40 protein-coding genes (1 of these 40 only partly in view) are annotated in these 44,979 nt (G+C 70.0%); 15 read left to right on the top strand and 25 right to left on the bottom strand.

The window, feature by feature from the left end; translation table 11 throughout:
* Positions 1-647: 647 nt before the first annotated feature.
* Positions 648-1,643, top strand: coding sequence for a tryptophan--tRNA ligase (gene trpS, locus ACIRRY_RS40590; protein WP_403983403.1), 996 nt, complete (start codon positions 648-650; stop codon positions 1,641-1,643).
* A gap of 24 nt (positions 1,644-1,667) precedes the next feature.
* Here the strand turns inward: trpS and proC are convergent, their stop codons facing one another.
* From proC to ACIRRY_RS40575, 3 genes are read right to left on the bottom strand one after another with little or no spacing between them, the layout of a single operon-like run.
* Complete coding sequence (gene proC / locus ACIRRY_RS40585) at positions 1,668-2,477, bottom strand: pyrroline-5-carboxylate reductase (protein WP_403983401.1); 810 nt, start codon at positions 2,475-2,477, stop codon at positions 1,668-1,670.
* A gap of 60 nt (positions 2,478-2,537) precedes the next feature.
* Positions 2,538-3,341, bottom strand: a complete 804-nt coding sequence (locus tag ACIRRY_RS40580; protein ID WP_403983399.1) for an ABC transporter permease — start codon at positions 3,339-3,341, stop codon at positions 2,538-2,540.
* A complete protein-coding gene (locus ACIRRY_RS40575; protein WP_403983397.1) occupies positions 3,338-4,138 on the bottom strand; it encodes an ABC transporter ATP-binding protein in 801 nt (266 codons plus the stop codon). The genes ACIRRY_RS40580 and ACIRRY_RS40575 overlap by 4 nt, the downstream gene beginning before the upstream one ends.
* A gap of 382 nt (positions 4,139-4,520) precedes the next feature.
* On the opposite strand from ACIRRY_RS40575, the gene ACIRRY_RS40570 reads away from it, so the two are divergent.
* The gene (locus ACIRRY_RS40570; protein WP_403983395.1) at positions 4,521-5,993 is read left to right on the top strand and encodes a SulP family inorganic anion transporter; all 1,473 of its coding nucleotides are present in this window, start codon (positions 4,521-4,523) and stop codon (positions 5,991-5,993) included.
* A 362-nt stretch (positions 5,994-6,355) separates the two neighbouring features.
* Here the strand turns inward: ACIRRY_RS40570 and ACIRRY_RS40565 are convergent, their stop codons facing one another.
* The 4 genes from ACIRRY_RS40565 to ACIRRY_RS40550 form a co-directional block, all read right to left on the bottom strand.
* The gene (locus tag ACIRRY_RS40565) at positions 6,356-7,138 is read right to left on the bottom strand and encodes a class I SAM-dependent methyltransferase (RefSeq protein ID WP_403983394.1); all 783 of its coding nucleotides are present in this window, start codon (positions 7,136-7,138) and stop codon (positions 6,356-6,358) included.
* A 214-nt stretch (positions 7,139-7,352) separates the two neighbouring features.
* Positions 7,353-7,871, bottom strand: coding sequence for an EamA/RhaT family transporter (locus tag ACIRRY_RS40560; RefSeq protein WP_403983392.1), 519 nt, complete (start codon positions 7,869-7,871; stop codon positions 7,353-7,355).
* Between the two features lie 43 nt (positions 7,872-7,914).
* Positions 7,915-8,259, bottom strand: a complete 345-nt coding sequence (locus tag ACIRRY_RS40555; RefSeq protein ID WP_403983390.1) for a hypothetical protein — start codon at positions 8,257-8,259, stop codon at positions 7,915-7,917.
* A gap of 22 nt (positions 8,260-8,281) precedes the next feature.
* Positions 8,282-8,611, bottom strand: coding sequence for an SH3 domain-containing protein (locus ACIRRY_RS40550; protein WP_403983388.1), 330 nt, complete (start codon positions 8,609-8,611; stop codon positions 8,282-8,284).
* Between the two features lie 182 nt (positions 8,612-8,793).
* Here ACIRRY_RS40550 and ACIRRY_RS40545 point away from each other — a divergent pair, with 182 nt between their 5' ends.
* Positions 8,794-10,896 (top strand): serine/threonine-protein kinase, encoded by a 2,103-nt coding sequence (locus ACIRRY_RS40545; RefSeq protein WP_403983386.1) that lies wholly within the window; start codon positions 8,794-8,796, stop codon positions 10,894-10,896.
* 426 nt (positions 10,897-11,322) lie between these two features.
* Here ACIRRY_RS40545 and ilvD read toward each other — a convergent pair whose 3' ends face one another.
* The 4 genes from ilvD to ACIRRY_RS40525 form a co-directional block, all read right to left on the bottom strand.
* Complete coding sequence (gene ilvD, locus ACIRRY_RS40540; protein ID WP_403983384.1) at positions 11,323-13,176, bottom strand: dihydroxy-acid dehydratase; 1,854 nt, start codon at positions 13,174-13,176, stop codon at positions 11,323-11,325.
* Positions 13,177-13,331: 155 nt separating this feature from the next.
* Positions 13,332-13,937: a TetR family transcriptional regulator gene (locus ACIRRY_RS40535; RefSeq protein WP_403983382.1), complete on the bottom strand. Its 606-nt coding sequence runs from the start codon at positions 13,935-13,937 to the stop codon at positions 13,332-13,334.
* On the bottom strand, positions 13,934-14,758 hold the full coding sequence (locus ACIRRY_RS40530) for a sugar phosphate isomerase/epimerase family protein (RefSeq protein ID WP_403983380.1): 825 nt from the start codon (positions 14,756-14,758) through the stop codon (positions 13,934-13,936). Before ACIRRY_RS40530 ends, ACIRRY_RS40535 begins: the two co-directional genes overlap by 4 nt.
* Before the next feature lie 279 nt (positions 14,759-15,037).
* Positions 15,038-15,970, bottom strand: coding sequence for a Ppx/GppA family phosphatase (locus ACIRRY_RS40525; RefSeq protein ID WP_403983378.1), 933 nt, complete (start codon positions 15,968-15,970; stop codon positions 15,038-15,040).
* Between the two features lie 83 nt (positions 15,971-16,053).
* On the opposite strand from ACIRRY_RS40525, the gene ACIRRY_RS40520 reads away from it, so the two are divergent.
* Complete coding sequence (locus ACIRRY_RS40520; protein ID WP_403983376.1) at positions 16,054-16,920, top strand: hypothetical protein; 867 nt, start codon at positions 16,054-16,056, stop codon at positions 16,918-16,920.
* A gap of 4 nt (positions 16,921-16,924) precedes the next feature.
* On the opposite strand, the gene ACIRRY_RS40515 is transcribed toward ACIRRY_RS40520, so the two are convergent.
* Positions 16,925-18,643, bottom strand: coding sequence for a hypothetical protein (locus tag ACIRRY_RS40515; RefSeq protein WP_403983374.1), 1,719 nt, complete (start codon positions 18,641-18,643; stop codon positions 16,925-16,927).
* Between the two features lie 197 nt (positions 18,644-18,840).
* Here ACIRRY_RS40515 and radA point away from each other — a divergent pair, with 197 nt between their 5' ends.
* On the top strand, positions 18,841-20,250 hold the full coding sequence (gene radA, locus ACIRRY_RS40510; RefSeq protein ID WP_403983372.1) for a DNA repair protein RadA: 1,410 nt from the start codon (positions 18,841-18,843) through the stop codon (positions 20,248-20,250).
* Positions 20,251-20,332: 82 nt separating this feature from the next.
* On the top strand, positions 20,333-21,457 hold the full coding sequence (gene disA / locus ACIRRY_RS40505; protein WP_363102249.1) for a DNA integrity scanning diadenylate cyclase DisA: 1,125 nt from the start codon (positions 20,333-20,335) through the stop codon (positions 21,455-21,457).
* Between the two features lie 13 nt (positions 21,458-21,470).
* On the opposite strand, the gene ACIRRY_RS40500 is transcribed toward disA, so the two are convergent.
* A complete protein-coding gene (locus tag ACIRRY_RS40500) occupies positions 21,471-22,292 on the bottom strand; it encodes a hypothetical protein (RefSeq protein WP_403983370.1) in 822 nt (273 codons plus the stop codon).
* Between the two features lie 291 nt (positions 22,293-22,583).
* On the opposite strand from ACIRRY_RS40500, the gene ACIRRY_RS40495 reads away from it, so the two are divergent.
* The 5 genes from ACIRRY_RS40495 (at position 22,584) to cseC (ending at position 27,249) form a co-directional block, all read left to right on the top strand.
* Positions 22,584-23,546: an A/G-specific adenine glycosylase gene (locus ACIRRY_RS40495; RefSeq protein ID WP_403983368.1), complete on the top strand. Its 963-nt coding sequence runs from the start codon at positions 22,584-22,586 to the stop codon at positions 23,544-23,546.
* Positions 23,547-23,845: 299 nt separating this feature from the next.
* Positions 23,846-24,385: a SigE family RNA polymerase sigma factor gene (locus ACIRRY_RS40490; protein WP_019064956.1), complete on the top strand. Its 540-nt coding sequence runs from the start codon at positions 23,846-23,848 to the stop codon at positions 24,383-24,385.
* The gene (locus ACIRRY_RS40485; protein ID WP_403983367.1) at positions 24,373-25,065 is read left to right on the top strand and encodes a hypothetical protein; all 693 of its coding nucleotides are present in this window, start codon (positions 24,373-24,375) and stop codon (positions 25,063-25,065) included. The genes ACIRRY_RS40490 and ACIRRY_RS40485 overlap by 13 nt, the downstream gene beginning before the upstream one ends.
* Positions 25,066-25,189: 124 nt before the next feature.
* Positions 25,190-25,897 carry a two-component system response regulator CseB gene (cseB, locus tag ACIRRY_RS40480; protein ID WP_403983365.1) on the top strand — a complete coding sequence of 236 codons (708 nt, stop codon included), beginning with the start codon at positions 25,190-25,192 and terminating at the stop codon, positions 25,895-25,897.
* Between the two features lie 44 nt (positions 25,898-25,941).
* A complete protein-coding gene (gene cseC / locus ACIRRY_RS40475) occupies positions 25,942-27,249 on the top strand; it encodes a two-component system sensor histidine kinase CseC (RefSeq protein ID WP_403983363.1) in 1,308 nt (435 codons plus the stop codon).
* Positions 27,250-27,876: 627 nt separating this feature from the next.
* Here cseC and ACIRRY_RS40470 read toward each other — a convergent pair.
* From ACIRRY_RS40470 to ACIRRY_RS40455, 4 genes are all read right to left on the bottom strand, one after another.
* Entirely contained in the window at positions 27,877-28,737 is an 861-nt protein-coding gene (locus ACIRRY_RS40470) for a class I SAM-dependent methyltransferase (protein ID WP_403983361.1), read from the bottom strand.
* Positions 28,734-29,168, bottom strand: a complete 435-nt coding sequence (locus ACIRRY_RS40465) for a VOC family protein (protein WP_403983359.1) — start codon at positions 29,166-29,168, stop codon at positions 28,734-28,736. The genes ACIRRY_RS40470 and ACIRRY_RS40465 overlap by 4 nt, the downstream gene beginning before the upstream one ends.
* Positions 29,165-29,641: a helix-turn-helix transcriptional regulator gene (locus tag ACIRRY_RS40460; protein ID WP_403983421.1), complete on the bottom strand. Its 477-nt coding sequence runs from the start codon at positions 29,639-29,641 to the stop codon at positions 29,165-29,167. Before ACIRRY_RS40460 ends, ACIRRY_RS40465 begins: the two co-directional genes overlap by 4 nt.
* Before the next feature lie 831 nt (positions 29,642-30,472).
* Positions 30,473-32,170, bottom strand: coding sequence for an MDR family MFS transporter (locus ACIRRY_RS40455; protein ID WP_403983357.1), 1,698 nt, complete (start codon positions 32,168-32,170; stop codon positions 30,473-30,475).
* A gap of 128 nt (positions 32,171-32,298) precedes the next feature.
* Between ACIRRY_RS40455 and ACIRRY_RS40450 the strand changes: the two genes are divergently transcribed.
* Positions 32,299-32,907 carry a TetR/AcrR family transcriptional regulator gene (locus tag ACIRRY_RS40450; RefSeq protein ID WP_403983419.1) on the top strand — a complete coding sequence of 203 codons (609 nt, stop codon included), beginning with the start codon at positions 32,299-32,301 and terminating at the stop codon, positions 32,905-32,907.
* Positions 32,908-32,936: 29 nt separating this feature from the next.
* Here ACIRRY_RS40450 and ACIRRY_RS40445 read toward each other — a convergent pair whose 3' ends face one another.
* A complete protein-coding gene (locus ACIRRY_RS40445; protein WP_403983355.1) occupies positions 32,937-33,518 on the bottom strand; it encodes a M23 family metallopeptidase in 582 nt (193 codons plus the stop codon).
* A gap of 505 nt (positions 33,519-34,023) precedes the next feature.
* Between ACIRRY_RS40445 and ACIRRY_RS40440 the strand changes: the two genes are divergently transcribed.
* On the top strand, positions 34,024-34,641 hold the full coding sequence (locus tag ACIRRY_RS40440) for an HAD family acid phosphatase (RefSeq protein WP_403983353.1): 618 nt from the start codon (positions 34,024-34,026) through the stop codon (positions 34,639-34,641).
* Positions 34,642-34,706: 65 nt separating this feature from the next.
* The gene (locus ACIRRY_RS40435) at positions 34,707-37,742 is read left to right on the top strand and encodes an NACHT domain-containing protein (protein WP_403983351.1); all 3,036 of its coding nucleotides are present in this window, start codon (positions 34,707-34,709) and stop codon (positions 37,740-37,742) included.
* An 80-nt stretch (positions 37,743-37,822) separates the two neighbouring features.
* Here the strand turns inward: ACIRRY_RS40435 and ACIRRY_RS40430 are convergent, their stop codons facing one another.
* Positions 37,823-40,354: an ATP-dependent Clp protease ATP-binding subunit gene (locus ACIRRY_RS40430; protein WP_329255289.1), complete on the bottom strand. Its 2,532-nt coding sequence runs from the start codon at positions 40,352-40,354 to the stop codon at positions 37,823-37,825.
* Between the two features lie 442 nt (positions 40,355-40,796).
* Here ACIRRY_RS40430 and ACIRRY_RS40425 point away from each other — a divergent pair, with 442 nt between their 5' ends.
* On the top strand, positions 40,797-41,444 hold the full coding sequence (locus ACIRRY_RS40425; RefSeq protein WP_403983349.1) for an SCO3374 family protein: 648 nt from the start codon (positions 40,797-40,799) through the stop codon (positions 41,442-41,444).
* On the opposite strand, the gene ACIRRY_RS40420 is transcribed toward ACIRRY_RS40425, so the two are convergent.
* The 6 genes from ACIRRY_RS40420 to ACIRRY_RS40395 form a co-directional block, all read right to left on the bottom strand.
* Positions 41,423-41,758 carry an Lsr2 family protein gene (locus ACIRRY_RS40420; protein WP_043685387.1) on the bottom strand — a complete coding sequence of 112 codons (336 nt, stop codon included), beginning with the start codon at positions 41,756-41,758 and terminating at the stop codon, positions 41,423-41,425. The genes ACIRRY_RS40425 and ACIRRY_RS40420 overlap by 22 nt on opposite strands.
* Positions 41,759-41,982: 224 nt before the next feature.
* A complete protein-coding gene (locus ACIRRY_RS40415) occupies positions 41,983-42,516 on the bottom strand; it encodes an amino-acid N-acetyltransferase (RefSeq protein ID WP_019064250.1) in 534 nt (177 codons plus the stop codon).
* A gap of 9 nt (positions 42,517-42,525) precedes the next feature.
* Positions 42,526-42,939 (bottom strand): BlaI/MecI/CopY family transcriptional regulator, encoded by a 414-nt coding sequence (locus ACIRRY_RS40410; RefSeq protein ID WP_403983347.1) that lies wholly within the window; start codon positions 42,937-42,939, stop codon positions 42,526-42,528.
* 122 nt (positions 42,940-43,061) lie between these two features.
* Positions 43,062-43,241 carry a hypothetical protein gene (locus ACIRRY_RS40405; protein WP_403983345.1) on the bottom strand — a complete coding sequence of 60 codons (180 nt, stop codon included), beginning with the start codon at positions 43,239-43,241 and terminating at the stop codon, positions 43,062-43,064.
* 47 nt (positions 43,242-43,288) lie between these two features.
* Positions 43,289-43,927, bottom strand: coding sequence for a hypothetical protein (locus ACIRRY_RS40400; RefSeq protein ID WP_403983417.1), 639 nt, complete (start codon positions 43,925-43,927; stop codon positions 43,289-43,291).
* A 982-nt stretch (positions 43,928-44,909) separates the two neighbouring features.
* A protein-coding gene (locus tag ACIRRY_RS40395; protein WP_200680630.1) for a type III pantothenate kinase crosses the window boundary here: on the bottom strand, positions 44,910-44,979 show its end. Its footprint extends 728 nt past the window's final position; the window shows 70 of its 798 coding nt (coding positions 729-798); its start codon lies off the right edge, out of view — the gene reads right to left on this strand; it ends in the stop codon at positions 44,910-44,912.

Genomic DNA, 44,979 nt, shown 5'->3' with positions numbered 1-44,979 from the left:
TCAAGGAACGGACGCTTCCTTTGTACTCACCCTCTCGGGCTTTCCTCCGGGCTTTTCCCTTCGGTCTTGCGTTTCCGACTCTATCAGACCGTTTCGGCCCCGATTTCCTCGGTGCTTTCCAGGTTTCCGCTTCCGCGTTTCCCTTTCCGGCGGTTCCGACTCTACCAGATCCTTTCGGGCCTGATTCCCAGTCAGAGTGGGCTGCCTTCCCGGCCGTTGGGCCGTTCCGACGAGTGAGACTTTAGCGGATTCCTGAGTCCCGAGCGAATCGGGGGGTGCGTCCTTTCGAACGCGGATTCCTCATTTCGCAAATACGCACGCCAAAAAATGCGACGACGGATCGTCGATTGTTTGTAGGTACTTGCGGAATGGTTGTCCGGGGACCGACCGGAGTCGGCGCTCACGTCGGACAACTCGGAGAACACTACGTACGCGGTCGAGGCGTGTCAACTCCGCTCCGGAGAGCACTGCGGAGGCGTACGCTCTGTGATGTGACTACGCATACGTGCACCCAACAGTGGTGGGCCGCCTGACGGCGGCCGTACACACGTATGTACTCAACGGCCGCCGCATCGGCGGCCGTTCTCGTATCTCCCTCCAGAGGGTCGGCCGGCCAGGTGCGGCGGTCTCTATCAGGAGGTGGAGAGATGACACGGGTCTTCAGTGGGGTCAAGCCGACCGGGCACCTGACTCTGGGGAACTACCTGGGTGCCGTTCAGCGGTGGGTCGACGTGGATCAGCGGCAGAGCGATGCCCTGTTCTGTGTGGTCGACCTGCACGCGCTGACCGTGGACCACGATCCGGCACGGGTGCGCAGGCTCACTCGGCAGGCGGCGACGTTGTTGCTGGCGGCCGGGTTGGATCCCGAGCTGTGCACCGTGTTCGTACAGAGTCATGTGGACGAGCACGCACGGCTGTCTTACGTCATGGAGTGTGTGGCCACCGACGGTGAGATGCGGCGGATGGTCCAGTACAAGGAGAAGGCCGCGCGTGAGCGGGAGCGCGGCGGGAGTGTGCGGCTGTCGTTGCTGACGTATCCCGTGCTGATGGCGGCTGACATCCTGGCGTACGGGACGGACGAGGTGCCGGTCGGGGACGACCAGACGCAGCATGTGGAGCTGACCCGGGATCTGGCGGTGCGGTTCAACCAGCGGTACGGACACACGTTCGTGGTGCCGCGGGCCACGCGTCCCGGGGTGGCGGCTCGGGTGATGAACCTTCAGGAACCGACGTCGAAGATGGGGAAGTCGGACGACGCCGGGCCGGGAATCGTCTATCTGCTGGACGAGCCGGACGTCGTACGGAAGAAGGTCATGCGGGCCGTGACCGACAGTGGGGCGGAGGTCGTCTACGACCGGGAGGCGCGGCCGGGGGTGGCCAATCTGCTGGAGATCCTGGCCGCTTGCGGTGGTGGGAACCCCGCGGACCTGAGCGGTGTATATGAGTCGTACGGCACTTTGAAGAAGGACACCGCGGAGGCTGTGGTCGAGCTGCTCAGGCCTGTGCAGGAGAGGCACAAGGCGTTGTGCGCGGATCCGGCGTATGTGGAAGGGGTCTTGCGGGATGGGACGGAGAAGGCGAGAGAGATGGCGAAGCCGATGGTCGACAGCGCGTATCGGGCCATCGGGCTTCTGCCTGCCTGAGCGCTGAGCGCTCGCGGGGGTGGGTCAGCTGTTTCCGGAGGCCAGTTCGCGGCTGCGGTCGCGGGCTGCCTCCAGGGCGGCGATGAGTGCGGCGCGTACGCCGTGGTTCTCGAGTTCGCGGATGGCGTTGATCGTCGTGCCGGCGGGCGAGGTGACGTTTTCGCGGAGCTTCACCGGGTGCTCGCCGCTGTCGCGGAGCATGACGGCGGCGCCGATCGCGGACTGGACGATGAGGTCGTGGGCCTTGTCGCGCGGCAGGCCGAGCAGGATGCCCGCGTCCGTCATGGCTTCGACCAGGTAGAAGAAGTACGCCGGGCCGGAGCCGGAGAGGGCGGTGCAGGCGTCCTGCTGGGACTCCGGGACGCGGAGCGTCTTGCCCACGGCGCCGAAGATCTCGTCGGCGTGCGCGAGATGGGCCTCGGTGGCGTGGCTGCCGGCGGAGATGACGGACATGGCCTCGTCGACGAGGGCGGGGGTGTTCGTCATGACACGGACGACGGGGGTGCCTGCGGCCAGGCGCTCCTCGAAGAAGGAGGTGGGGATGCCCGCCGCGCCGCTGATGATCAGGCGGTCGGCGGGGAGGTTCGGGGCGAGCTCGTCGAGGAGGGTGCCCATGTCCTGCGGCTTGACCGTGAGGATCAGGGTGTCGGCACTCTTCGCGGCCTCGGGGTTGGTGACCGGGGTGACTCCGTGGCGGGTGCGGAGTTCCTCGGCGCGCTCGGGGCGGCGGGCGGTGACCAGGAGGTCGGCCGGGGCCCAGCCCGCTCGGATCATTCCGCTGAGCAGGGCTTCGCCGATCTTGCCGGTGCCGAGGACTGCGACTTTCTGGGTCATGCGGTCATCCTCGCACCGGCGGTGCGCCCTTGAGACGGCTGTCCGGCTGGCGGAACACCTTTATGCCGTACGCCTCCTGAGGGTGGCCGCGCCCAGGCACAGCACCAGCAGGGCGCAGCCGGCCACGATCAGGGCGTCGCGTACGAAGGTGGCGGTCATGTCGGTGTGCTTGAGGACCTCGTTCATGCCGTCGACGGCGTACGACATGGGCAGGACGTCGGATACGGCCTCCAGGACGGGGTGCATCTCGGAGCGGGGAGTGAAGAGGCCGCAGAGGAGGAGTTGAGGGAAGATCACCGCCGGCATGAACTGGACGGCCTGGAATTCGGAGGCCGCGAAGGCCGAGACGAAGAGGCCGAGGGCGGTGCCGAGCAGTGCGTCGAGGAGGGCGACCAGGAGGAGGAGCCAGGGGCTGCCGGTGACGTCGAGGCCGAGGAACCAGACGGCGAGCCCCGTCGCCAGGGCGGACTGGATGATCGCGAGGAAGCCGAAGGCGAGGGCGTAGCCGGCGATCAGCTCGCCCTTGCCGAGGGGCATGGCGAGGAGGCGTTCCAGGGTGCCGGAGGTGCGTTCGCGCAGGGTGGCGATGGACGTGACCAGGAACATCGTGATGAGGGGGAAGATGCCGAGGAGTGAGGCGCCGATGCTGTCGAAGGTGCGCGGGCTGCCGTCGAAGACGTAGCGCAGCAGGACGAGCATCACGCACGGGATGAGGATCAGCAGCGCGATCGTGCGGGGGTCGTGGCGGAGCTGGCGGAGGACCCGGGCGGCGGTCGCGGTGGTGCGGGCGGCGCTGAGGGCGCTGGTGGGTGCGGGGGCGCTGCGCGTCGTAGCGGTCGTGGTCGTGGGGGTTGTCGTGCTCATCGGGTCGTCTCCTTCTGGCGGGCGGTGGCTACGGCCTCGTCGACCAGGTGCAGGAAGGCCTCTTCGACCGTGTCGGAGCCGGTGTCGACGCGGAGGGCGTCCGGGGTGTCGTCGGCGAGGATCTCGCCCTCGCGCATCAGGAGGAGGCGGTGGCAGCGCTCGGCCTCGTCCATGACGTGGGAGGAGATGAGGAGGGTGGCGCCGCGGGAGGCGGCGATGTCGTGGAAGAGGGCCCACAGGTCGCGGCGGAGGACGGGGTCCAGGCCGACGGTGGGTTCGTCGAGGACGAGGAGTTCCGGGGTGCCGAGGAGTGCCACGGCCAGGGAGACGCGGCTGCGTTGGCCGCCGGAGAGGTTGCCGGCGAGGGAGTTGGCGTAGGTGGTGAGGTCCACGTCCGTGATCGCGCGGGTGACGTCGTCGTGGCGGTGGGTGGCGGCGGCGCGGCCCGGGTCGAGGATCGCGGCGAAGTAGTCGAGGTTCTGACGGACCGTCAAGTCATCGTAGACGGAGGGGGCTTGGGTGACGTAGCCGATGCGGGTGCGGAGGGAGGGGTGGCCTGCGGGGCAGCCGAGGACGTTCAGGGTGCCGGTGACCTTGGCCTGGGTGCCGACGATGGAGCGCATGAGGGTCGACTTGCCGCAGCCGGAGGGGCCGAGCAGGCCGGTGATCTGGCCGCGCGGGACGGTGAAGTCGAGGGCGTGCAGGACGGTTCGGGGGCCGCGGGCGACGGTGAGGGCTTCGGCCTGGACGGCGGGTGCGTGTCCCGTGCCGGGTGGATCGGCGACATAATTCATCATGTGATGAATAATGCTCCGGTGCGGCAGGGTCGTCAAGCGGGTTCGGCGGTGGTGTCGTCGAATGGGGACGGTGGTGCCGTGGCGTGGGTGCGGTGGTGGCGTCGGGCGCATTCGTTCGGGGGCGGTGGTGGCGTCGGGCGCGATCGGTCGGGATCGGTGATGGCGACCGGTGGGTGTGCGGGACGGCGCAGGCGCGTGTCGGCGTGATCGGAGTGGGGGGCTCCGGTATGGACGCCTCCGCGTTCACCGGGTGGGCACACCAATCGGGTGCGCGGCCAACTCCCTTTCCCGACAATGGATTTCAGTTCGCTGTGCCCTCCCCCGGTGCGGCGCCCACGCATCTCCTGTCCGGCTCTGTGCTGTTTTCGGAGGTGCCGTTGTCATGCGTTTCATGCGTGTCGTGCGTTGTGGTGTGAGCAAGGCCGATCTGTTCGCTTCTCTGGTCGTCTTTCTTGTCGCGCTCCCGTTGTGTGTGGGCGTGGCGATCGCGTCCGGGGTGCCGGCCGAGTTGGGGCTGGTCACCGGGATCGTCGGCGGCCTCGCCGTCGGGGCGTTGCCCGGTAGCAGCCTTCAGGTGAGCGGTCCGGCGGCCGGGCTGACCGTGCTCGTGTATGAGGCGGTGCGGGCGTACGGGATCGAGGCGCTCGGGGTGCTGGTGTTCGCGGCCGGGGTGGTGCAGTTGGGGCTCGGGGTGCTGCGGCTGGGGCGGTGGTTCCGGGCCGTGTCCGCGGCCGTGGTGCAGGGGATGCTCGCCGGGATCGGGCTGGTGCTGGTCGCCGGGCAGGTGTACGCGCTCGGTGATGTGGCCGCGCCGGCGGACGGGCTCGGGAAGCTCGCGGGGCTGGTGTCGTTGCCGGGGCTGGTGGATCCGGTGGCGTTGTCAGTGGGCGGTGCCACCATTGCCGTACTGCTGCTGTGGCCTCGGTGGCGGCGGGGGGCTCGGTCGGCGCCGGCGCCGTTGGTGGCGGTGGGGTTGGCGGCGGCGGTGACCGGGGTGTTCGACCTGTCGGTGCGGCGGGTGGAGGTGCGGGGGCTGGTCGGTGCCGTGCGGGTCCCGGAGTGGGGGGATTTCGGGCGGCTGACGGAAGTGGGGGTGATCGGGACGGTCGTCGCGTTCGCGTTGATCGCGTCGGCGGAGTCGTTGTTCAGCGCGGCGGCGGTGGACCGGCTGCACCAGGGGCCGCGGACGGACTACGACCGGGAGTTGATCGCGCAGGGCGCGGGGAACGCGGTGTGCGGGGTGCTCGGGGCGTTGCCGATGACCGCGGTGATCGTGCGGAGTGCGGCGAACGTCCATGCGGGGGCTCGGACGAAGGCCTCGCGGGTGCTGCACGGTGGGTGGCTGTTGCTGTTCACTGCCCTGCTGCCGGGGGTGTTGGGGCTGGTTCCGGTGGCGGCGCTGGCGGGGTTGCTCGTGCATGCCGGGTGCAAGCTCGTGCCGGTGCGGCAGGTGCGGGGGCTGTGGGCCGGGCATCGGGGCGAGGTGCTCGTGCTCGGGGTGACCGCGGTGGTGATCGTGGTGGGGAATCTGTTCGAGGGGGTGCTGGTCGGGCTGGCGTTGGCCGTGGCGAAGACCGCGTGGGACATCAGCCATGTGCAGGTGGAGACGGAGGATCTCGGGGACGCGGGGATCGTCGTAAGGGTGCTGGGGCATGCGACGTTTCTGCGGTTGCCGAAGCTGTTGGACGCGTTGGAGGCGTTGCCGTACGACCGGGCGGTGCGGCTGGAGTTGGGCGGGTTGCGGCATGTGGATCTTGCGTGTGCGGCGGCGTTGGAGGGGTGGGTTGCCGGGCGGGGAAGGGATGGCGGGGGCGGCGGAAGTGGGGCGGGGGTGGTTGCGGTCAAGGGGGTGTGACGGGTTGGCGGTCAGTGGGGGTGCGGTGGGGTGGGGCTGGAGTTGTTGGACGTTGGCCGCCGCCCGGGCTGCCGGAGGCTGCACCCCCCGGGCTCCCCGGAGATCGCGCCACTGGAGCCGTCAGAGGTTGGCCGTTGGCGCGACCAACGGTTGACGCCAGGGTCGTCAGAGGGTGGCCGTCGGGGCGACCGACGGTTGATCTCTCGGCAGTCGGAGGTTGTGCGGCTGGAGCGGTCGGGGGGCCTGTCGCTGGAGCCGTCGGCAGGCCATGCGCTGGGGCTGTCAGGAGGTCAGGCGCTGAGGCTGAGGCTGGGACTGGGGCCGGGGCTGGGACTGGGGCCGAGGCCGGGGCTGTCAAGAGGTCATGGTGCGAGGGCTACGACGAGTTCTACGACGTAGGTCTCCTCCAGTTCCCCGTCCGGGAACTCGGTGAGCAGGTGGTGGCGCTCCTCGGTGAGGAAGGTGTTGGTGGTCTCCTCGTCCTGGACCAGGAAGACCGAGTGGCTGCTGATGTTGGCCAGGTGGGTGTCGACCGGGACGTGGCGGCTCCAGCGGACCCTTCGGTGGGCGAAGTCGAGTCGGCCGGTGGGGTCGGCGAGGGCGGTGCGCAGGCCGCTGCCGTTCTGCTCCACGACGGGGTCGATGCCGAAGTGGATCCTGATGCGTTCCGCCTGTTCGGCGATCCACGGGACGTCAACGGCGCTGGTGTTCCACCACAGGGCGAGCGCGCCGCCCGGGCGCAGTACGCGCAGGGCCTCCGGGACCGACTTGGTGGGTTCGGTCCAGTGCCAGGCCTGGGCGTAGGTGAGGAAGTCGGCGCAGTTGTCGGTGAGGGGGAGGGCGTCGCCGCTGCCCCGGACGAGCGGGACGTCGGGGAGGGTGCGGCGGAACTGGGTCGCCATGCCGTCGCCGGGTTCGATCGCGATCACCTCGGCGCCGCGGGTGTGCAGGAGGGCGGTCGCGATGCCGGTGCCGGCTCCGACGTCCGCGACCCGAGCGCCGGCGAGGGGGCGGGCAGCGAGTTCTTCTATGGCGTCGAAGAGGGCGGGTGGGTAGGAGGGGCGGTTCTCGGCGTACTGGGCCGCGGCGGCGTTGAAGGAGCGGGCTCGGGCGGTGTGCGAGGGCGGCTTCGACGAAGTGGTCATACGGCCATCGTTGCCCGGGTGGATGCAGGGTGCAGGTGGATTTTGGTGAGAAATGAGAAATGAGAAATGGGGGTGAGGGCCGGGTGGTTCACACCATCCCCGTCATCCAGGCCCACGCCCCGACCGACCGAGCCGCGCTCCCACCCCCTGCCCACGGAAGTGAAGCCGTGAGTCACCCGGAACGTGGCCCGCCCCGGTCAGGAACGGCGGAGCCTCAACCGCGGCGTTTCTTCGACGGGTTGCCGGTGCGGCGAGTGGTGCGCTTCTCGTGCCGGGCCATGGCCGTCTCGTACTCCTCGCGATGGAGTTTCTCGCCGGGGGCCTCGGTGAGGGAGCGGAAGAAGTAGGCGAGGAGGGAGCCGACGAAGCCGATGGCCAGGAGGCCGCGGAGGGAGGCCTGGCGGTCGGGGTCGGGGCGTTTCTTGAAGGCTTCCCAGGTGTGGCCGAAGGCCAGGGCGCTGCAGATCGCGAACATGACGATCACGAGGAGGGTGACGAAGCTGCCGACGTTCGCGATCCGGATGCCCTGGTACGCGAAGCGGAGGACCAGGCAGGCGGCGACGGCGGCGACGAGGGAGCCGGCGGCCGTGCCGACGCGGCGCGCGGTGTAGCCGTCGTCGTGGTTCACCCAGGTGGTGCCGAAGAAGCGGAGGGGTTCGGGGCGGGGGCCGGTGCCGGCCGCTGTGCCCGGGGAGCCCGCGTTGGTGTCCTGGGTGCCGTTTTCGTCGCTCACGGGACGATTATGGCTCCGGGGCCGACGCGGGCTCCTTCGGGGCTCAGGCGCAGCGGTCGGCCACGTAGCCGTCGCTGCCGCTGTTCACGTACGCGTCCGACACGAACTCACCGTTGCTGACGTTGTCCCAGATGTTCGTCGTGCCGTAGTAGCCCGTCACCGTGGTGCCCGGCGTCTGGCAGTAGATCGGGACCCGGGAGCCCACGGGCAGGACCCGGACGACGCTGTAGCCCGTGCCGGGGCCGGTGCGGACGTTGACCGTGATGCCGGGTGCGATCGGGTACGTGCGGACGGCCGCGGTCGCGGTGGTGGACGACCCCAGCACCGTGAGGAGGGCACCGGCGGCGGTGGCTGCCAGCAGTGTGGATCTGCGTCTTCGCGATGCCATCGGTGACCTCCGCTCGGTGGGCTCAGGAGCAGTGCGGGCGGACGTAACCGTCGCTTCCGGTGTTCACGTAGGCGTCGGAGATGTACTCGCCGTCGTCGATGTTGTCCCAGATGTTCGTCGTGCCGTAGTAGCCCGTCACCGTGGTGCCCGGCGTCTGGCAGTAGATCGGGACCTGGGAGCCCTCGGCCAGGACGCGGACGATGGTGTAGCCGGTGCCGGGGCCGCTGCGGACGTTGACGCGGGTGTTGGGTGCGATGGAGTAGTAGTGCAGGGCCGCGGCCGCCGTCGCCGCTGTCGTGACGGCTTCCGTCGTGTTTTCGCCCTCGGCCTCTGGTGCACGGTCAACAGACATGAAAAACCTCCCCCGTTGGACCCCATGACTGCCATGGGGCAACGATGATTCCCCTAAATCACGCCACGAAACACATGTGCGCAATTCGCACGCGGAGGTCAGCAAGCCGCCTCTGTCGCGTACGGGTCATCGACTAGGCTCCGTGCGTCGCGCGCGCGGACGATCAGCACGGGGGTGTACCCATGGCGCCACAGCGCAACACCGGAGCGGGCGCGGAAGCGGAACTTCCCGAGTACGCCGGTCACTACCGCCTGGAGTCGTGTCTGGGCTCCGGCGGCATGGGCGTGGTCCACCTGGCGCAGAGCACCTCCGGGAAGAAGCTCGCGGTGAAGGTCGTCCACGCGGAGTTCGCCCAGGACCCCGAGTTCAGGGGGCGGTTCCGGCAGGAGGTGGCGGCGGCCCGGCGGGTCAGCGGGGCCTTCACCGCGCCGGTGGTCGATGCCGACCCGGAGGCCGAACGGCCCTGGATGGCGACGTCGTTCATCCCCGGTCCGACCCTGTCCGAGCATGTGAAGCGGAGCGGACCCATGGCGCCCGGTGAGTTGCGCCGGCTGATGGCGGGACTGGCCGAGGCGCTGCGCGACATCCACCGGGTCGGCGTCGTGCACCGGGACCTCAAGCCCAGCAACGTGCTGCTCGCCGAGGACGGGCCGAAGGTCATCGACTTCGGGATCTCGCGGCCGAAAGACAGCGAACTGCGGACGGAAACGGGCAAGTTGATCGGCACGCCGCCGTTCATGGCGCCGGAGCAGTTCCGGCGGCCGCGGGAGGTCGGGCCGGCCGCCGACATCTTCGCGCTCGGGTCCGTCCTGGTGCACGCGGCGACGGGGCGCGGGCCGTTCGACTCCGACAGCCCGTACGTCGTCGCCTATCAAGTCGTCCATGACGAACCGGACTTGGCCGGTCTGCCGGACAACCTCGCGCCGCTGGTGCTGCGTTGCCTCTCCAAGGAGCCCGAGGACCGGCCCACGCCGGACGAGTTGATGCGTGAGCTGCGGTCGGTGTCGGCCTCGTACGACACGCAGGCGTACATACCGACACAGCGGGCCGGTGTCACACCGGTGTCGGAGCCCCTCGCGGAAGAGCCCGACCGGCCCGAGCGGCGGCGCGGGAGACGGTTGCGCAAGCGGGTCGCTCTCGGGGCGGGCGCGCTCGGGCTGGCCGCGATCGGCACGGTCGCCTCGCTCCAGTTGGCCGCCACCGGCGACACACCCCCCAAGGGCACCACTGCGCACACGACACCCAGCGCCACGTTCGGCGGGTGGCAGACGGCACCGGTCTCGAAGAAGAGCACGCCCCAATGCTCCTACGGCGACGGGAAGTTGCTCTGCGCGCAACCCGGCGTGGTGTTCGCGCTGGACCCGTCCGACGGGCGTGTGCTGTGGCGGCACTCCGTCGCCACGACGCACCGGAGCGGTCCACCGGTGCTGTCGGGCGGCCTGGTGCAGCCGTCGTTGGACACCGGCCGGCAGTTGGAGGCGCTCGATCCCGCCACGGGCAAGGCGCGTTGGCAGAAGACCGTCCCCGCGTACACCGGGCTCGCGGACGCCGGCGGCATGCTCCTGCTCACCCACGCGGACGGCACGGTCACCGGGGTGGACGGCGCCTCGGGCGCCACGAAGTGGAGCCATCGGATTCCGGGCCAACAGGCGCCGTACTTCGCCTCGTTCGAGGGGGACCCGGCCGCGTATGCGACGAACACCTCGGACGACGGGGCGCACACGCGGGTGACGGCGGTCGATCCGGACACGGGCGAGGTGCGCTGGGACGCGCGTCTGAAGGGGTCGTTGCAGCCCGTCGGCACGGCCGGCGGGTCCGTCTTCCTCCTTTCCGTCGACACGATCTACCGGTCCGCGAAGGCCGTGGTCCGCTACACCCCGGGCACCGGGGCCTCGCGGCGCGTGGCGCTGCCGGTGGCTCTCGACCAGGGCCACGGGACCGTGCACGGGCACGTCGTGTACGTCATGGGGGCGGGCGGGTCGCTGGTGGCCGTGGACATGGACGCGCGGAAGCAGTTGTGGAGTCTGGAGACGGCCGTGCTGCGGGGTTCCACTCCGGTCGCGGACGGACGGCAGGTGTATGTCACCGCCGCGGACGGGCGGTTGCTCGCGGTGGACGCCCGCGCGGGACGACTCGTCGGGCAGACCCCTGCCCGCCTCGACTCGAACTCGGACCAGATCAGCGCGTCGCTGCCCGAGCCGGTCGTAGTGGACGGCCGGGTCTACGCCGCCGCTCCCGACGGTACGGTCTTCGCGGTCAACTCCCGGACGCCTGGGGCTTGGTAGCGGGAGCGGGAGCGGGGCTAGCTCCCGGACGCCTGGGCTTGACAGCCGTCGCGGCGGGCTGACTCCCGTACGCCTGGCGCCTGGCAGGTCGTAGCGAGGCGAACTCCGGTACACCCGGGGCCTGGCAGTCGCAGCAAGGCCAACTCCCGCACGCCCGGGGCCTGGCAGTCGCAGCAAGGCCAACTCCCGCACGCCTGGGGCTTCGTGGCCGTAGCGAGGCCGACTCTCTTACCCCGCAGGCCTGGTGGCCGTGGCAAGGCGAACTCCCCTGCAGTCGAGGCTCGGTGGCCGCCGCATGGTGAACTGCCCTGCATCCGCGCCCTGATGGCCGTAGCGGAGCCAACTCCCCTACGCCCAAAGCCCTGTGGTGGCAAACGGAAGGGCCGCCCCCGTCGGAACGGAGGCGGCCCCACGGAGCGGTGGGTGTCAGCCGAGCTTGCTGACGTCCCGGACGGCGCCGCGGTCCGCGCTGGTGGCCATCGCGGCGTAGGCGCGGAGGGCGGCGGAGACCTTGCGCTCGCGGTTCCTCGGGGCGTAGCGGCCGTCGAGCGCGGCGTCGCGGCGGGCCAACTCGGCGTCGTCGACGAGGAGTTCGATGGTGCGGTTCGGGATGTCGATGCGGATGCGGTCGCCGTCCTCGACGAGGGCGATGGTGCCGCCGGACGCCGCCTCCGGGGACGCGTGGCCGATCGACAGGCCCGAAGTGCCGCCGGAGAAGCGGCCGTCGGTGATCAGGGCGCAGGTCTTGCCGAGGCCGCGGCCCTTGAGGAAGGACGTCGGGTAGAGCATCTCCTGCATGCCGGGGCCGCCCTTGGGACCCTCGTAGCGGATGACGACGACGTCGCCGTGCGTCACCTGTTTGTTGAGGATCTTCTCGACGGCTTCCTCCTGCGACTCGCAGACGACCGCCGGGCCCTCGAAGGTCCAGATGGACTCGTCGACGCCGGCCGTCTTCACGACGCAGCCGTCGACGGCGATGTTGCCCTTGAGGACGGCGAGGCCGCCGTCCTTGGAGTACGCGTGCTCGGCGGAGCGGATGCAACCCTCGGCCGCGTCCTCGTCCAGCGCCTCCCAGCGCTCGGACTGGGAGAAGGCCTCGGAGGAGCGGACACAGCCCGGGGCGGCGTGCCAGAGTTCCACGGCCTCGGGGGACGGGGAGCCGCCGCGCACGTCCCAGGTCTTCAGCCAGTCCGCGAGGGACGGGCTGTGGACGGAGTGGACGTCCTCGTTCAGCAGGCCCGCGCGGTGCAGCTCGCCGAGGAGGGCGGGGATGCCGCCGGCGCGGTGCACGTCCTCCATGTAGTACGTGCGGTTCTTCGCGACGTTCGGGGCGACCTTGGCGAGGCACGGCACCCGGCGCGAGACGGCGTTGATCTCGTCCAGGCCGAACCGGACGCCCGCTTCCTCCGCCGCCGCCAGCAGGTGCAGGATCGTGTTGGTGGAGCCGCCCATCGCGATGTCGAGGGCCATGGCGTTCTCGAAGGCCGCGAAGGTGGCGACGTTGCGGGGCAGGACCGTCTCGTCGTCCTGCTCGTAGTAGCGGCGGGTGACGTCCATCACCGTGCGGGCCGCGTCCTGGTACAGGCCCTTGCGGGCGGTGTGCGTGGCGAGGACCGAGCCGTTGCCCGGCAGCGACAGGCCGATGGCCTCGGTCAGGCAGTTCATCGAGTTGGCGGTGAACATGCCGGAACAGGAGCCGCAGGTCGGACAGGCGTTCTCCTCGATGTTGAGGACGTCCGCGTCCGAGACGCTGTCGTTGGCGGCCTCGACCATCGCGTCGATCAGGTCCAGGGTGCGGACGGTGCCGTCCTGGAGCGTGGCGCGCCCGGCCTCCATGGGACCGCCGGAGACGAAGACCGTCGGGATGTTCAGGCGGAGCGCCGCCATGAGCATGCCGGGGGTGATCTTGTCGCAGTTGGAGATGCAGATCAGGGCGTCGGCGCAGTGCGCCTCGACCATGTACTCGACCGAGTCCGCGATCAGGTCGCGGGACGGGAGGCTGTACAGCATGCCGCCGTGGCCCATCGCGATGCCGTCGTCGACCGCGATCGTGTTGAACTCGCGCGGGATGCCGCCGGCCGCGGTGATCGCCTCGCTGACGATCCGGCCGACCGGCTGGAGGTGGGTGTGGCCGGGCACGAACTCGGTGAAGCTGTTCGCCACCGCGATGATCGGCTTCCGGCCGATGTCCGCACCGGGTACACCGGAGGCGCGCATAAGGGCGCGTGCGCCCGCCATGTTGCGGCCGTGGGTGACTGTGCGGGACCTCAGCTCGGGCATCGTCGATCGCTCCTTCAAGACAAGTAGGGCTGCTATTGAGCGTACGCCGGTCATCCAGGGGTCGGACACGGTGTCCGCATGACGAGATGCCCGTCTCGCCGCAGGGAGGCGTTCGGGACGGCACTACGGGGCGACCGTTCCGCCGTAGGACGAGGTCACGGCCCGGTCAGATGGCCCTGCACCACCGGCGCGACCCGCGCGATGATCTGCTCCGGGTCGGCCGAGGCGAGCGGTTCCACCTTGATCACGTAGCGCAGCATCGCCGTGCCCACGAGCTGGGCGGCGGCCAGTTCGGCGCGGAGTTCCGCGTCCGGGAGGTCGAGTTGGGCGGCGACCCGGCTCAGCACCTGGGCGACCACGAGCCGGCGGAAGACGGCCGCGGCGGCCTCGTTGTTGACGGCGGAGCGGACCACCGCAAGCAGGGGCTTACGGGTGGCGGGGTTCTCCCAGACGCCGAAGATGAAGCGGGTCAGCCGCTCGCCGACGCCGTCCAGCGGGCCGTCGGCGACCGCCTCCGGCGCGTTCGTCGCCGGGGCGAAGGCGACCTCGATGGACGCCTCGAAGACCTGCTCCTTGGTACCGAAGTAGTGGTGCACGAGCGCCGAGTCGACCCCGGCGGCCTTCGCGATGCCGCGCACGGACGTCTTCTCGTACCCCCGCTCGGAGAACTCCTCCCGGGCCGCGGCGAGGATGCGGTCGCGGGTGTCGGCGGACTCCGTACGAGGGGGTCGGCCCCGGCGCTTGGCGGTGGCGTCGGTCACCGTCGGGGCACCTTCACGGCCGAGGCCAGATGCAGCCGCGTGAAGGCGAGCGCCTCCGCGAGATCGGCCTCTCGTTCGGCGCCGGACATCGCGCGCCGGGTGTTGACCTCGATGACGACATGGCCGTCGAAGCCGGTCAGCGCGAGGCGCTCCAGCAGTTCGGCGCAGGGCTGGGTGCCGCGGCCGGGGACGAGGTGCTCGTCCTTGTTGGAGCCGTTGCCGTCGGCGAGGTGGACATGGCCGAGCCGGTCGCCCATGCGGTCGATCATCTCGGTCGCGTCGGTGCGGGCGGTCGCGGTGTGGCTGAGGTCGATCGTGAAGTGCCGGTAGTCGTCCTGCGTCACGTCCCATTCGGGGGCGTAGGCGAGCATCTCGCGGTCGCGGTAGCGCCACGGGTACATGTTCTCTACGGCGAACCGCACATCCGTCTCGTTCACCATCCGCCAGATCCCGCCGACGAAGTCCCGCGCGTACTGACGCTGCCAGCGGAACGGCGGATGCACGACGACCGTGCTCGCGCCGAGCTTCTCGGCGGCGGCCTGGGCGCGCTGGAGCTTGATCCAGGGGTCGGTGGACCACACCCGCTGCGTGATGAGCAGGCAGGGAGCGTGCACGGCGAGGATCGGGACCTGGTGGTAGTCGCTGAGCCGGCGCAACGCGTCGATGTCCTGGCTGACCGGGTCGGTCCACACCATGACCTCGACGCCGTCGTAGCCGAGGCGTGCGGCGATCTCGAAGGCCGTCGCCGTCGACTCCGGATACACGGACGCCGTGGACAGCGCGACCTTCGCATCCGGGATGCGCACGATTGGTTCTGCCACGGAGGACAGACTACGGGTCGGCGCTTTGCGCAGGGGAGCCGGTTGCTGTGCCCGCCCTGTGCGGGGCGCGGCAACCGGCCATCTGCGGCGCGGGGGTGCGTTGTGGCGATCGCGATACTTCATGCGGGTCTGATACGTCGGGTTCGGGGTGGGCGTTCAGCGGGGGTGGGGGCGTGCGGGGATGGGCGAGGGTGTGCGCCACGGGCCGGTGCGCGTGGGGGTGTGTGCGTGACGGCCACGCGCGCGTGCACGTCGGACAGCCACAGGCGACAACCTCGCCTACGCCGACGGCATCTGGTCCAGCCGCCTCAGGATCACGCCCTCGCGCAACGCCCACGGGCACACCTCCAGGGTCTCCACGCCGAAGAGGTCCATCGCGCCCTCGGCGACCATCGCGCCGGCGATGAGCTGTTCGGCGCGGCCCTCGGAGACGCCGGGGAGGACGGCGCGCTGGGCGGTGGTCATGTCGGCGAGGCGGGGGACCCAGGACTCCAGGGAGCCGCGCTTGAGCTCGCGCTGGACGTAGAGGCCGTCGGCGGAGCGGGCGGCACCGGCCAGGCGGGCGAGCTGTTTGAAGGTCTTCGACGTGGCGACGACGAGGTCCGGGGCGCCCATGCGGCTGAACTCCCCGACGGTACGGGCGATCTGGGCGCGCACATGGCGGCGCAGGGCCCTTATCGCCTCCGGTTCCGGTGGGTCGCCGGGGAGCCAGCCGGCGGTGAGGCGGCCCGCGCCGAGCGGCAGTGACACGGCCGCGTCGGGCTCCTCGTCGATGCCGTACGCGATCTCCAGGGAGCCGCCGCCGATGTCGAGGACGAGCAGCTTCCCGGCGGACCAGCCGAACCAGCGGCGGACGGCGAGGAAGGTCAGCCGGGCCTCCTCGGCGCCGGTGAGGACCTGGAGCTCGACGCCGGTCTCGGTCTGCACGCGCGCGAGGACCTCGTCCGCGTTGCTGGCCTCGCGGACGGCGGAGGTGGCGAACGGGAGGAGTTCCTCGACGCCCTTGTCCTCGGCGGCCTGCAACGCCTCGTGGACGACGCCGATGAGTTTGTCGACCCCTTCGGGGCCGATCGCGCCGTCCTCGTCGAGGAGTTGGGCAAGGCGGAGTTCCACCTTGTGCGAGTGCGCGGGCAGCGGTCGCGCTCCCGGGTGTGCGTCCACCACCAGCAGATGCACCGTGTTCGATCCCACGTCGAGGACACCGAGTCTCATATACGGAACGCTACTGCCACCTGCACCGATCTCCGTCCTCGGAGCGGTTTCTGGGGCCGCCCCGGGCGACTTACCCTGGACGCGTGCCAAAGACGAAAAAGGCGAAGAACGACAAGGCGGCCAAATCACCCGGCGATTCCTCGCCGGTGACGTCGGCCGAGCCCCCGAAGACGTCGACGATGTCGAAGAAGGCCCTGAAAGCCGACGAGAAGGGGCTCGACTTCGCGCGCGCGTGGGTGGAGTTCCCGGATCCGGCGGACGAGGAGCAGCTGTTCCGCTGCGATCTGACATGGCTGACCTCTCGCTGGAACTGCATCTTCGGAAGCGGCTGCCAGGGCATCCAGGCGGGCCGCGCGGACGACGGCTGCTGCACCCTGGGCGCGCACTTCTCCGACAAGGACGACGAGAAACGGGTCGCCGGGCATGTGGCGAGGCTCACGCCCGACATCTGGCAGCACCACGACGAGGGCGTGGAACACGGCTGGATCTCGGAGGACGAGGACGGCGACCGCCAGACCCGCCCCTTCCAGGGCTCGTGCATCTTCCAGAACCGCCCCGGTTTCGCCGGCGGCGCGGGCTGCTCGCTGCACATCCTCGCCGTCAAGGAGGGCCGCGAGCCCCTGGAGACCAAGCCGGACGTCTGCTGGCAGCTGCCGGTCCGGCGGACGTACGAGTGGATCGACCGGCCGGACGACACGCGCGTGCTCCAGGTGTCGATCGGCGAGTACGACCGCAGGGGCTGGGGTTCCGGCGGCCATGACCTGCACTGGTGGTGCACGTCGGCGACCTCGGCGCACGGCGCGGGCGACCCGGTCTATGTGTCCTACGGCCCGGAGCTGACCGAACTGATGGGCAAGGCCGGCTACGACCGCCTGGTCGAGCTGTGCGAGCAGCGCCTGGCCTCGCAACTCCCGCTGCTGGCACCGCATCCGGCGGACCCGGTCGGCTGACGGGTCAGGACGAACCCGGGTCGCCGCCGTCCTCGGGCGGCGGCGTCGAGCCGCCCGGGTCGGCGGAGGACGAGTCCGTCGGGGTCGGGGTGGGGTCGGTGGACGAGGGTGGCGGATCGCTCGGCGTGGGGTCGGTGGGAGCCGTGGGCGTCGGGTCCGGGCCGGACGAGGGCGGGCCGCCGGGATCGGGATCCGACGGGTGTGACGGATGCGACGGGTCACCCGGCTCGGTCGGGGCGGGTGCGGTGCCGTAGCCCTCGATCGAGACGATGGCTCCGGCGGGTGAGACGGCCACGCGCGCGGTCCAGTGGCCGGAGGGCTCGCGCAGATGGTCGACGTACACCTTGATCGTCAACGAGTCGCCCGGGGCGAGGGTTCCCGAGGACTGGCTGAGGTAGAGCCAGGGCGCCGCGGTGGCCGCGGACCAGCTGACCGGGGCCGCGCCGGACGCGGTGAGGGTGATCAGCGTGGTGTCGCCGCTGTTGGCGGCCGAGACGGCGAGGTGACCGGCGCCCTTCTGGCCGGCGCCGGTGACGCTGATGACCTCTACGGAGACATCGTTCTTGCCGTTCTTGCCGTTCTCGCCGGCCCGCGCGCGGGGGCCTGTGCTCGCGTTGCCGGTGTTCTCGTAGCCGCCGCTCGCGACCTCGCCCTCCAGCATCCCGGGCCCGTGCTGTTCGCTCGCGGTGGCGGCCCGGCCGTCGACGCCCTCGCCGGTCGGGGTGCCCCGGTAGGCGGCCCACAGGGCGAGGACGGGGGCCGCGATGACGGTGGCGACGACGGTCGTCGTGACGGCACGCGCGCGGAGCCGGTCTCTTCGGGCGGCACGGTCCTTGGGGTCCATCGGGAAACCGCGCCGGTCGAAACGGGGTGCCGCGGCTCCACGCGCGCGGGGGAGGTGCGCCATGGCGACATGCAGGGCCGCGCGGGGCGCCTCCAGGACGGGCAGTTCGGTGGGCGTGACACCGGCGCCGGGCCAGGTGCCGGGGACCGCGCGCTCGGCGGTACGACGGCAGTGCGGGCAGTCGTCGACGTGCCGGACGAGTTCGCGCCGCAGGGCGCTGCTGAGCACGAGGTGGTGGTCGCCGGTGAGACGGGCGACGCTCGGGCAGCTACCGGTCTCGACGACGGCGAGGGCGGCACGCGTGCGTTCCACCTCGCAGGCGGCGGACGCCAGCAGTTCACGGGCGATCGCGAGGTCCATCCCGAGGACGGCGGCGACCTCGTGGGCGGCGAGCCGGTGGCGCACGGCGAGTTCGAGCGCCTCGCGCTGCTCCGGGGTGGTCCCGGCGGCCTCGGGCCAGGCCAGCAGGGCGAGTTCACGCCGCCGCTGCTCGCGCAGTTCCTCGGGAACGACCGTTTCCTCGGCCTCGGCGCGACCCGCCGCGTGGGTGCCCTGACGTTTCTGCTTGGCCTCGGCCAGCTTGCGCAGACAGGCCCAGCGGGCCAGCGCGTACAGCCAGGCCCGGCGGTCACCGGCCGTCTCCGGCACGCGCGCGCCCCGGCGTTCGGCCAGCGCCAGCACGTCCCCCAGGGCGGCGGTCGCCGCGTCGTGGTCGCACAGCACGGACAGGCAGTACGTGAACAGGCCGTCCAGATACGGCTCGTAGCGCGCGGGCGGGCGCTGGGCCAGCGTGCGTGCCGCGGCGCGGTCACGCGCCTCCCGATGCGCCCCGTGTGCGCCGGTGGTGCGGGTCGAGGTCTCCGGACTGCTGCTCATCACCCGTGCGACCGTAGGCGGCGGTCGATGCCCCCTTCCGCCCCCTTGAGCTCTTTTAATCCGTACGGGTGAAACGATCCCTCATAAGGGGACAGGAACCCCGGCCTCCATGGCTCGTTCCCGACGGGGGTGGCCGAATCCCGGGCTGTGCCCCTCCGTCCGCCGCCCGCGTTGTCAGTGGCGGCGGTTACGGTTCACGCATGGCTGCCCGTACGAAGACCACCAAGGACCGTCCGTCCTACCGCTGCACCGAGTGCGGTTGGCAGACGGCGAAGTGGCTCGGCCGCTGCTCGGAGTGCCAGGCCTGGGGGACGGTCGAGGAGTACGGCACGCCCGCGGTCCGTACGACGGCGCCGGGCCGCGTCACCACCTCCGCCGTGCCCATCGGCCAGGTAGACGCCCGCCAGGCCACGGCCCGCTCGACCGGCGTGCCCGAGCTGGACCGGGTGCTCGGCGGCGGACTGGTCCCCGGCGCGGTCGTCCTCGTCGCGGGCGAACCGGGCGTAGGGAAGTCGACCCTCCTCCTCGACGTGGCGGCCAAGGCGGCGAGCGACGAGCACCGCACGCTCTATGTCACCGGCGAGGAGTCGGCGAGCCAGGTCAGGATGCGCGCCGACCGCATCAAGGCGATCGACGACCACCTGTATCTCGCCGCCGAGACCGATCTGGCCACGATCCTGGGCCACTTGGACGCGGTGAAGCCCTCGCTGCTGATCCTGGACTCGGTGCAGACGGTGGCGTCCCCGGAGATCGACGGCGCGCCCGGTGGCATGGCCCAGGTCCGCGAGGTGGCCGGCGCCCTGATCCGCGCCTCCAAGGAACGCGGCATGGCCACCCTCCTGGTGGGCCACGTCACCAAGGACGGCGCGATCGCGGGCCCCCGCCTCCTGGAACACCTGGTGGACGTGGTGCTCTCCTTCGAGGGCGACCGGCACGCACGCCTGCGCCTCGTACGGGGCGTCAAGAACCGCTACGGCACGACCGACGAGGTCGGCTGCTTCGAGCTGCACGACGAGGGCATCACGGGCCTGGCCGACCCGAGCGGCCTGTTCCTGACCCGCCGAGCGGAGCCGGTCCCGGGCACCTGCCTCACCGTCACCCTGGAGGGCCGCCGCCCCCTGGTCGCCGAAGTCCAGGCCCTCACGGTCGACTCCCAGATCCCCTCCCCCCGCCGCACCACCTCGGGCCTGGAAACATCCCGCGTCTCGATGATGCTCGCGGTCCTGGAACAACGCGGCCGAATCAGCGCCCTGGGCAAACGGGACATCTACTCCGCGACCGTCGGCGGAGTGAAACTCTCCGAACCGGCCGCGGACCTGGCGATCGCCCTCGCCCTGGCCTCCGCGGCGAGTGACGTCCCTCTCCCCAAGAACCTGGTCGCGATCGGCGAAGTGGGCCTGGCGGGCGAGGTCAGACGGGTCACGGGCGTCCAGCGCAGACTCTCCGAAGCACACCGTCTGGGCTTCACCCACGCCCTCGTTCCGGGCGACCCGGGCAAGATCCCGGCCGGCATGAAGGTCCTCGAAGTGGCCGACATAGGAGACGCCCTCCGGGTCCTCCCGCGCTCCCGTAAGCGAGAGGCCCCACGGGACGACGAGGACCGCCGGTAGACTTTGCCCTGGTCTCGCCCGTCCGTACGAACCAGGTACGCGAAACGGGGGGACCGGAAAGACCTGCGACCCGAGGAGTGCAGTGGCAGCCAACGACCGGGCGTCAGCTCCCGGAAAATCCGGCGGGAGCTCCGGTGCCGATGGCCTGATGCGCGCCTCCCTGAGCGCCGTGGCACCCGGCACGGCCCTGCGCGACGGCCTGGAGCGGATTCTCCGCGGCAACACGGGCGGACTCATCGTGCTCGGTTCCGACAAGACCGTGGAAGCGATGTGCACGGGCGGTTTCATCCTGGACGTGGAGTTCACGGCCACCCGTCTGCGCGAACTCTGCAAGCTGGACGGCGGCATCGTGGTGTCGTCCGACCTCTCCAAGATCCTCCGCGCGGGCGTCCAACTGGTCCCCGACCCGAACATCCCCACCGAGGAGACAGGCACCCGACACCGCACGGCGGACCGAGTCAGCAAACAGGTGGCCTTCCCGGTCGTCTCCGTGTCCCAGTCCATGCGCCTGATCGCCCTCTACGTGGACGGCCAACGACGCGTCCTGGAGGACTCGGCGGCGATCCTGTCCCGCGCGAACCAAGCCCTCGCCACCCTGGAGCGCTACAAACTCCGCCTGGACGAGGTCGCGGGAACACTGTCGGCCCTGGAGATCGAGGACCTCGTCACCGTCCGGGACGTATCGGCAGTGGTCCAGCGCCTGGAAATGGTGCGCCTGATCGCCACCGAAATCGCCGAGTACGTACTGGAGTTGGGCACGGACGGCCGCCTGCTCGCCCTCCAGCTGGAGGAGTTGATCGCGGGCGTGGAACCGGAACGCGAACTGGTGGTACGCGACTACGTCCCCGAGCCCACGGCCAAACGCTCCCGCACGGTGAACGAGGCCCTGGCCGAACTCGACGCGCTCTCCCACGCCGAGCTCCTCGAACTCCCCACCGTGGCCCGCGCGTTGGGCTACACCGGCTCCCCCGAGGCACTCGACTCGGCGGTCTCCCCCCGAGGCTTCCGCCTCCTGGCCAAGGTCCCGCGTCTCCCCGGCGCGATCATCGACCGCCTGGTGGAACACTTCGGCGGCCTGCAGAAACTCCTGGCGGCAAGCGTCGACGACCTGCAAACCGTGGACGGCGTGGGCGAGGCGAGGGCACGAAGCGTACGAGAGGGCCTCTCCCGCCTGGCGGAGTCCTCAATCCTGGAGCGCTACGTATAGGGGCGACCCGGCGTCAGTCACTCGCCAACACGAACGAGGTCTGCGCCTTGGCGAACCCGGAGGCCTCGGCCTCCACCAAGTAGGTCCCGGCCCCGGCCGAACCAGCGGCCGGAGTAGCGCACTCGGGCTCGCTGGGCTTGCGATCCCACTTCAGGGTGTAGGTGACACTGCCCCCGGCGGACACCCGATAGAAGACACTCCCAGTCCCCTTCGGGCAGTCGGCGGACGACCAGAAATCGGCGCTGCCCCCCGCCTCCGTGATGGTCAACACCGCACTCTTCGGGCCGAGATCGACCTTGCAGTCACTGCCGGAGGAGTTCTTGGCGGTCAGCACAAAGGTCGGCGTCTGATCCGGCGAGTACGAGTTGTGCAGACTCCGCAGACTCAACTGCACAGCACTGGCAGTGCAGTTGGGCAGAGTCGAATCAGCGGGAACGGTAGTCCCCGTACTACTGCCGCCGTTGGACCCACCACTGGAACCGCTGCCACCCGACCCGGCACTGGACCCACCGTCACCCGATCCTGATCCGGTGCTCGTGCCGCCGGAGCTCCCGCTGCTCCCGCCGCTCCCACCACTCGCGCTTCCCGACTCGTCCCGCCCGCCCGGGTGTTGACTGATGGCGGGACCGGTTCCCGACGGCCCGGCGGTGATCGTAGGAGCGGGCGTCTTCCCGTTCTTCGCCCCGTCCGCACCGTTCTTGCCGCCCCCGCCACCCGACGTGACGATCCAGGTGATCAGCAGCGCCAGCAAGGCGACCACGGACACCATGAGGACCCTCCGACGCCAGTAGATGGAGGAGGGAAGCGGCCCGACCGGATTGCGCATAGATCCCACGGCGCAAACTCTACGAGAGATCAGCGAGTTACCTCGCCCCACCCGCCGCCCCAGCCCCAACTTTTCCGGATCATCATCCCGGCAACCCCGCCTGGAATGGCCCGGGATGGACCACGAGCCGGCAGCCGCCGACGAACCGGGAGCGGGCCGTGGCGGTACGGCGCAGCCCGCCGCGTACCCGGCACCAACCCGTTCAGCCATGTCGACGAACAGCGGGGCCCAACCAGCGGCGGGCTCGCCGTACCGACACGCCCCCGACCCCCCACCGGCCGTGGCAGGATCGGAAACGCCATGACTGCGCCCACGAAACCCCCGCACACCACGCCCGCCACCGCGCCGGCCACACCCACCACCACACCGGCGACCGCACCGGACGGAACCCACCTCCACACCCCGGTCATCGACTGGTTCGAGGACAACGCCCGCGACCTCCCCTGGCGCCACCCCGACGCCGGCCCCTGGGGTGTGATGGTCAGCGAGTTCATGCTCCAGCAGACCCCGGTCAACCGCGTCCTGCCGGTCTACGAGCAGTGGCTCGCCCGCTGGCCCCGCCCCGCCGACCTCGCCAAGGACGCCCCTGGCGAAGCCGTCCGCGCCTGGGGCCGGCTCGGCTACCCCCGCCGCGCCCTGCGCCTGCACGGCGCCGCCACCGCCATAACGGAACGGCACGGCGGCGACGTCCCCACCGACCACGCCCAGCTCCTCGCCCTGCCCGGCATCGGCGAGTACACGGCCGCCGCCGTCGCGTCCTTCGCCTACGGCCAGCGCCACGCCGTCCTGGACACCAACGTCCGCCGCGTCTTCGCGCGCGCGGTCACCGGCACCCAGTACCCCCCGAACGCCACCACCGCCGCCGAACGCAAGCTCGCCCGCGCGCTGCTCCCCCAGGACGAGGGGACCGCCGCCCGCTGGGCCGCCGCGTCCATGGAGCTGGGCGCACTCGTCTGCACGGCGAAGAACGAGACGTGCCACCGCTGCCCGATCACCGCCCAGTGCGCCTGGAACCTCGCCGGCAAGCCGGAACACGAGGGCCCGGCTCGCCGCGGCCAGACGTACGCCGGCACGGACCGCCAGGTCCGCGGCAAGCTCCTGGCCGTACTCCGCGAAGCGCACACCCCCGTCCCGCAGTCCGCGCTGGACCGCGTGTGGCACGAACCGGTGCAGCGGGCGAGGGCGCTGGACGGACTGGTGGCGGACGGACTGGTGGAACCCCTCCAGGACGGCCGGTACCAACTCCCCGCGACCCGCGCCTGACACACGGTCAATTCACAGCCACGCCCGCCACCCCCAGCCGCATCACAGTCCACACCCAGCTCCCGCAACACTCCGGCAACGCCTAAATAACCCCATACCCACCCCAATAACCCCGCCCCCTTACCCCGGACCTACTTCCGTTACACAACCGACGGACAGCCGAGCGCTCCCCGCAGGCTGCTCCGCACAGCTCCGTGACAACCCCTCCGTAGCTTCATTCCTGTGCCGCAGACCGGCGGGACGCAGCAAAGGACAACCGGCAGCAGGCGGGTCGGAAACGGGGATGGAGGCGGTTGATCATGGCGCAGGGCGAGGTGCTCGAATTCGAGGAGTACGTCCGCACCCGACAGGACGCGCTGCTGCGCAGTGCCCGCCGGCTGGTGCCGGACCCGGTCGACGCACAGGACCTGCTCCAGACGGCGCTGGTACGGACGTACGGCCGCTGGGAGACCATCGAGGACAAGCGCCTCGCGGACGCGTATCTGCGCCGCGTCATGATCAACACGCGGACCGAGTGGTGGCGGGCCCGCAAGCTCGAAGAGGTCCCCACCGAGCAGCTGCCGGACGCGAGCGTCGACGACGCGACCGAACAGCACGCGGATCGGGCGCTTCTTATGGACATCATGAAAGTTCTCGCTCCGAAGCAGCGCAGTGTGGTCGTCCTGCGACACTGGGAGCAGATGTCCACCGAAGAGACGGCCGCCGCCCTCGGCATGTCGGCCGGTACGGTCAAGAGCACGCTGCACCGGGCGCTCGCCCGGCTCCGGGAGGAGCTGGAGGCCCGCGACCTGGACGCACGCGCGCTGGAGCGTGAGGAGCGGGAGCGTTGCGCGGCCTGAGCGACGACACCCCTGGGCCCGGTCCGAGCCACGGCGCTCCCGGGCCCGGCAGGGTGCGCGGAAGCCTGGAGGCGGCGTTCACGGCGATGGTCGTACTCGCCGCCCTCGCCCTTCTGGTGTCCGGCTGCGCCACGGGCGGCACCGGCGCGCGTGACGAGGGCCCGGCGCACTCCGACTCGGTGGCGGGTGTCGCGGAGGCGTCCGCTCCCACCCCCTCCGCGACCGTCGACGACCATGTGGACGCGGTCAAGCTCGTGATGGACGACCCGAAGGTCTCGGCGGCGGTCAAGCACGAGCTGAAGCCGTGCGTCGCCGACGAGTACGCGGTCGACGTGTCGTACGGAGAGCTGACCGGAGGCCCCGCGAACGACGTCGTCGTCAACGTGATGACCTGCGGCGATGCGGTGGGGATCGGCTCGTACGTGTATCGCGAGACGGGTGGGACGTACGAGAATGTGTTCAAGGCCGAGGAACCCCCGGTCTACGCGGAGATAGACCGCGGCGATCTGGTCGTCACCAAGCAGGTGTACGAGAAGGGCGACCCGGTGTCGAGTCCCTCCGGTGAGAACGTGATCACGTACCGCTGGACCACGGGCCGCTTCGTCCAGGAGTACAGCACCCACAACGAGTACAGCAACGCGGTCGGGAGCGACGCCTCGCCCGCCCCGAGCGGTAACTGAACCGTCCGGACCGTGGCGCCGGTGAACCGATCGGGTGGCCCGATCCGATCCTTCGGTGAACGCGGACGCCCCTTCCGGCGTCCCATGCTTGAGAACGACCCACACGAGGACTGAGAGCACCGGGATGGCAGACCAGACCCACGTCCTGTTCGTCGAGGACGACGACGTCATCCGCGAGGCCACCCAACTCGCCCTGGAGCGGGACGGCTTCGCGGTCACGGCGATGCCCGACGGGCTGTCGGGCCTGGAGGCGTTCCGGGCGAACCGCCCCGACATCGCGCTCCTCGACGTGATGGTCCCCGGCCTGGACGGCGTGAGCCTGTGCCGCCGGATCCGGGACGACTCGACGGTCCCGGTGATCATGCTGTCGGCGCGCGCCGACTCGATCGACGTCGTGCTCGGCCTGGAGGCGGGCGCGGACGACTACGTCACGAAGCCCTTCGACGGCGCCGTCCTGGTCGCCCGCATCCGCGCCGTGCTGCGCCGCTTCGGCCACGCGAGCGGCGGCGACCGTACGGCGGACGCCGACGCGGCCCCGGTCGGCGGCGGAGTGCTGACCTTCGGCGATCTGGAGATCGACACCGAGGGCATGGAGGTGCGCAGGGCCGGACAGCCGGTCGCGCTGACACCGACGGAGATGCGCCTCCTGCTGGAGTTCTCCTCGGCGCCGGGCACGGTCCTGTCCCGCGACAAGCTGCTGGAGCGGGTGTGGGACTACGGCTGGGGCGGTGACACCCGGGTCGTGGACGTCCATGTGCAGCGGCTGCGGACGAAGATCGGCCAGGACCGGATCGAGACGGTCCGCGGCTTCGGCTACAAGTTGAAGGCCTGAGCAGGGGTATGCGGGGGAATTCACGGCGCGGGGTCCCGTCGTTCATGGACAGAGCGGGCATCCGTACGGGCCTGAGATGGAAGCTCAGCGCGGCCATCGCCCTGGTCGGCACGCTGGTCGCGATCGCGCTGAGCCTGGTGGTGCACAACGCGGCCCGGGTCTCGATGCTCGACAACGCGCGCGACCTCGCGGACGAGCGGGTCCAGATCGCGCAGCGCAACTACGAGCTGTCCGGCCGGCCGAACTTCCCCAGCATCAAGATCGACGACCCGAGCCTGCCGCCGGCGCTGCGCGAGAAGGTCGCGGAGGGCCGGCGGGCGACGTACGTCACCGACCGGCCGCACGGCGTGCCGGACATCTGGGCGGCCGTACCGCTCAAGGACGGCCATGTGATGTCCCTGCACACCGGGTTCACCGACCGCAGCACGGACATCCTCAAGGATCTCGACCAGGCCCTGGTCATCGGCTCGATCGCGGCCGTGCTCGGCGGCAGCGCGCTCGGTGTGCTGATCGGCGGCCAGCTCTCACGCCGGCTGCGCAAGGCGGCGGCCGCGGCGAACCAGGTCGCGAAGGGCGAGACGGACGTACGGGTGCGGGACGCGATCGGCGGGGTCGTACGGGACGAGACCGACGACCTCGCGCGCGCGGTGGACGCGATGACGGACGCGCTGCAACAGCGCCTGGAGGCGGAACGCCGCGTCACCGCGGACATCGCGCACGAACTGCGCACCCCGGTGACAGGCTTGCTGACCGCGGCCGAACTACTCCCCCCGGGCCGCCCCACCGAACTGGTCCTGGACCGCGCGAAGGCGATGCGCACGCTCGTCGAGGACGTGCTGGAGGTCGCCCGGCTCGACGGGGCGTCCGAGCGGGCCGAGTTGCAGGACCTCATGCTGGGCGACTTCGTGAGCCGCCGGGTGATCGCCAAGGACCCGGACGCGGTGGTGCACGTAGTGCACGAGTCGGAGGTCACGACCGACCCGCGCCGCCTGGAACGCGTCCTGTTCAACCTCCTCGCCAACGCGGCCCGGCACGGCAAACCGCCGATCGAGGTCTCCGTCGAGGGCCGGGTCATCCGGGTCCGCGACCACGGCCCCGGCTTCCCCGAGGAACTCCTCGCGGAGGGCCCGAGCCGCTTCCGCACCGGCAGCGAGGACCGCGCGGGCCACGGCCACGGCCTCGGCCTGACCATCGCGGCCGGCCAGGCCCGCGTCCTCGGCGCCCGCCTGACCTTCCGCAACGTACGCCCTGCGGGCGCCCCGGACCACATACCGGCGGAGGGCGCGGTCGCGGTGCTGTGGCTGCCGGAGCATGCGCCTACGAGTACGGGGAGTTATCCGATGCTGCCGTAGCCTCCGGCGGGTGGGCGGTGGTTGGTGGGCGGTGCGGTTGTGATTCTCGGCGGCTGTTCGGTGTTTTGGTGGCCGGGGGGTGTTGTGGCTCTTGGCGGCTGTCCGGTGATTGGCGGCTGGTGCGGTTTTAACTCTCGGCGGTGGTTGGGTAGTTGGTGGCCGAGGGGGGTTGTGGTTCTCGGTGGTTGTTCGGTGGATCGTGGCTAGGGGTGTTGTAGCTTTCGGCGGTCGTTCGGTGGTTGATGGCCCGTGCTGCTGGTAACTCTCGGCGCCCGGGGCAGTGGTTGGTGACCGATGCCGTTTGGCTCTCTACTGCTGTCCGGTGCGTGGTGACCGGTGCTGTCGTAACTCCCGGCGGTCGGGCGGTGGATGGTGGCCGGTGCTGTGTAGCTCTCCACGGCTGTCCGGTGCGTGGTGACCGGTGCTGTCGTAACTCCCGGCGGTCGGGCGGTGGATGGTGGCCGGGGGTTGTAAGTCTCGGCAGCCGGGCGGTGGTTGGTGGCCTATGTCCTTGCAACTCTCGGCGCCCGGGCGGTGGTTGGTAGCTGCTGCTGTTGTTGTAGCTCCCGGCGCCTGGGCGGTGGTTGGTGGACGGTGTCGGTGTAACTCTCGGCGGCTGCTGAACCCTCACACCCTCGCGACCATCACCTCCTCGCCCCGGGACGGCGCCGCCCCGTCCGGGCGGGCCGTGAAGTACCGGTCGGTGAGTTCCGTGGCCGGGACGTGGCGTACCTCCCGGAATCCGCATTCGCGTCCCAGCTCCAGCAGTTGTTCCGGGGTGAAGAAGCTCAGGAACGGGGTGCCCGCGGCGCGAGCTCCCCGCACCGCGACCTCCAACTGCGCGCGCTGCTCCGGCTCCACGTCGTCCACGGGTCGTAGGAACGTGGTGACCAGGGTGGAGCCCGGGGCGAGGCCGGCGACCCGGCGGAACATGGTGGTGATCGCGTCCAGGGTGAGGTACATGGTCACGCCGGTCGCCGCGACCACGGCCGGACGCCCGGAATCGAGGCCGGCGGCGGCGAGTTGCCCCCACCAGTCACCCTCGAAGTCCACCGGCACGAACCGCAGCCAGTCCGGGACGCCGAACCCCAGCTCTGTCAGCCGGCGCCGTTTCCAGGCCTGGGTGCCGGGCCGTTCGACCTCGAACACCCGGAGTTTCGCGCCGAGTTCGGGCCGCCGCTGGGCGAAGGTGTCGAGGCCGGCGCCAAGGATGACGTACTGCTCCACTCCCCTCCCGGCCTGCTCCTCCACCACGTCCTCGACGAAGCGGGCCCGCGCCACGATCGACGCCCGGATCCGCAGCGTGGCCTCGACGTCCATGTCGGGACGCTTCCGCCAGTCGTCCCCGGGGTCGGCGAGCCGCAGCCCGACCTCGTCATCGAGCACGTGCGGCGGCGGATCGGCCTGGACATGGAGGGCCCGCCACAGGGCGACCCGCACGGCCGTGTGATCCGGCTCGACCTCTGCCACCGGCGGCTCCGGGCTCATCCGAAGTCCTTCGAGAAGTCCAGTTCCTCGCGGCGCTCGGTCAGCGAGTACCAGTTGCCGCTGTCGTCACGGAAGATCGCCTCGATGCCGTACGGCCGCTCCGTCGGTTCCTGGAGGAACTCGACCCCGCGGGCCTTGAAGGTGGCGTGGTCACCGCGGCAGTCGTCCGTGGTGAACGCCCCGGCACCCAACACCCCTTTACTGACCAGCTTCTTGAGCGCCTCGGCGGACTCAGGATCGAGACCGGGGCCGTCCAGGCTCATCAGCGTGAGGGCGAGGCCGGGTTGGTTCTTCGCGCCCACGGTGACCCACTTCATGTCGCCCATCGAGATGTCGTCGCGGACCTCGAAGTCGAGTTTCTCGGTGAAGAAGGCCTTGGTGCGCTGCTGGTCGAGGGTCCATACGGTGCTGATGCCCAGCCCTTGGATCATGGCTCCGCACTCCTGTCGGACGAGTCGAGTGGGGTTGCTTCCCGCTCATCACCGTAGGCAGGGCGGGCGGCGCGACGCTTCTTCAAAGTTGCGGTGGGGAAACCGCCGGCCCACAGCATCGCGTAGCACCCGGGGATGAGCGCGGCCCCGCGGCCCACGTGCTTGGTCCGGTACTCGCTGGGTGTCAGCCCGGTCCGCGCCTTGAAGCGGGTCGAGAACGTACCGAGACTGCTGAAGCCGACCAGATGGCAGATCTCCGTGACCGAGAGATCGGCGCCGCGAAGCATCTCCTCGGCCCGCTCGATCCGGCGATGCGTCAGATACTGGCCCGGCGTCTCGCCGTACGCCTCCTTGAAGGCCCGTATGAAGTGGTACCGCGAATATCCGGCATGCGCGGCCACCACGCCCAGATCGAGCTCCGGCTCGGCCCAGTCGCGGTCCATGGCGTCCTTGGCGAGACGCAACTGCCGCATTTTGTCCATGAACCCGATGGTGGCACGCGGCACTGACATCGATACGGGTAAGCAGCTCCTGGTGCTCGTGGCACTGGCACTGGCACTGCCGACTACAGCCCCGGCCAGCCCGAGTCAGCGGGCCCGGCGGTTCGTTGGACAGCGACCGGCCCGCCCATCCCGGCGGTTCGTCAACACCGACCGGCCCGCCCATCCCGGCGTTCCGGTCCTTGCCGACTCCGGCCCACCCATCCCGGCCTTCCGACCCTTGCCGACTCCGGCCCAACCATCCCGGCGTTCCGGTCCTTGCCGACTCCGGCCCACCCATCCCGGCCTTCCGACCCTTGCCGACTCCGGCCCAACCATCCCGGCCTTCCGACCCTTGCCGACTCCGGCCCAACCAACCCACCCCTCCGACCCTTGCCGACGCCGGCCCGACCAACCCACCCCTCCGCCCCTTGTCGACGTCAGCCCTCCCCATCCAACCCACCCGCGCCGTGTCGACGCCGCCCCTCCCCATCCAGCCCACCCGCGCCCTGTCGACGCCGCCCCGCTCATTCCAGCCCGTCCGACCCCATCAACCCGCCCGGCTCAATTCAGCCCGTCCGACCCCATCAACCCCGCCCGGCTCAATTCAGCCCGTCCGGCGTTTGAGGACGAGGCCCCTTCAGGGCCGACGGGGGTCCGGGGGCGGAGCCCCCGGCAACGGACCCGCAGCCGAACCCAGGACCCGCACGGGACCCGCCCGGCACCCGCATGCCCCCCTCGGCCGAACCCAGACCCCACAGACACACGAAGAAGGCCCCCCGTGGCGGACACCAACCGGGGGACCTTCAGCTCACTCTCGGCAGATCAGACGGCCTCGACGATCGACGCCGGAGCCACCGTTCCCGTACCCGCTTCCCCGCCAGGCCCAGACGCAGTCGGCCCCGCCCCCTTCAGCGGAACCTCCTTCACGAACACCGCGGCCACCAGCGCGATCACAGCCACCACAGCGCCCAGCAGGAACGCGGAGTGGATACCCGCGGACACCGCGTGCTGATACGCCTCCCGGGCCACCGCCGGCAACTTCGCCAGACTCGCCGCGTTCAACGTCGCGGACTGCTCGGTCACCTTGGAGCCGAGCGCTCCGGCCCGCTCGGACATGACGTCCTGGACCCGGTTGTTGAACAGCGCGCCCATGATGGCGACACCGAACGAGGAACCGAGCGTACGAGACAACGTGCTGGTGGAGGACGCGACGCCCATGTCCTTCATCTGCACACTGTTCTGCGCTACCAGCATGGTGATCTGCATCAGGCAGCCCATGCCGAGACCGACGACGGCCATGTACACACCGGACATGACCCGGGTCGTGTCCGTGTCCATGGTGGAGAGCAGGTACAGGCCCACCACCATCAGCACACTGCCGACGACGGGGAACACCTTGTACTTACCGGTGTTGGTGGTCACCCGCCCCGCGACCATCGAGGTCACGAGCATCGCGCCGAGCATCGGCAGAAGCAGCAGCCCGGAGTTGGTCGCGGACGCGCCCTGCACGGACTGCTGGTACAGCGGCAGGAACAGCGTCGCGCCGAACATCACGAACCCGGTGATGAAGCCGATGATCGCCATCAGGCTGAAGTTGCGGCTGCGGAAGATGTGCAGCGGTACGACCGGCTCGGCGGCCTTGGTCTGCCAGAACACGAACCCGACGAGCGCGGCCACACCGAGCCCGATCAGTTCCATGATCCGCGCGGAGGTCCAGTCGTACTGCGAACCGCCCCACGTGGTGACGAGCACGATCGAGGTGATGCCGACGGTCAGCAGCCCGGCGCCCAGATAGTCGATCCGCGCCTGCGACCGCTTCTTCGGGAGATGCAGTACGGCACTGATCGCGGCCAGCGCGATGACGCCGAGCGGCAGGTTGATGTAGAAGGACCAGCGCCAGCCCCAGTTGTCGGTGATGGTGCCGCCGACCAGCGGTCCGCCGATCATCGCGAGCGCCATGACGCCGGCCATCATGCCCTGGTACTTGCCCCGCTCACGCGGCGGGATGAGGTCACCGATGATCGCCATGACGCCGACCATCAGACCACCGGCACCGAGACCCTGGATGGCCCGGAAACCGATCAACTGCCCCATGTTCTGCGCCATACCGCTCAGCGCGGAACCGGCGAGGAAGATCACGATCGAGGTCATGAAGGCGCCCTTGCGCCCGTACATGTCACCGAGCTTGCCCCATACCGGGGTCGAGCTGGCGGTGGCGAGCGTGTAGGCCGTGACGACCCACGACAGATGCTCCAGCCCGCCCAGCTCACCGACGATCGTCGGCATCGCCGTACCCACGATCATGTTGTCGAGCATCGCGAGCATCATGGTGATCATCAGCGCGAGCAGGACGACCCGCACGCTCCTGGGCTGTTTCCCGTCAGCCCCCGCCTCGACCGCGCCGGCCCCTGCCGAGACCGCGCCGGCCCCCGTCTCAACCACGCCCGAACCCGAAGCTGAACCCGAACCCGACCCGGGATCCGCCCCTGGCCCGGTCTCCACCGTCTGTGTGTCCGCCATCTTTCCCACTCCCCTGAGTACCGCTACCGTCCGGCTACTTACTTGCCGCCCGGCTAGTTGACTACACTCAGGGAAAGTAGACCCGTAACTAGCCGGGCGTCAAGTAAGTTTGCTGGAGCATGAGACGAATGGGCGGCACCATGGACGGCACCAAGCGGCAACGTCGCGGAGACACCCGCCAGCGCATCCAGGACGTGGCGCTCGAACTCTTCGCCGAGCAGGGCTACGAGAAGACCTCGCTGCGCGAGATCGCCGAGCACCTGGACGTCACGAAGGCGGCGCTCTACTACCACTTCAAGACCAAGGAAGAGATCCTGGTCAGCATCTTCGAGGACCTGACCCGGCCGATCGAGGACCTGATCGAGTGGGGCCGCGACCAGCCGCACACCCTGGAGACCAAGCAGGAGATCGTACGGCGCTACGCCGTCGCGCTCGACGGCGCGACCCCGCTGTTCCGCTTCATGCAGGAGAACCAGGCGACGGTACGGGACCTGCGCATCGGCGAGCGCTTCAAGGAGCGGATGCGCGGCCTGCGGGAGATCATGATCGACCCTGATACGAGCCTGGTCGACCAGGTCCGCTCGCTCAGCGCGATCTTCACGCTGCACGCCGGCATGTTCGCCGTGCAGGACCTCGAAGGCGACCCCGAGGACAAGCGCAAGGCCGTCCTGGAGGTCGCCACCGACATGATCACGCAGGCCCACGCGGGCACGAAGCCCGCTCGGGACGGGTCCTAGACGCGTCCTGGACGAGTCCTGGACGGGCCCTAGACGGTCACGCCCTTGCCGCGCAGGAACTTGACCGGGTCTATGGCCGAGCCGTAGTTCGCGGTCGTACGGATCTCGAAGTGCAGGTGGGGGCCGCTGGAGTTGCCGGTGTTGCCGGACAGCGCGATGTGCTGACCGGTGCTGACGACCTGGCCGACCCTCACGTCGATGCGCGAGAGGTGCGCGTACTGCGAGTAGGTGCCGTTGCCGTGCTTGATGACGATGGCGTTGCCGTACGCGGCGCCGTCACCGGCACCGTTGCCGCCGGCCTTGACGACGGTCCCGCCGTGCGCGGCCATGACGTTGGTACCGCTGGCGACGGCGAAGTCCTGACCGCTGTGGGTGGACTGCCACATGCCGCCGGCCTGGGCGAAGGTCGCGGACAGCGTGTACTTCTTCACCGGGTCGACCCAGGAGGCGGCGGTCTTCGCGCTGACCGTCTTCGGCGCGACGGTCGCGGTGGCGGCGCTCGCGACCCCGGTGCCCAGCACGGCGGTGGCCCCCAGTCCGACGGCCAGGACGGCCATCCGGGTGCGGAGCGAAGACGTACGGGAAGAGCGGGACGTGGCGCGCTGGAACATCGGAACCTCACGGGGGACGGGGACAGAAAAGCCACCCGGCACACATACGGCCGCCGGATGGCACGTTCATTGGTAACCCCGGACCCCACGGACCCCCAAACACCTCTTCTACGACGGAACCTAGTACTTCACCACAAAACTTCCACCTTCTTGACAGAGCGCACATGCGTCACGAATCGCCCCCTGGACGGCGAAATCCGTCATTTGGTTCCATGGGTTTCACGAAATAAGTCCTTTTTGCCCTACTCTCGACTTGCCACTACCTCCCCTAGTAGGCCTCGAATCGCCTGTGCGGCTTGTCACCGGCCGGGGCGATCGCCGGTACGGGAAATGTGACCGGGGCTACCTCGAACGGGCCGTTCCGGCATCAAGTCCCCGTCAGGTGGACGCAGACCCCTATACACCTACCGTCCAGTAACCCTACGGTTCCCCTCACGCCACCCGCGCCCGCGAGCATGCCTTCCGCACCGGCAGCCGCACAGACGTGAGAGGAACCCCCACCCCCATGACGAGACGACGCCCCTGGGCTCGCCGTACCGCCATAGCCGCCGCGACCGCGGCCGCCCTCACGGCACTGACCGTCCCCGCGGAGGCCGCGACGACGAGCAGCGCCGCCACCACGGCCGCAGCCGTCGACTACACGACCTGGCAGACGGACTGCCAGACGGTGATGAACCAGGCCCTGCCCTACCTGAAGCAGCGGATCGCGGACACCAGGCCCGGCGAGAAGCAGGCGATCGTCTTCGACATCGACAACACCACCCTGGAGACGGACTTCGGCTTCAGCTGGCCGCAGCCCGCCAACAAGCCCGTGCTCGCGGTCGCCGAGTACGCCCAGGAGCACGGCGTTTCGCTGTTCTTCGTGACGGCCCGCCCCGGCATCATCTACCTGCCGACCGAGTACAACCTCGAACACGACGGCTACGACGTCGACGGCCTCTACGCACGTGGCCTCCTCGACCTCTTCAAGGACGTCGCCGCCTACAAGACCGCCCAGCGCGTCGACATCGAGAACAAGGGCTTCACGATCATCGCGAACATCGGCAACAGCGCCACCGACCTGTCGGGCGGCCACGCCGAGAAGACGTTCAAACTGCCCGACTACGACGGCCAGTTGTCCTAGTCGTACGGTCACCGCCGGATCGTCGATAGGCTCCATCCGTATCCCAACGGCTACGGGGGTGGCGGATGGAGCCCGCGGTACTCGGCGGCAAACTGGCGTCCAGCCTGATCGCATCGCTGGTCAAGAGACTGTTCGTGGCGGACGGCCCCGGCGCGGGCCTGGTCGACAAACCGGTCCGCCTCTCCTCCCTCGTCTCCTTCAGGGGCGAGAAGCGGAGGCTGGACGACAAGGACATCCACAGACTCGCCCGGCACTTCGTCCAGCAGGCGATGGACTCCCCCGGCGAACACCCCTTCCTTGCCGCCGAACAGACCGCCGTGGCCGACGCGTTGGCCCGCCGACTGCTCGCCCTCGGCGACCTGGACATGGACGACGTCCAGGCCGTACGACTCGGACAGCGGGAGCTGGCACGGCAGTTGAAGCACCGCGCCCCGGCCCCCGACGGACTCTCCACCGACGCCGGCCACTTCCTCGACTCGGCGACCGAATGGGCCTGCCTCCAGATCCTGGAGTTCTTCACCCGCCGCTCCACCTTCGTCGCCCGCACCCTCGTCGAGCAGACCCGCAGCCAGGCCGAACTGATCGCCCGCGTCGACGAGTTGATCGCCCGCACCCCACGCCCCGGCACCCAGGACCGCGCCTTCGAACGCCGGTACCTCCCGTACGTCGCCGAGCGCCACAACCACATCACCATCTACGGCATCGATCTCCGCGACTCCCCCGACCGCTGGCCCCTCGAAGTGGCGTACCTGAGCCTGGAGGCGACGGCGACGGAGGACCGGCAGCTCCCCGACGAACACCCCGGCGCCGCCCTCACCGTCCAACTCCCCGCCGAGGAGGCCCTGTCGGCCCACGACCGGGTGCTGCTACGGGGCGACGCGGGGTCCGGCAAGACGACGCTGGTGCAGTGGCTCGCGGTGACGGCGGCGAGGGACGGCGACCGCATCCCGTACGTCCTCCCCCTGCGCACCCTGATCCGGGCCGGCCAACTCCCCTCCCCCGCGGGCTTCCTGACCGCCACCGGCTGCCCCCACTCCCCGCCCGAGGGCTGGACCGAACGCGTCCTGACCGCCGGCCGGGGCCTGATCCTCGTCGACGGCCTCGACGAGATCCCCTCCGCCGACCGCCACCGCACCCGCGACTGGCTCCAGGCCCTGATCCGCGCCTTCCCGGGCAACCGCTGGCTCCTCACCTCCCGCCCCACCGCCGTACGCCCCGACTGGCTGGCCCCCGAGGGCTTCCGCGAACTGACCCTGGCCCCGATGCGCCGCCCCGAGGTGAAGACCTTCGTCGAACGCTGGCACACGGCGGCGGACGCCCCGGAGTACGAGGGCCCCCTCCTGGACTCCCTCCACACAAAACGGGACTTGGCACGGCTCGCCACCAACCCCTTGATGTGCGGCCTGATCTGCGCCCTGCACCGCGAACGCCGGGGCTATCTCCCCACGGGCCGCAAGGAGTTGTACGACGCGGCCCTCACGATGCTGCTGGCCCGCCGGGACCGGGAGCGGGGCATGGGGACGCTGGAGGGCACCGAGCTGGGCGAGGAGGCCCAGCTGGAGATCCTCCAACGGCTGGCGTACGCGCTGGTGTTGAGCGGCCGCACGGAGATGGACGTGGAGACGGCCGAGGGGATCGTGGAGCGCAGCCTGCCGACGGTGGCGGGGCAGGGCGATGCCCGGACGGTACTGCGAGACCTGCTGCTGAGAAGCGGCCTGCTCCGCCAACCCGCCGATGGTGTCGTCGACTTCGTCCACCGCACCTTCCAGGACTATCTGGGCGCGCGGTACGCGGTGGAGGAGGGCCACCTCGACGTCCTCACCAGCCGCGCGGACGACAGCCAGTGGGAGGACGTCATCCGCATGGCCGTCGCCCATGCCCGGCCGCGCGAACGGGTCGTACTCCTACGGCAGTTGCTGGCCCGGGAGGAGCCCCGGCTGACGTTGCTGGCGCTGGCGTGCCTGGAGCATGCGACGGCGTTGGATCCGGGGGTGCGGGCGGAGGTCGAGAGCCGTTCCGCCGCGCTGATCCCACCGCGCACGACGGCGGACGCGCACACGCTGGCGGATGCCGGGCCGCTGGTGCTGGAGCTGTTGCCGGGGCCGGAAGGACTGACAGCGGAGGAGGCGCGCTGCGTCACCGAGACCGCCTCGATCCTGGGCGGGCAGGAACCCACGGGCGCCCTGGCGGTGCTGCGCCGCTTCCGCGATCACCCGTCCTTCGACGTACGGCGTCAACTCGCGGGCACCTGGGACCGGTTCGACACCACGGAGTACGCGGTCGAGGTGCTCGACCACCTGCTCCGGGACGGTCTCTTCCTGCGCTGCGCATCGCCCGGACAACTGGCGGCACTGCGCCTCATGCGGCCCTGGCAGCGGTTGACGGTCAACGGCTCGCCCGAGCTGAGCGACGTCGCCGACGCCGTCCGTGATCCGGACGCGCTCGATCTCCTGAGTCTTGAGCACCACACCGGAGAGTCCACCCTGGCCGAGCTGGCGGTCTTCCGGAACCTGCGCGCGCTGTGGCTGCAGGACTGCTTCGGCGTCCGGGATCTCACCCTCCTGTCCGAACTGCCGCTCACGGAGCTGGCGTTCAATCAGATCGGCTCCCCGTCGGGCCTGTCGGCTCTGCACGGGCTCACCCGGCTCTCCCTGGACCAGAGGTTCCAGGACGGGCACCTGTCCGACCAGCTGCCCCTGGACGCACCTCTGGAATACCTGTTCCTGGGCCAGCAGACGCTGGCCGCCACCGGCCTGCGCGGTCTGGAGAGCTGGCCGACGCTCACCGAGCTGAGCGTCGCCAGGCCGGCCGTTCTGAGCGCCGCGGACTGGGGACAAGTGGAACGGCTGCCCGTGCTGCGGACCCTGGTCCTGAACGCGTCCCTCAACCACTACGCCGTGGAGTTCATGCCGGAGCTGCCCTCCGTCGAATCCCTCCGCGTGCCCTCCCAGCGCAAGCCCGACAGATACTTCCGCATCCTCGCCTCCCGCCTGCCGGGCCTGCGGACGGTGACCCTCAAGACACCCGGCAGAAGGGGTGTCCCGCTCGACACCTACGCGGAATTCTTCCCGACCGCCGAAGTAACCGACGACCGCCTCTGACCCGGCCCCGGACAAACGAAAGGGGCCGGTGCCAAAAGCACCGGCCCCTTTCTCAGCCGTAGGACCCGAACCGCTGGGCCTTACGCCTCCTTGCTCAGATTCGGACCCGCGCCACCGGCGGCGGCGTCCTCGATCGGCGGGACGTCGGGAAGCGCCGACTTCTCCTCACCCCGGAAGGTGAAGGTCTTCGCCTCGCCCTCGCCCTCCACGTCGACGACCACGATGTGGCCGGGACGCAGTTCGCCGAAGAGGATCTTCTCCGAGAGGGTGTCCTCGATCTCGCGCTGGATCGTGCGCCGCAGCGGACGCGCGCCCAGGACGGGGTCGTAGCCCTTCTTGGAGAGGAGCTCCTTGGCGGCCGAGGAGAGCTCGATGCCCATGTCCCGGTCCTTGAGGCGCTCGTCCACCTTGCCGACCATCAGGTCGACGATCTTGAGGATGTCCTCCTGCGTCAGCTGCGGGAAGACGACCACGTCGTCCACGCGGTTGAGGAACTCGGGGCGGAAGTGCTGCTTGAGCTCGTCCGAGACCTTGTTCTTCATGCGCTCGTAGTTGGACTTCGTGTCACCCGTGGCCGCGAAGCCCAGGTTGAAGCCCTTCGAGATGTCACGGGTTCCAAGGTTGGTCGTCATGATGATGACCGTGTTCTTGAAGTCCACGACGCGGCCCTGGGAGTCGGTCAGGCGACCGTCCTCCAGGATCTGCAGAAGGCTGTTGAAGATGTCCGGGTGGGCCTTCTCGACCTCGTCGAAGAGGACGACCGAGAACGGCTTGCGGCGGACCTTCTCCGTGAGCTGGCCGCCCTCTTCGTAGCCCACGTATCCGGGGGGCGAACCGAAGAGCCGCGACACCGTGTGCTTCTCGCTGAACTCCGACATGTCGAGGGAGATCAGCGCGTCCTCGTCACCGAAGAGGAACTCGGCGAGCGCCTTGGACAGCTCGGTCTTACCGACACCCGACGGGCCCGCGAAGATGAACGATCCACCGGGACGCTTCGGGTCCTTGAGGCCCGCACGCGTACGACGGATCGCCTTCGAGAGCGCCTTGACGGCGTCCTTCTGGCCGATGACCCGCTTGTGGAGCTCGTCCTCCATGCGCAGCAGACGCGAGGACTCCTCCTCGGTCAGCTTGAAGACCGGGATGCCGGTGGCGGTCGCGAGGACCTCGGCGATCAGCTCGCCGTCGACCTCGGCGACGACGTCCATGTCGCCGGCCTTCCACTCCTTCTCCCGCTTGGCCTTGGCGGCCAGGAGCTGCTTCTCCTTGTCGCGGAGGGAGGCGGCCTTCTCGAAGTCCTGCGAGTCGATCGCGGACTCCTTGTCGCGGCGGACGCCGGCGATCTTCTCGTCGAACTCGCGCAGGTCCGGCGGCGCGGTCATCCGGCGGATGCGCATCCGGGAGCCGGCCTCGTCGATCAGGTCGATCGCCTTGTCCGGCAGGAAGCGGTCCGAGATGTACCGGTCGGCCAGCGTGGCGGCCTGCACGAGCGCCTCGTCCGTGATGGAGACACGGTGGTGGGCCTCGTACCGGTCGCGCAGACCCTTGAGGATCTCGATGGTGTGCGGCAGGGACGGCTCCGCGACCTGGATGGGCTGGAAGCGGCGCTCGAGAGCGGCGTCCTTCTCCAGGTGCTTGCGGTACTCGTCCAGCGTCGTCGCACCGATGGTCTGCAGCTCACCGCGGGCCAGCATCGGCTTCAGGATCGAAGCGGCGTCGATGGCGCCCTCGGCGGCACCCGCACCGACCAGCGTGTGCAGCTCGTCGATGAACAGGATGATGTCGCCGCGGGTGCGGATCTCCTTGAGGACCTTCTTCAGGCGCTCCTCGAAGTCACCGCGGTAGCGGGAGCCGGCGACCAGCGCGCCGAGGTCCAGGGTGTAGAGGTGCTTGTCCTTGAGGGTCTCGGGCACCTCGCCCTTGACGATGGCCTGGGCGAGGCCCTCGACGACGGCGGTCTTGCCGACGCCGGGCTCACCGATCAGGACCGGGTTGTTCTTCGTGCGGCGGGACAGCACCTGCATGACCCGCTCGATCTCCTTCTCGCGCCCGATGACCGGGTCGAGCTTGGACTCACGAGCGGCCTGGGTGAGGTTCCGGCCGAACTGGTCGAGGACCAGGGACGTCGAGGGGGTGCCCTCCGCGGGGCCGCCGGCGGTGGCGGTCTCCTTGCCCTGCTGGTAACCGGAGAGCAGCTGGATCACCTGCTGCCGCACACGGTTGAGATCAGCGCCCAACTTGACCAGGACCTGGGCGGCGACGCCCTCGCCCTCACGGATCAGGCCGAGCAGGATGTGCTCCGTGCCGATGTAGTTGTGGCCCAGCTGAAGGGCCTCGCGGAGCGACAGCTCCAGGACCTTCTTGGCACGGGGGGTGAAGGGGATGTGCCCGGACGGGGCCTGCTGCCCCTGCCCGATGATCTCCTCCACCTGCTGGCGGACCGCCTCGAGCGAAATCCCGAGGCTCTCCAGGGCCTTAGCGGCGACACCCTCACCCTCGTGGATGAGACCCAGGAGGATGTGCTCGGTGCCGATGTAGTTGTGGTTGAGCATCCGGGCTTCTTCCTGAGCCAGGACGACAACCCGCCGCGCGCGGTCGGTGAACCTCTCGAACATCGTTAATCGCTCCTCAGAGCGGTCAGGCAGTAAGGGGACGCTCCCCTCCCTGTCCTTCCGCAGCTTAGTCCCGCAAGCGGGGACCGCTCATTCCAACTGCCGACACCGGACCGAGAACCAACACTGCCTCCTGAACCGTAACGCCGACATCTGCTCCAACCTGATGGTGCGAGACGATGTTCCCGCAGGCCAGGCAGTTACCCTCACCATGAGTACGCCGATGGCGAACGTGAGACGCCCTTTTCTGCGTGTCGCCCCCTCCCACTAGGGATTGTCTTACCCGTACGGACTGACACTCCATGCCGTTCGCACCGGTTCCCTCCGCTACGGGCGAACAACCTTGCACGGCCAGGCACCCCCGAACGCCCTCATTTCCCGTACCCAGCGCATTCGTTGGACCACCCAGCGTAACTCCCGGCCCGCTTCGGCGGTTGCTCTTGGCATGGTTGGCACAGTCCCCCCTCTCGCCACGGTCCCGCTCCCCCGCCGCCCGCTCGATCCGCACGACCGGCAGCGGCACTGGTACGAGAACGAACTGGGGTGGCGCACGGTGCCCGGAGAGCCGCTACGGCTCGTCACGGGCCTGCGGTTCGACGTCCTGGACGTGCCGGTCGAGGCCGGCGTCGCGGCGCTGTGGCGGCTGGGTCCGGACTCTCCGGTGGCCGTACGGGGCGACCGGATGCGACTGCTGGTGGCCGCGGGCAGCGCGGAGGAGCTTCCGGGGCTGCTGGACTGGCTGGAGTGGGGCGCTCTGGCGCCGACGCTGGATCTGGTGGCGCTCGGCGCGGACGGGCACATGGAGGCGCCGTCGCTCCCCGGGGCGAGGCCCACAGGGGCACCACAGCCCGGCGCGGGGTCCGCGGAGGGGCAACCGCTTCCCGCGGGCGGCTCCCGTCCCTTGCAGGGGGCCGCCGTGTGGCTGCGACCCCCCGAGCCGGGGTGCGAGGTCGAGGCCTCGCTGCCGGCGATGCCGGCCGTGGGGGGCGTGGGGAACACCCCTGATCTCGTACGACTTGTGGACACGGTGGCCACACAGTGCCACCGGGTACGGCTGCGGCGCTCGTGCGCTCAGCCGTTGGCCTTCTCGTAGGCCTCGCGAATGGCCGCGGGAACACGGCCGCGGTCGTTCACGTCGTGGCCGTTCTCCTTGGCCCACGCGCGAATCTGCGCGGTGTCCTGACTGCCGCCGGTGGCGGCACGCGCCTTTCCGCGACCACCCGAAGCACGGCCACCGGTACGGCGCCCGCCCTTCACGTAAGCCTCGAGAAGTCCACGGAGCTTGTCCGCATTCGCGGTGGTGAGATCGATCTCGTACGTCTTGCCGTCCAGCGCGAACGTCACCGTCTCGTCCGCCTCGCCGCCGTCGAGGTCATCGACAAGAAGGACCTGAACCTTCTGTGCCACCGGATTTCCTTTCATCGATTTCTTGCGGGCCTGGGGTCTGCGGCGTCCGCCGTTTCGCCGTCCCTTGTTATATGCAGTACTGCAGTACGTCGGAAAGCAAACCGCTTTTGCTGGAAAAACACAAACCCCTGGGAGAGACCGACTGGCCTCCCCGGTCCAGAAAGATGCGCGTTTCGGACATAGGGAACCTGGGCAGGGCGAGCAGACCGAATTGAGGGCCGCGATCACAGATGCAGAAGCATCCGGCTGTTGCCCAAGGTGTTCGGTTTCACTCGTTCGAGCCCGAGGAACTCCGCCACGCCCTCGTCATAGGAACGCAACAGCTCCGCGTAGACATCGGTGTCGACCGGCGTCTCACCGATCTCCACGAAGCCGTGCTTCGAGAAGAAGTCCACTTCGAAGGTGAGACAGAAAACGCGACGAACGCCTAGCCAACGAGCCGTGTGCAGCAACTTCTCCAGCAACTGATGACCCACACCGGCACCCTTCAAGCCCGGCTTCACCGCGAGAGTGCGGACTTCCGCGAGGTCTTCCCACATGACATGCAGTGCCCCGCAGCCGACGACCTCGGCGTTGTCGTCCCGTTCGGCGACCCAGAACTCCTGGATGTCCTCGTAAAGAGTCACCGTCGCTTTGTCGAGCAGGATGCGACCGCGGACGTAGGCGTCAAGGAGTCGGCGCACCGCCTCGACATCGCCGGTCCGGGCCCGCCGGACGGTGATGGCTTTCGCGGTGACTTCGGGGTGCTCTGCTGACATGAGCGGACGCTATCGCCCGCCGCCCGTGGGCGCGGAGCCGGGGTTCTGGACGCCATCCGCGGGTTCGGGTGTTTCCGGTCCCTGGACGATGCGTACGGCGCTGCGCAGGGCCTCGCGCTGTTCGTCGCTCATCATCCCGAAGAAGGCGACGAGAGCGGCCGCGGGGTTGTCGCTCTGGGACCAGGCGTCGTTCATCAGGGCGGCGGAGTAGGCGGCTCGTGTGGAGACCGCCTCATATCGATAGGCCCGGCCTTCCGCCTCGCGACGCACCCAGCCCTTCTGATGGAGATTGTCCAAAACGGTCATCACCGTGGTGTACGCGATGGACCGTTCCTGCTGAAGGTCTTCCAGGACTTCTCGAACGGTCACCGGGCGGTTCCACTTCCACACCCGCGTCATGACCGAGTCTTCGAGTTCTCCCAATGGGCGAGGCACAGCTCAGAACCATAGTGGAAAAGTAACAAAAAGGGCGTACGACTCGGAAAGCACGCGTACGCGTGCGGGAGTCGTACGCCCTGGAAGGCGCCGTCGAAATCGGGGAAGGCTCAGGCGTCGGTGGCCGAAGTGGCCTGGCGGGCGCTCTCCGCGCGCGCGATGGCGGCGTCGACGGCCGCGTCCTCCTTGGCCTTCATGGCCCCGCCCTGGGTCTTCACGATGACCCGGATCAGTCCGATGAAGAACACGGCCATGACGACCGGGGGCACGAGCGCGGAGACATAGTCCATGTCTCCAGAGTAGCCACGGGCCCCCGGGGCGACGGGGCGGGGTCGGTTCAGCCGGCGGCGAGTTGCTGCGGCGGGTTCGTGGCGGGCGGTGCCGGTTTGCGCCGGGGGAAGACCTCGCCCGGGGTGGGGACGGGCCGGGACGGCTTGGGCGCGGCGGGCGCGGGCGTGGGCGCCGGCCGCTCCACGGGCTTGCGCACGGGGTCCTTGGCGTCCTCCCCGACAGGCTCTCCCAAGGCGACGGAGAGGCCCCCGGGAAGCGCCAGGAGGCGGGTGCGCGAGGCGGGGACGGTCGGGGTGGCGGGCCGGGCTGTCGTACGACGGGCCAGACGCGCGCGTACGTCCTGTTCGGCGAGGGTGAGGCAGCGGTCCAGGAGCACGGCGGCGGACGGGTTCCCGCGCAGCGCCCGCAGTGCGGAGAGGTCGTCGACGTCCGGGCGGTACCCGGCGCCGAGCGCCTCCTCCAGGAGGGTGAGGTACCCGGCGGTGGTGCCGGGCAGGGCGGCGCGGTATCGGGCGAGGTCGGCGACCAGGAAGGCACGCAGCCGGACTCCCTCGCGTACCGCCTCGTCGAGCGATTCGGCGAGCCGGAGACAGTCCTGGACGTCCTCGGCCGAGGCGGTTCTGGGCTGGAGGGCGAGGGCGAGAGCGCGACGGAGCACACGCAGCTCCTCCGCACCGAACGCCATGCCGCCGCGGGATCCGTATGGCGTGGGCATGCGGCGACGATACGCGCTAATCAGACAAATTCGACATAGGGGGTGGGTGTGGCGCGGGGTTTTCGCCCGGGGGGGGGCGGGCAGCAGTGGCTCCGGGGTGCACGGGGAGCCGGACTGCGACCGGTGCTACGGCTCTGTCGCGGGCGGTAGCTGTCGTCGGGCGCGGCGGCCCCGTGCGGGCGGACGCGGCGCCGGCCATCTCGCGGGCGGCGCGCGCGAGATGTCGGCGGGGCTCCGCCCGGCGGTGCTACGGCTCCGTCGGACGTGACGGCACCCTACGCGGCACTTCTCGGGCACGCGCCTGGGCGACGCCAGCGGGGGTGGGGCGCCGCCCCTGCGTACCAAGCCGCCGCACGCACGGCGGTTGTCGACGGGCGCTGCGACATCGTGTGGGCGCCAGCGGCGCCGACACCTCGCGGGTACGTGCCTGAGCGGCGACGACGGGGCGGGGCGCGCCTGGCGGAACTACGGCCCCGTTGCGTACGCGGCAGCGCATTCAGGCGCGGCGGCGCCCTGCGGGGGCGGAAGCGACGGCGACACCCGCGGGCGCGCGTGAGCGAGGCCAGGGGGCGGGACGCCGCCCCGGCGGCACTACGCGACCCCGTCGCGCACGCGGCAGCGCTGTTCAAGCGCGGCAACACACCCTGCGGGTGGAGGTCGCCCCCTTGGGCGCGCGTGAACGAGGCCAGCAGGGCGTCACCCACCCCCGCGCAACCGCTCCGTCCCGCGCGCGAGACGCCGTCGTCGGGCGCGTCGGCACCCCGGGGGCAAGTAGCTGTCCACACCTCGTATGCGCGCCTGAGCGACGCCGACAGGGCGCCGCCCGCCAGGACTACTGCTCCGCCGCACCTGGCAGCCGTCGTTGAGCGTGACGGCACTCGGAGTGTTCAAGTTGGGCGCGCTTCAGCGACACCGGCGGGGCGCCGCCCGCCGGCCGCGCCCCGCCACCGGGTCACATCCGGGAGACGTTGCGCTCGTAGACCAGTCGCAGGCCGATCAGGGTCAGCCAGGGCTCGTGTTCG

The sequence above is a fragment of the Streptomyces sp. NPDC101776 genome, assembly GCF_044766845.1.
GTDB lineage: Bacteria > Actinomycetota > Actinomycetes > Streptomycetales > Streptomycetaceae > Streptomyces.
This window is presented reverse-complemented; position numbering and strand designations above follow the sequence as displayed.

What these genes read in the sequence shown, in the direction of transcription:
- trpS (WP_403983403.1), top strand. Translation starts at nt 648, where the DNA reads ATGACACGGGTCTTCAGTGGGGTCAAGCCGACCGGGCACCTGACTCTG.
- proC (WP_403983401.1), bottom strand. Translation starts at nt 2,477, where the DNA reads ATGACCCAGAAAGTCGCAGTCCTCGGCACCGGCAAGATCGGCGAAGCC.
- ACIRRY_RS40580 (WP_403983399.1), bottom strand. Translation starts at nt 3,341, where the DNA reads ATGAGCACGACAACCCCCACGACCACGACCGCTACGACGCGCAGCGCC.
- ACIRRY_RS40575 (WP_403983397.1), bottom strand. Translation starts at nt 4,138, where the DNA reads ATGATGAATTATGTCGCCGATCCACCCGGCACGGGACACGCACCCGCC.
- ACIRRY_RS40570 (WP_403983395.1), top strand. Translation starts at nt 4,521, where the DNA reads ATGCGTTTCATGCGTGTCGTGCGTTGTGGTGTGAGCAAGGCCGATCTG.
- ACIRRY_RS40565 (WP_403983394.1), bottom strand. Translation starts at nt 7,138, where the DNA reads ATGACCACTTCGTCGAAGCCGCCCTCGCACACCGCCCGAGCCCGCTCC.
- ACIRRY_RS40555 (WP_403983390.1), bottom strand. Translation starts at nt 8,259, where the DNA reads ATGGCATCGCGAAGACGCAGATCCACACTGCTGGCAGCCACCGCCGCC.
- ACIRRY_RS40550 (WP_403983388.1), bottom strand. Translation starts at nt 8,611, where the DNA reads ATGTCTGTTGACCGTGCACCAGAGGCCGAGGGCGAAAACACGACGGAA.
- ACIRRY_RS40545 (WP_403983386.1), top strand. Translation starts at nt 8,794, where the DNA reads ATGGCGCCACAGCGCAACACCGGAGCGGGCGCGGAAGCGGAACTTCCC.
- ilvD (WP_403983384.1), bottom strand. Translation starts at nt 13,176, where the DNA reads ATGCCCGAGCTGAGGTCCCGCACAGTCACCCACGGCCGCAACATGGCG.
- ACIRRY_RS40525 (WP_403983378.1), bottom strand. Translation starts at nt 15,970, where the DNA reads ATGAGACTCGGTGTCCTCGACGTGGGATCGAACACGGTGCATCTGCTG.
- radA (WP_403983372.1), top strand. Translation starts at nt 18,841, where the DNA reads ATGGCTGCCCGTACGAAGACCACCAAGGACCGTCCGTCCTACCGCTGC.
- ACIRRY_RS40495 (WP_403983368.1), top strand. Translation starts at nt 22,584, where the DNA reads ATGACTGCGCCCACGAAACCCCCGCACACCACGCCCGCCACCGCGCCG.
- ACIRRY_RS40490 (WP_019064956.1), top strand. Translation starts at nt 23,846, where the DNA reads ATGGCGCAGGGCGAGGTGCTCGAATTCGAGGAGTACGTCCGCACCCGA.
- cseB (WP_403983365.1), top strand. Translation starts at nt 25,190, where the DNA reads ATGGCAGACCAGACCCACGTCCTGTTCGTCGAGGACGACGACGTCATC.
- cseC (WP_403983363.1), top strand. Translation starts at nt 25,942, where the DNA reads ATGGACAGAGCGGGCATCCGTACGGGCCTGAGATGGAAGCTCAGCGCG.
- ACIRRY_RS40470 (WP_403983361.1), bottom strand. Translation starts at nt 28,737, where the DNA reads ATGAGCCCGGAGCCGCCGGTGGCAGAGGTCGAGCCGGATCACACGGCC.
- ACIRRY_RS40465 (WP_403983359.1), bottom strand. Translation starts at nt 29,168, where the DNA reads ATGATCCAAGGGCTGGGCATCAGCACCGTATGGACCCTCGACCAGCAG.
- ACIRRY_RS40460 (WP_403983421.1), bottom strand. Translation starts at nt 29,641, where the DNA reads ATGCGGCAGTTGCGTCTCGCCAAGGACGCCATGGACCGCGACTGGGCC.
- ACIRRY_RS40455 (WP_403983357.1), bottom strand. Translation starts at nt 32,170, where the DNA reads ATGGCGGACACACAGACGGTGGAGACCGGGCCAGGGGCGGATCCCGGG.
- ACIRRY_RS40450 (WP_403983419.1), top strand. Translation starts at nt 32,299, where the DNA reads ATGGGCGGCACCATGGACGGCACCAAGCGGCAACGTCGCGGAGACACC.
- ACIRRY_RS40445 (WP_403983355.1), bottom strand. Translation starts at nt 33,518, where the DNA reads ATGTTCCAGCGCGCCACGTCCCGCTCTTCCCGTACGTCTTCGCTCCGC.
- ACIRRY_RS40440 (WP_403983353.1), top strand. Translation starts at nt 34,024, where the DNA reads ATGACGAGACGACGCCCCTGGGCTCGCCGTACCGCCATAGCCGCCGCG.
- ACIRRY_RS40435 (WP_403983351.1), top strand. Translation starts at nt 34,707, where the DNA reads ATGGAGCCCGCGGTACTCGGCGGCAAACTGGCGTCCAGCCTGATCGCA.
- ACIRRY_RS40430 (WP_329255289.1), bottom strand. Translation starts at nt 40,354, where the DNA reads ATGTTCGAGAGGTTCACCGACCGCGCGCGGCGGGTTGTCGTCCTGGCT.
- ACIRRY_RS40425 (WP_403983349.1), top strand. Translation starts at nt 40,797, where the DNA reads ATGGTTGGCACAGTCCCCCCTCTCGCCACGGTCCCGCTCCCCCGCCGC.
- ACIRRY_RS40415 (WP_019064250.1), bottom strand. Translation starts at nt 42,516, where the DNA reads ATGTCAGCAGAGCACCCCGAAGTCACCGCGAAAGCCATCACCGTCCGG.
- ACIRRY_RS40405 (WP_403983345.1), bottom strand. Translation starts at nt 43,241, where the DNA reads ATGGACTATGTCTCCGCGCTCGTGCCCCCGGTCGTCATGGCCGTGTTC.
- ACIRRY_RS40400 (WP_403983417.1), bottom strand. Translation starts at nt 43,927, where the DNA reads ATGGCGTTCGGTGCGGAGGAGCTGCGTGTGCTCCGTCGCGCTCTCGCC.